The sequence below is a fragment of the Maribacter antarcticus DSM 21422 genome (assembly GCF_000621125.1).
Lineage (GTDB): Bacteria > Bacteroidota > Bacteroidia > Flavobacteriales > Flavobacteriaceae > Maribacter > Maribacter antarcticus.
This window is the reverse complement of sequence record NZ_JHZC01000011.1, coordinates 57,672-115,342: the sequence shown is the minus strand read 5'-3', so window position 1 is coordinate 115,342 and position 57,671 is coordinate 57,672. Positions and strand designations below refer to the sequence as shown.

At 38.1% G+C, this 57,671-nt stretch carries 56 protein-coding genes (2 of these 56 cut by a window edge); 28 read left to right on the top strand and 28 right to left on the bottom strand.

Annotation, left to right across the window (positions count from 1 at the left end; all coding sequences use genetic code 11):
• From Q360_RS23070 to Q360_RS0111955, 6 genes are all read left to right on the top strand, one after another.
• A protein-coding gene (locus Q360_RS23070) for a serine hydrolase domain-containing protein (protein ID WP_084273425.1) crosses the window boundary here: on the top strand, positions 1–800 show its 3' portion. The gene continues 517 nt to the left of window position 1, outside the view; the window shows 800 of its 1,317 coding nt (coding positions 518–1,317); the start codon falls outside the window, past its left edge; its stop codon occupies positions 798–800.
• Positions 801–855: 55 nt separating this feature from the next.
• Positions 856–1,986: a CNNM domain-containing protein gene (locus Q360_RS0111975; RefSeq protein ID WP_027077322.1), complete on the top strand. Its 1,131-nt coding sequence runs from the start codon at positions 856–858 to the stop codon at positions 1,984–1,986.
• 13 nt (positions 1,987–1,999) lie between these two features.
• Complete coding sequence (locus Q360_RS0111970) at positions 2,000–2,473, top strand: methylated-DNA--[protein]-cysteine S-methyltransferase (protein WP_027077321.1); 474 nt, start codon at positions 2,000–2,002, stop codon at positions 2,471–2,473.
• Between the two features lie 437 nt (positions 2,474–2,910).
• Positions 2,911–3,552 carry a 3'-5' exonuclease gene (locus Q360_RS0111965; protein ID WP_084273424.1) on the top strand — a complete coding sequence of 214 codons (642 nt, stop codon included), beginning with the start codon at positions 2,911–2,913 and terminating at the stop codon, positions 3,550–3,552.
• 133 nt (positions 3,553–3,685) lie between these two features.
• Entirely contained in the window at positions 3,686–3,937 is a 252-nt protein-coding gene (locus Q360_RS0111960) for a hypothetical protein (protein ID WP_027077319.1), read from the top strand.
• A 264-nt stretch (positions 3,938–4,201) separates the two neighbouring features.
• Positions 4,202–5,593 carry a glycosyltransferase gene (locus tag Q360_RS0111955; protein WP_084273423.1) on the top strand — a complete coding sequence of 464 codons (1,392 nt, stop codon included), beginning with the start codon at positions 4,202–4,204 and terminating at the stop codon, positions 5,591–5,593.
• A 193-nt stretch (positions 5,594–5,786) separates the two neighbouring features.
• Here Q360_RS0111955 and Q360_RS0111950 read toward each other — a convergent pair whose 3' ends face one another.
• The 3 genes from Q360_RS0111950 to Q360_RS0111940 all read right to left on the bottom strand — a co-directional run bounded on the left by Q360_RS0111950 (position 5,787) and on the right by Q360_RS0111940 (position 8,618).
• A complete protein-coding gene (locus Q360_RS0111950) occupies positions 5,787–6,692 on the bottom strand; it encodes a hypothetical protein (protein ID WP_027077317.1) in 906 nt (301 codons plus the stop codon).
• Positions 6,693–6,848: 156 nt separating this feature from the next.
• Positions 6,849–7,496, bottom strand: coding sequence for a hypothetical protein (locus Q360_RS0111945; protein ID WP_027077316.1), 648 nt, complete (start codon positions 7,494–7,496; stop codon positions 6,849–6,851).
• 132 nt (positions 7,497–7,628) lie between these two features.
• Positions 7,629–8,618: a helix-turn-helix transcriptional regulator gene (locus tag Q360_RS0111940; protein WP_169734645.1), complete on the bottom strand. Its 990-nt coding sequence runs from the start codon at positions 8,616–8,618 to the stop codon at positions 7,629–7,631.
• Positions 8,619–8,928: 310 nt separating this feature from the next.
• Here Q360_RS0111940 and Q360_RS24700 point away from each other — a divergent pair, with 310 nt between their 5' ends.
• Positions 8,929–10,116, top strand: coding sequence for a PAS domain-containing sensor histidine kinase (locus tag Q360_RS24700; protein WP_051554684.1), 1,188 nt, complete (start codon positions 8,929–8,931; stop codon positions 10,114–10,116).
• A 431-nt stretch (positions 10,117–10,547) separates the two neighbouring features.
• Here Q360_RS24700 and Q360_RS0111930 read toward each other — a convergent pair whose 3' ends face one another.
• The 3 genes from Q360_RS0111930 to Q360_RS0111920 all read right to left on the bottom strand — a co-directional run bounded on the left by Q360_RS0111930 (position 10,548) and on the right by Q360_RS0111920 (position 12,457).
• Positions 10,548–11,228 (bottom strand): HD domain-containing protein, encoded by a 681-nt coding sequence (locus Q360_RS0111930; RefSeq protein WP_027077314.1) that lies wholly within the window; start codon positions 11,226–11,228, stop codon positions 10,548–10,550.
• Positions 11,225–11,962: a lysophospholipid acyltransferase family protein gene (locus Q360_RS0111925; RefSeq protein ID WP_027077313.1), complete on the bottom strand. Its 738-nt coding sequence runs from the start codon at positions 11,960–11,962 to the stop codon at positions 11,225–11,227. The genes Q360_RS0111930 and Q360_RS0111925 overlap by 4 nt, the downstream gene beginning before the upstream one ends.
• Positions 11,963–12,046: 84 nt before the next feature.
• The gene (locus Q360_RS0111920; protein ID WP_027077312.1) at positions 12,047–12,457 is read right to left on the bottom strand and encodes a BrxA/BrxB family bacilliredoxin; all 411 of its coding nucleotides are present in this window, start codon (positions 12,455–12,457) and stop codon (positions 12,047–12,049) included.
• 134 nt (positions 12,458–12,591) lie between these two features.
• On the opposite strand from Q360_RS0111920, the gene Q360_RS0111915 reads away from it, so the two are divergent.
• From Q360_RS0111915 to Q360_RS0111900, 4 genes are all read left to right on the top strand, one after another.
• Entirely contained in the window at positions 12,592–13,332 is a 741-nt protein-coding gene (locus tag Q360_RS0111915; RefSeq protein WP_027077311.1) for a TerB family tellurite resistance protein, read from the top strand.
• Between the two features lie 55 nt (positions 13,333–13,387).
• Positions 13,388–13,972, top strand: a complete 585-nt coding sequence (locus Q360_RS0111910; RefSeq protein WP_027077310.1) for a HupE/UreJ family protein — start codon at positions 13,388–13,390, stop codon at positions 13,970–13,972.
• Positions 13,973–14,061: 89 nt separating this feature from the next.
• Positions 14,062–14,493 carry a deoxycytidylate deaminase gene (locus tag Q360_RS0111905; protein WP_027077309.1) on the top strand — a complete coding sequence of 144 codons (432 nt, stop codon included), beginning with the start codon at positions 14,062–14,064 and terminating at the stop codon, positions 14,491–14,493.
• A 17-nt stretch (positions 14,494–14,510) separates the two neighbouring features.
• Positions 14,511–16,136 carry a S41 family peptidase gene (locus tag Q360_RS0111900; protein WP_027077308.1) on the top strand — a complete coding sequence of 542 codons (1,626 nt, stop codon included), beginning with the start codon at positions 14,511–14,513 and terminating at the stop codon, positions 16,134–16,136.
• A 144-nt stretch (positions 16,137–16,280) separates the two neighbouring features.
• Here Q360_RS0111900 and Q360_RS0111895 read toward each other — a convergent pair whose 3' ends face one another.
• A complete protein-coding gene (locus Q360_RS0111895) occupies positions 16,281–16,484 on the bottom strand; it encodes a hypothetical protein (RefSeq protein WP_027077307.1) in 204 nt (67 codons plus the stop codon).
• A 34-nt stretch (positions 16,485–16,518) separates the two neighbouring features.
• Entirely contained in the window at positions 16,519–17,103 is a 585-nt protein-coding gene (locus tag Q360_RS0111890; protein WP_027077306.1) for a MarC family protein, read from the bottom strand.
• Positions 17,104–17,220: 117 nt separating this feature from the next.
• On the opposite strand from Q360_RS0111890, the gene Q360_RS0111885 reads away from it, so the two are divergent.
• Complete coding sequence (locus tag Q360_RS0111885; protein ID WP_027077305.1) at positions 17,221–17,790, top strand: DUF3109 family protein; 570 nt, start codon at positions 17,221–17,223, stop codon at positions 17,788–17,790.
• On the opposite strand, the gene Q360_RS0111880 is transcribed toward Q360_RS0111885, so the two are convergent.
• On the bottom strand, positions 17,783–19,753 hold the full coding sequence (locus Q360_RS0111880) for a tetratricopeptide repeat protein (RefSeq protein ID WP_051554683.1): 1,971 nt from the start codon (positions 19,751–19,753) through the stop codon (positions 17,783–17,785). The genes Q360_RS0111885 and Q360_RS0111880 overlap by 8 nt on opposite strands.
• Before the next feature lie 14 nt (positions 19,754–19,767).
• A complete protein-coding gene (locus tag Q360_RS0111875) occupies positions 19,768–20,502 on the bottom strand; it encodes a LytR/AlgR family response regulator transcription factor (protein WP_027077303.1) in 735 nt (244 codons plus the stop codon).
• A gap of 299 nt (positions 20,503–20,801) precedes the next feature.
• Between Q360_RS0111875 and Q360_RS25800 the strand changes: the two genes are divergently transcribed.
• Positions 20,802–20,996, top strand: coding sequence for a hypothetical protein (locus tag Q360_RS25800; RefSeq protein ID WP_156950095.1), 195 nt, complete (start codon positions 20,802–20,804; stop codon positions 20,994–20,996).
• 17 nt (positions 20,997–21,013) lie between these two features.
• Positions 21,014–21,535, top strand: a complete 522-nt coding sequence (locus Q360_RS0111865) for a hypothetical protein (RefSeq protein ID WP_156950094.1) — start codon at positions 21,014–21,016, stop codon at positions 21,533–21,535.
• Between the two features lie 1,126 nt (positions 21,536–22,661).
• Here Q360_RS0111865 and Q360_RS0111860 read toward each other — a convergent pair.
• The 3 genes from Q360_RS0111860 to Q360_RS0111850 all read right to left on the bottom strand — a co-directional run bounded on the left by Q360_RS0111860 (position 22,662) and on the right by Q360_RS0111850 (position 26,033).
• Positions 22,662–23,585, bottom strand: coding sequence for a hydroxypyruvate isomerase family protein (locus Q360_RS0111860; RefSeq protein ID WP_027077301.1), 924 nt, complete (start codon positions 23,583–23,585; stop codon positions 22,662–22,664).
• Between the two features lie 88 nt (positions 23,586–23,673).
• The gene (locus Q360_RS0111855; RefSeq protein WP_027077300.1) at positions 23,674–24,321 is read right to left on the bottom strand and encodes a gluconate 2-dehydrogenase subunit 3 family protein; all 648 of its coding nucleotides are present in this window, start codon (positions 24,319–24,321) and stop codon (positions 23,674–23,676) included.
• Positions 24,321–26,033 (bottom strand): GMC oxidoreductase, encoded by a 1,713-nt coding sequence (locus Q360_RS0111850; protein WP_027077299.1) that lies wholly within the window; start codon positions 26,031–26,033, stop codon positions 24,321–24,323. The genes Q360_RS0111855 and Q360_RS0111850 overlap by 1 nt, the downstream gene beginning before the upstream one ends.
• A 172-nt stretch (positions 26,034–26,205) precedes the next feature.
• Here Q360_RS0111850 and Q360_RS0111845 point away from each other — a divergent pair, with 172 nt between their 5' ends.
• The 4 genes from Q360_RS0111845 to Q360_RS0111830 all read left to right on the top strand — a co-directional run bounded on the left by Q360_RS0111845 (position 26,206) and on the right by Q360_RS0111830 (position 30,157).
• Positions 26,206–27,192: a sugar phosphate isomerase/epimerase family protein gene (locus Q360_RS0111845; RefSeq protein WP_027077298.1), complete on the top strand. Its 987-nt coding sequence runs from the start codon at positions 26,206–26,208 to the stop codon at positions 27,190–27,192.
• 20 nt (positions 27,193–27,212) lie between these two features.
• A complete protein-coding gene (locus Q360_RS0111840) occupies positions 27,213–27,656 on the top strand; it encodes a DinB family protein (protein WP_027077297.1) in 444 nt (147 codons plus the stop codon).
• A gap of 11 nt (positions 27,657–27,667) precedes the next feature.
• Positions 27,668–28,897, top strand: coding sequence for a nucleoside permease (locus tag Q360_RS0111835; protein WP_027077296.1), 1,230 nt, complete (start codon positions 27,668–27,670; stop codon positions 28,895–28,897).
• Between the two features lie 120 nt (positions 28,898–29,017).
• The gene (locus Q360_RS0111830; RefSeq protein WP_027077295.1) at positions 29,018–30,157 is read left to right on the top strand and encodes a Gfo/Idh/MocA family protein; all 1,140 of its coding nucleotides are present in this window, start codon (positions 29,018–29,020) and stop codon (positions 30,155–30,157) included.
• A 186-nt stretch (positions 30,158–30,343) separates the two neighbouring features.
• Here the strand turns inward: Q360_RS0111830 and Q360_RS0111825 are convergent, their stop codons facing one another.
• Positions 30,344–30,802, bottom strand: coding sequence for an ASCH domain-containing protein (locus Q360_RS0111825; RefSeq protein WP_027077294.1), 459 nt, complete (start codon positions 30,800–30,802; stop codon positions 30,344–30,346).
• Positions 30,803–30,914: 112 nt separating this feature from the next.
• Entirely contained in the window at positions 30,915–32,618 is a 1,704-nt protein-coding gene (locus Q360_RS0111820) for a GMC oxidoreductase (protein ID WP_027077293.1), read from the bottom strand.
• Between the two features lie 144 nt (positions 32,619–32,762).
• On the opposite strand from Q360_RS0111820, the gene Q360_RS0111815 reads away from it, so the two are divergent.
• From Q360_RS0111815 to nadD, 6 genes are all read left to right on the top strand, one after another.
• Positions 32,763–33,815, top strand: coding sequence for a sugar phosphate isomerase/epimerase family protein (locus Q360_RS0111815; RefSeq protein WP_027077292.1), 1,053 nt, complete (start codon positions 32,763–32,765; stop codon positions 33,813–33,815).
• Positions 33,816–33,825: 10 nt separating this feature from the next.
• A complete protein-coding gene (locus tag Q360_RS0111810) occupies positions 33,826–34,581 on the top strand; it encodes a 3-keto-disaccharide hydrolase (protein WP_027077291.1) in 756 nt (251 codons plus the stop codon).
• Between the two features lies 1 nt (position 34,582).
• Complete coding sequence (locus Q360_RS0111805) at positions 34,583–35,398, top strand: 3-keto-disaccharide hydrolase (RefSeq protein ID WP_027077290.1); 816 nt, start codon at positions 34,583–34,585, stop codon at positions 35,396–35,398.
• 347 nt (positions 35,399–35,745) lie between these two features.
• Positions 35,746–36,603 (top strand): YicC/YloC family endoribonuclease, encoded by an 858-nt coding sequence (locus Q360_RS0111800; RefSeq protein ID WP_027077289.1) that lies wholly within the window; start codon positions 35,746–35,748, stop codon positions 36,601–36,603.
• Positions 36,604–36,684: 81 nt separating this feature from the next.
• The gene (gene gmk, locus Q360_RS0111795) at positions 36,685–37,272 is read left to right on the top strand and encodes a guanylate kinase (RefSeq protein ID WP_027077288.1); all 588 of its coding nucleotides are present in this window, start codon (positions 36,685–36,687) and stop codon (positions 37,270–37,272) included.
• Entirely contained in the window at positions 37,272–37,856 is a 585-nt protein-coding gene (gene nadD / locus Q360_RS0111790; RefSeq protein WP_027077287.1) for a nicotinate (nicotinamide) nucleotide adenylyltransferase, read from the top strand. Before gmk ends, nadD begins: the two co-directional genes overlap by 1 nt.
• Positions 37,857–37,859: 3 nt before the next feature.
• Here nadD and Q360_RS0111785 read toward each other — a convergent pair whose 3' ends face one another.
• The 4 genes from Q360_RS0111785 to Q360_RS0111770 form a co-directional block, all read right to left on the bottom strand.
• Positions 37,860–38,582, bottom strand: a complete 723-nt coding sequence (locus Q360_RS0111785; protein WP_027077286.1) for a DUF6503 family protein — start codon at positions 38,580–38,582, stop codon at positions 37,860–37,862.
• Positions 38,583–38,634: 52 nt separating this feature from the next.
• Positions 38,635–40,938 carry an inorganic phosphate transporter gene (locus Q360_RS0111780; RefSeq protein ID WP_027077285.1) on the bottom strand — a complete coding sequence of 768 codons (2,304 nt, stop codon included), beginning with the start codon at positions 40,936–40,938 and terminating at the stop codon, positions 38,635–38,637.
• A 72-nt stretch (positions 40,939–41,010) separates the two neighbouring features.
• A complete protein-coding gene (locus Q360_RS0111775) occupies positions 41,011–42,216 on the bottom strand; it encodes a porin (RefSeq protein ID WP_027077284.1) in 1,206 nt (401 codons plus the stop codon).
• A gap of 475 nt (positions 42,217–42,691) precedes the next feature.
• Complete coding sequence (locus tag Q360_RS0111770) at positions 42,692–43,051, bottom strand: carboxypeptidase-like regulatory domain-containing protein (protein WP_027077283.1); 360 nt, start codon at positions 43,049–43,051, stop codon at positions 42,692–42,694.
• Positions 43,052–43,226: 175 nt separating this feature from the next.
• Here Q360_RS0111770 and dgt point away from each other — a divergent pair, with 175 nt between their 5' ends.
• Positions 43,227–44,570 (top strand): dGTP triphosphohydrolase, encoded by a 1,344-nt coding sequence (gene dgt, locus Q360_RS0111765; protein ID WP_027077282.1) that lies wholly within the window; start codon positions 43,227–43,229, stop codon positions 44,568–44,570.
• Here the strand turns inward: dgt and Q360_RS0111760 are convergent.
• Together Q360_RS0111760 and Q360_RS0111755 are read right to left on the bottom strand one after the other, a co-directional pair.
• The gene (locus Q360_RS0111760; protein ID WP_027077281.1) at positions 44,567–45,694 is read right to left on the bottom strand and encodes a DUF3078 domain-containing protein; all 1,128 of its coding nucleotides are present in this window, start codon (positions 45,692–45,694) and stop codon (positions 44,567–44,569) included. The two genes, dgt and Q360_RS0111760, sit on opposite strands and share 4 nt — an antisense overlap.
• Positions 45,691–47,466, bottom strand: coding sequence for a 1-deoxy-D-xylulose-5-phosphate synthase (locus Q360_RS0111755; protein ID WP_036195777.1), 1,776 nt, complete (start codon positions 47,464–47,466; stop codon positions 45,691–45,693). The genes Q360_RS0111760 and Q360_RS0111755 overlap by 4 nt, the downstream gene beginning before the upstream one ends.
• Positions 47,467–47,596: 130 nt before the next feature.
• Between Q360_RS0111755 and Q360_RS0111750 the strand changes: the two genes are divergently transcribed.
• Complete coding sequence (locus Q360_RS0111750) at positions 47,597–48,043, top strand: nucleoside deaminase (protein WP_027077279.1); 447 nt, start codon at positions 47,597–47,599, stop codon at positions 48,041–48,043.
• A 160-nt stretch (positions 48,044–48,203) separates the two neighbouring features.
• On the opposite strand, the gene Q360_RS0111745 is transcribed toward Q360_RS0111750, so the two are convergent.
• The 7 genes from Q360_RS0111745 to aspS form a co-directional block, all read right to left on the bottom strand.
• Positions 48,204–48,392, bottom strand: a complete 189-nt coding sequence (locus tag Q360_RS0111745; protein ID WP_027077278.1) for a cold-shock protein — start codon at positions 48,390–48,392, stop codon at positions 48,204–48,206.
• 84 nt (positions 48,393–48,476) lie between these two features.
• On the bottom strand, positions 48,477–48,734 hold the full coding sequence (locus Q360_RS0111740) for a hypothetical protein (protein ID WP_027077277.1): 258 nt from the start codon (positions 48,732–48,734) through the stop codon (positions 48,477–48,479).
• Between the two features lie 106 nt (positions 48,735–48,840).
• Entirely contained in the window at positions 48,841–50,625 is a 1,785-nt protein-coding gene (locus Q360_RS0111735; protein ID WP_027077276.1) for a chloride channel protein, read from the bottom strand.
• 59 nt (positions 50,626–50,684) lie between these two features.
• Positions 50,685–50,813, bottom strand: coding sequence for a hypothetical protein (locus tag Q360_RS26985; protein WP_262493219.1), 129 nt, complete (start codon positions 50,811–50,813; stop codon positions 50,685–50,687).
• 6 nt (positions 50,814–50,819) lie between these two features.
• On the bottom strand, positions 50,820–51,356 hold the full coding sequence (locus tag Q360_RS0111725; RefSeq protein ID WP_027077275.1) for a tetratricopeptide repeat protein: 537 nt from the start codon (positions 51,354–51,356) through the stop codon (positions 50,820–50,822).
• Positions 51,357–52,038: 682 nt separating this feature from the next.
• Entirely contained in the window at positions 52,039–52,689 is a 651-nt protein-coding gene (locus Q360_RS0111720; protein WP_027077274.1) for an NAD(P)-dependent oxidoreductase, read from the bottom strand.
• A 216-nt stretch (positions 52,690–52,905) separates the two neighbouring features.
• Positions 52,906–54,684 carry an aspartate--tRNA ligase gene (gene aspS, locus Q360_RS0111715; RefSeq protein ID WP_027077273.1) on the bottom strand — a complete coding sequence of 593 codons (1,779 nt, stop codon included), beginning with the start codon at positions 54,682–54,684 and terminating at the stop codon, positions 52,906–52,908.
• 257 nt (positions 54,685–54,941) lie between these two features.
• On the opposite strand from aspS, the gene Q360_RS0111710 reads away from it, so the two are divergent.
• Both Q360_RS0111710 and Q360_RS0111705 read left to right on the top strand, forming a co-directional pair.
• Positions 54,942–55,289: a toxin-antitoxin system YwqK family antitoxin gene (locus Q360_RS0111710; protein WP_027077272.1), complete on the top strand. Its 348-nt coding sequence runs from the start codon at positions 54,942–54,944 to the stop codon at positions 55,287–55,289.
• A gap of 680 nt (positions 55,290–55,969) precedes the next feature.
• A protein-coding gene (locus tag Q360_RS0111705) for a SusC/RagA family TonB-linked outer membrane protein (RefSeq protein ID WP_027077271.1) crosses the window boundary here: on the top strand, positions 55,970–57,671 show its 5' portion. Its footprint extends 1,244 nt past the window's final position; 1,702 of the gene's 2,946 nt are visible here — the first part of the coding sequence; it begins with the start codon at positions 55,970–55,972; its stop codon lies off the right edge, out of view.

Below are 57,671 nucleotides of genomic sequence, written 5' to 3'. Positions count from 1 at the left end.
TAAAGGCAGGTTTTGCCAAGGAGGCCTACCCAGGAATTTATGTAAAAAATAGATTCAATAAAAAGATGTATCGGATGATTAACAGGTCTAAGGTGTCTGAAGAAAAGAAGTACGTCTATTCTGGGCTTCCCTTTTTAATCTTTCCCGAGTTGATTGCACAATTGACTCGACAATCGTACGAAAGCTACCTTAAAAGTACGTTCTACAATCCAATAGGCGCGAAAACTTTAGGGTTCTTACCTATGTCTAAGAACTTTTTCAACAATATAGTACCAACGGAACTCGATACACTGTATAGGAATACGCTGACGAAAGGTTGGGTACATGATGAAAATGCCTCACTATTAGGTGGAATATCCGGTAATGCAGGACTCTTTGGTTCTGCCCAAGATTTATTCAAGATGATGCAATTGTTTATGGAGTATGGAACATTTAAAGGCAAGGAATACGTTTCTCAAGAAGTAGTGGCAGAATTCGCAAAAGTACAATATCCTGAAAACGACAATAGAAGAGGGCTTGGTTTTGATAAGCCTTTGTTGAATAACAGCGAACTTCTACTAGAAGATGCCTACCCTGCCCCGGAAGTAAGTCCTGCTAGCTTTGGCCATAGTGGATTTACAGGCACTTTTGTTTGGGCTGACCCTGAAAATCAATTGGTATATATTTTTCTATCGAACAGGGTCTATCCTACACGAGAGAATAGAAATTTATACACTCTGAATATTCGTTCTGCGGTACAGCAATTGTTTTATAAAGCATTAAAGTTGGGTCACAAATTGGACGTTAAACAGCAAAACTAAAATCCGTCTAGCATACCGTTTTTTAAGTGGTATCTTAGTTGCTCAAATTATACTAATGGGATTACTGGTTTTTTACGCTGTTATTTCAATTTTTTTCTCTTTTATATGTTCTATTCTAGAAGCCGTACTGCTTAGTATTACACCAACCTTTATCAATGTAAAGAAGCGGGAAGGAAAAGCGTATGCCGAAACCTTGGAGGTGCTTAAAAAAGATGTGGACCAGCCGCTTATTGCGATTCTCACTCTAAATACTATTGCACATACTGTGGGGGCCATATTGGTAGGAGTGCAGGCAAAAGTTGCTTATGTGGAGTATTATGGTCCTGCTAAAAGCACCTTATTTGGAATCCAGTTTTCAGAGGATCTTATGGTTGGAATCGTTTCTACGGTTATGACCATTTTAATTTTAGTGGCATCCGAAATTATTCCAAAAACAATAGGTGCTACGTACTGGCGACAACTGTCTAATTTTACTGCTAAGACCTTAAAATTTATGGTCCTCGCCCTAAAATACACGGGGTTTCTTTGGGTTTTGCAGCTTTTTACAAAATTGGTGGGAGGCAAAGGCCACCACGGAAGTGTGCTGAGTAGAGAGGATTTCACTATTATGACGGATATGGCCCATGAAGACGGGGTATTTGAAAAATCCGAATCTACCATTATTAAAAATTTGTTACGTTTTGATGAAGTACTGGTCAAGGATGTGATGACGCCAAGGGCCGTTGTTAAAATTGCTTCGGATGCAATTTCGATCCAAACATTTTTTGAAGAAAACCCAAAGCTTCGCTTTTCTAGAATTCCTATTTTCGATGAAAAGGAAGATAATATCACTGGCTACGTTCTCAAGGACAATGTTTATGAGGAAATCATTAATAAAAATGGGGAGTTGCCTTTATCTCAAATACGGCGAGATATCTTGATTACCCGCAGAAATACTCCAATTCCAAAGCTTTTCGATACGTTAATAGCCAAACGAGAACATATTGCTTTGGTTGTAGATGAGTATGGGTCGGTTGCCGGATTGGTTACTATGGAAGATGTTATTGAAACCTTATTAGGACTTGAAATTATGGATGAAAGTGACAACGTTGCAGATCTTCAGGTTTTAGCACGGAAGAATTGGGAAAACCGTGCTCAGCAAGCGGGGGTTATAGACAAGACCTTAGATACACCGAAAAAAGAATAAATTTTACAAAATTATGGAAGAAGCATTCGTGAATACTCCTTTAGGTATCGCTAAGCTAGAGGGCGATTCTCTGGGTTTATCTTCTATATCCGTATTAAATACCAAGGAGCGTATTACTCAAATTATACCGGAGCTACTGGAAGATGCTGTTTACCAGCTTAACGAATATTTTGAAGGTAAACGAACTGATTTTGACCTAACACTAAATCCATCTGGAACCGATTTTCAGCAAAAGGTTTGGAAGGGGTTATTGGAAATTCCCTTTGGAAAAACCGTTTCTTACCTACAATTATCAAAATCACTTGGTGATGTAAAGGCTGTTAGAGCTGTAGCAGCTGCCAATGGTAAAAATCCGCTTTGGATTATAGTTCCTTGTCATAGAGTTATTGGAAGCGATGGTTTGCTTACCGGTTATGCAGGAGGGTTATTGCGTAAAAAATGGCTTTTGGAGCACGAAAGTCCAGTAAAACAGCAATCACTATTTTAGATTTTACCGAACGGATAGTCTGTACTTGGATAGTACTAAGAAATTAAGAGACTATAAATGGTAGTTCATCGATAGTTTTAATCCAACCAACATTGCTTTCTAATTATACATCTTTTAGACCATACATCAAAACAGACCAAGAAGTCGGTACCTTAGTTTTAGGCGCAAGCTTAAAATAGATTCACTATTAGATTAAATACAAGGGGTATTATTTCCTTTATAAGCCGTTAAAAGACTTGTAATAGCAGGGAACATACTGCAGAATAAAAGCATAGTGCATGGTTATAACACTATGTTTTGGCCCTGGCTTCTTGCTACATCAAAGTATTGTTATAATTTAAAATCCATAAGGATACTCTCAGCTTTACAAAATCAACCTAGAATATATTCTTTTCTTAGATATAGAAACGGTTCTGCAGCATCCTAATTTTTGCACGATGGATGAAACTACGCAGGAGTTATGGGCACAAAAAACCAGGTTCCACCGTAAAGACCTACACACGCCTGAAGCGTTTTATGAACGTGCAGGTATTTGGGCGGAATTTGGAAGAGTTGTTTGTATATCCGTTGGTTATTTCAAACTAGATGGAGACTCGAAGACATTCAGGGTAACTACGTTTAAGGGTGAAGAACCGCAACTACTAGAGCAGTTTAAGGACTTGTTGGAAAAACATTTTGGCCTAGTGAAACATATGCTATGTGCTCACAATGGCAAAGAATTTGATTTTCCCTATATCGCTAGGCGGATGATCATTAATGGGATTTCCCTTCCCTATCATTTAAATCTATTTGGCAAGAAACCTTGGGAAGTTAACCATTTGGACACCAAGGATCTATGGAAATTTGGAGACTATAAAAATTATACCTCCTTGAAACTTTTGGCCAATGTTTTAGGTATCGCTTCCCCAAAAGAAGACATAGATGGCAGCATGGTACGTGACGTATTTTATAAGGATAAAGACCTTGATAGAATCGCGTGCTATTGCGAGCTTGATGTGATTACTACAGCACAAGTTTTCTTGCGCTTGCGTAATGAATCGCTTTTAGAAGAAACGGAGATTAAAAGAATAGATAACTAGCGCCTTATTATATGTATTTCATATGCTAAGACGTTATTTATTCATGGCGTTTTAAAATCTTTAAATCTCCCTAGCGAAACCTTTTTTATACCCAGCTAGAAATGAATACATATCCATTTTTAAGGATAGGGTAGTGCAGCTAGTTGCTACTTTCGAGGGCAACGGTAAATGGATACATTACGATTTATGGGTGGAGACGGAATTTGAAAGTGATACCTACGAAAAACTAAATCGTATGCATGTAACGGTTACCCGAACGGAGCAAACAGAGATAGAAAACTACCCATTATTTATGGGACTAGTCCATATTTTAGTGGGGGTAGTACTTTTTGTAGACGAACACTTTTGGAACGTAATACCAGAACATAGCTATATAAGTTATTAAGTAGCAAAGGAACAAGGTATTCCCAGTCAGATTTACTACCACAGAAATGGACATGGAGGGGCACCCTCGATGAAATTCAGGAAAATAACAGGTACTGTTATACCCCGTTTTACGTAATAGAAATATACTCAAAATCAAGCAAATGTTAAATGCGATGCTTTCAAGATTAACTAATTGAAAACAGACATCTAAAAAGTGATACACAACGTATAGTAGTGGAACACTTTTATTAGAGCACCTAATTAATTGAAAATTAAAAAGAGCATGATTGAAAAGGTACGTACGTCTGCGCAAAAAAAGAATAAGGGAATCATCGCTAGTATTACCGTTTTCTTTGAAACGGCAAATGCTTGGGGGGTTTTTGTTTTGGGTAGTACCCTGGTGCTTATGCTAGGTTCTGCATATCTAGTATTTATTTTACAAAACGATTTCACACAGTTTCGGTTAGATCGCAAAAGTTCTACTTTTGGATTTATTTTTATAGCTATTGCTTCAGGGTTATTTCTGTACAAGGCTTTATTTTTCCTTTACACTTTAGTTAGGTATTTTATGTATAAGGCCATTAGCTCCGTTTCTGATGAAGAACTGCCAACAGTTACCGTAATCGTTCCCGCGTATAACGAAGGAAAACAAGTTTGGGCTACGTTAATCAGTTTGGCCGAGAGCGATTTTCCACAAGAAAAACTACAGTTACTTTCTATCGATGATGGGAGTAAAGATGATACTTGGAAATGGATGCAAGAGGCTAAAAAGCAATTGGGAGACCGAGTATCTATTTGCCAACAGCCTAAGAATATGGGAAAACGTCATGCACTGTACCGTGGTTTTAATGAAGGTACGGGCGCTGTGTTTGTAACCGTAGACAGTGATTCTATTGTGAAGAAAGATACGCTCCGTAACTTAGTAAGTCCGTTTGTGACGAACACAAAATGTGGTGCAGTTGCGGGTAATATTCGCGTATTGAACAACGAAAGGGCTTTACTACCCAAAATGTTAGATGTAAGTTTCGTACTTAGCTTTGAGTTTGTTCGCTCTGCAGAGAGTAGTTTAAATTCAGTATTATGTACACCGGGTGCTTTGGCCGCTTATCGCAGCGAAGCCGTTTTTGCTTGTCTACCACAATGGATTAATCAGACTTTTATGGGTCAAGCATCTGATATTGGAGAGGATCGCGCCATGACCAATATGATATTGAAACAAGGGTATCATGTCCTATTCCAAAGAAACGCTTATGCCTACACCAATGTACCTGAGGAGTACACAGGGCTTTATAAAATGTTCATTAGATGGGGCAGGAGTAATGTTCGAGAGAATATTGAAATGTCCAAATATGTGTTCATGAATTTCAGGAAAGGTTCTAAGATAGGTACGCGACTATTGTTTTTTAGTCAAGCTACAAAGATTATCATGAGCTATCCGTTTATGTTGTTCATGTTCTTTTTTGTATTGTCGCATCCGTTACTTTTCCTAAGCTCTACGTTTGTAAGTATCTTGGTATTATCGACTTTTCCTGTTATTTTTTATGCAAAGCGTTATAGTTTTTCTGAAGCGTTTTGGGCATACTCGTACAGTATTCTATTTACATTCGGACTCTTTTGGATTACGCCTTACGCCATAGCTACCGCTAATAGGAGAGGTTGGTTAACGAGAGGATAAAAAAGAAAAACAATTATGCTCAAGACACTATTTTTAAGAAAAACCAGTGGTATCCTTTAATAAGAGGCTATTGGTTTTTTTAGTTCAAAGCTTTTAGCGATAGGGTTGCTCCCACCGAGATTGTTTTGGGATGCTTGTTTGATAATTTATATTTTAGGGAGCTTATCAATACAGATTGATTTGCTGTTTATGGCTAAGGTTCAACCTCTAGGTGCCTTTCAAACTGATTATGTATCGCTAATATGGTCAATCCAAAAATAACGGCAAAAACAATCAACACTGTATTAACAAGGCCATCAACTGAAAAGGATAATCTAATAAGAATGGTAGAAATAACAAAGCCGGAGTTTCTAATCACCTTATGGTATTTATCCGTATAAAAAAAAGAGACCAAGAGTAACAACACATCTACGACAATCAGTACAGTGAAAAACTCATCAAAAAAGATATTGTTGATATTTTTTAATTCCTTTAAGCTACCATTGTTATCTGAAAACTCAAGATATCCCCATTTGCCAAACGTATATACCGCTAAACAAAGTAGGAGTGGCACTAGAATTACGGCGATAACCTTTTTGAAAGTAACAAATTTATCCATGGAAACGCCAAGGGACAAGGTCTCGGTATTTAGTATTTTTCGGTTTTTGTTTAGACGGTAGAACCAGAACAAAAGGTAAAAGAGCATTACCGAGGCTAAAATATCATAGGTAAATTGTAAATCGTCTTTGATGGTAAACCAGTCGGTACTGAGTTTAAGATTTGCCAAATCTTTGAACAATCGCCTAATGATGATTAAACTGATGATTTCGTACTGTTTGCTAATATAATTAGTTATAGATTTTGGTAGATAGTATACCAAAAGATAGACCTCGTAAACCAGAATAAAGGAAAATGGGGTGTAGACAGCAGCAATAGGGTTTCCTAATAAAGGGCTTCCTGAATCTAAAAAAGGAAGGAATTCTGCAAAATAGATACACAGCAAATGCACAATGAAACTGGCAATGGCAAGCATCAAAATGACCCGTTCTATAGTCTTTTTTGAATTTTCAGATAAAAAGAGTCTAGCTAGTTGAGTTAGTCTTGTTTGTAATCCTATCATTGTTAAAGTTAACGAATAATTATAAAACTATTTTTTTTGTTCAATTTTCAAAAAATAATGTGAGGGTTTTAATGGGGAGTAGCGATGTATTCTTTTTATAGAGGTCAACAAAAGTATACTCAGTTATCTATTTTTGTGGCTAAAATATTGCCTATCTCACTTTTTGGCTGGCACGCTATAACCTTCCCAGCCCCAAGAGGCTTTAGGTTGTTCTATTTCGTAAGTCAGGTCAAATGACACCGAAAAGAAACGTTCCGTGCCTATGCGTCTTAGATTGTAGGTGAATGCTTTTGTATCGAGGGTAATCCACCATACATTGTTGGCAGCTGCTGGAATAATAGTTGCAGTCTCCTCATCCGCAGGAAAAATAGCCAATTGGGGAAGTCCAGTATTGGGAGTGGTACCGCCATACATGGTTACCTTATCCGATGTTCCATCCTCATGTCTGTGATCGTGTTTGAGCTCTATTTTACCGTTTTTGTATTTTAAAACCCAGGTTCTACTTCGATTATCACCCACATTAAAAGGAATCAAGATTTCATCGTCACTACAGGAGAGCACATGCATTACAAGGCGTTTGCCGTGAAAATCATCTCCGGCCGGTGCGTTTACTATTTTTCCTTCAAAGCTTTTTCCACAATGGTTTTTTAACCTATCCCAAAATCGTTTTGCTCCTGAGGTATCTATGGCAGTGGGGTTATTGAAAAGGGAAGTTTCAGGCAAAACCCCCGCCTTGGTAGCTTTAGATGTGTTAAAAGCCATTAAAATTAGACAGAGCATAAAGACAGCAAAGAGTTTTTTCATAATTCAAATATTTGGTTTTAAATGTAAGCAAATGAACTTTAAGTCTAGGGCAACTATACCTTAATAAAAGAAGTTATTAAGAAAGGCACAAAACACGTGTATATGGTTTTTTAAGCGTTTGACTTTTGGCCCTTATTTTTTCAAAAAATCGGTTGGAGTTTGATTGTATCTCTTTTTAAAGGCTCTGTAAAAAGTAGGCGTAGAATTAAACCCACAATCAGTTGCAATGGCTTCTATTGAATAACTTTTTAGTACATCTGCGGTAAGCCTTTCTTTCACAAGAGACACCCTTAAATCATTAACATAGTGTTTAAAGTTTTCAAAACCTTGGTCACTTATTGCGATACTAATATTCCTTGGACTCATATTAGTGTGGGATGCCACCTGAGTAATATTTAATGTTGAGTCTTTGTAAAAATCATCATGAAATATATATTGATGTATTTTTTTAAAATCAGTACTACGCATCAACGGTTCAACTTCTTCAGTAATATTTGGCGCCAATTTATAATTAAGGCCTAAAAGTAAATTTGGGTTCATTAATAGGTAGGTAGCGATTCTTAGAAAAAATAGGGAAACAATTGTACCTGACATAAAATCAAAAAGAACATCTCCTTCGGTAATTTTAAGTAGTTTCAATCCAAATATAAAGTATATAATATTTAGTCCTACCCAGTACATAATCTGAAGTCTAAAAAGGGTGTAGACCCAATTTTTAATTTTTAAAAAATGAGGTCTTGACGAGCTATTGTGTTTGTAATATTTTTTTAAAAAGAACCCAATGAGAATCAAATAAAAAATCATAGAAGCAACTCTAACCACAACACTTAGCCATTCTGGAAGCATTCCATCTTGGTGCGATACTGTTAAAGAAATATCTTCAATTACCTTATTCACGAGTACCGTCTTTTCTCCAAGTGGCATGAAGTAAAACGGTAGATAGTTTATGGTGAACACAGCAAAAGGCAAGAGATGAATAAAATCTGTTCTCTTAAATCTATTTTCATTATTTAATGTGCTTCTGATGTACAAATAAGATAGTGGCATAACCAGTAGCGTAAGAGGAACAGGGATTTTATATAGATAGGGTACATAAGCCAAATATCCAGAATCTAAAAGCACAACAAATAAATTGGCAATCCCGTTAAAGATTAAATACCATACTAATAAATAAACCCCAAAAATCTTATTGGTATTTATTTTGAAATATATAACGGCTGCTGTAAAAAAACAAAAGCAGACGCTGATTAGATAGATAAGGGGCATTCAATGGTTTGATTGATTTTCAAAGGTACACCCAAAAGTAAAATATATCAAAATAGTTTTTTGAAGGGTTTTAAATTGATTAGATGAGGGTTTTTCGTGCTTATTTAATGACATTTATTTATGAGGTTGATGTAAGATTTTTTTAATAAAAAGCACTTAAGAAGCCATGGAATTAAAACAGCGGAAAAATCAGCTTAAAAAGCAAAATAATATTTTGAATTCTGTCCATCAACATTTATTGAAAGAAGAGTCTTCAGATACATTCGTAAAAGAAAACGAAGACAGTTTTAAAAATATGTTTGAGCGACATAATGCGATAATGCTATTAATAGAATCAAAAACAGGCTTGATTATCAATGCAAACAATTCAGCGATTAAATTCTATGGATATGAAAAGTCAAAACTGTGTTCTATGAATATTGATGAAATTAATACATTGTCGCAAGAACAAGTTTTGATTGAGCGAACAAATGCAATAATTGAAAAGCGAAATTATTTTGTATTTCCTCATAAATTAGCAAATGGCGAAATACGAATTGTTGAAGCTCATTCTTCACCAATTGAATGTAAGGGACAACGCGTGTTATTTTCGATAATACATGACATTACCAAAAGAAGAAATGTTGAACAATCGCTACATGAAAGTGAAATTCAATTAAGGGAACTGAATGTCACAAAGGACAAATTTTTTTCAATAATTGCTCATGATTTAAGAAGTCCATTTAATAGTCTATTGAGTTTTTCTGAATTACTAACTGAAAATGTACAAAAATATGATGTCGAAAAAATTAAAAAGTACTCAGACATCATACATTCAACAACCCAAAGCACACTAGTTTTACTTGATAATTTATTGAATTGGGCAAAATCACAAAGCGGACAAATTAGTTTTAAACCAGAACAGGTAAGATTTTCGGCTACTATTCAAGCAATTTTTAAGCTTTCAAATGCAAGTGCACAAAATAAAAATATAGTACTAAATTATAATCAATCAGAAGAAATTGAAGTTCTTGCTGATCATAATATGATTAAAACGGTTTTAAGAAATCTTATTTCGAATGCTATAAAATACACAAAGTCAAAAGGTCAAGTAAATGTCTGCGCAGCGCAGTACGATAACTGTATTGAAATTACCGTTTCTGATAATGGGGTTGGAATGGATCAAGAAACCCAAAATAAATTATTCAATCTAGAAATAAATCAAACAGCCCTTGGAACAGCAAATGAAAAGGGTTCAGGTTTAGGCTTGCTACTTTGCAAAGAATTTGTAGAAAAACATGGCGGAAAAATTTGGGTTGAGAGCAAATTAGGTAAGGGTAGTAATTTTAAATTTTCATTACCGTTGAATAAATAAGGTGTAAAAAACATATATCAAAATAGTTTTCATTCAATTTAATACAATGAAAATATATTCCGGGGGATACAGCGAATGCTGATACTATGGTTGTGCCGTTCGTGTTTTGGGTCAAATCAAATAAAAACTTAAGTGCTTGGTGCATGACACAAATAAGTTGAAGACCAACCTTGTTTTGAGTTATGTATTCTAGTCAATAGCCCGTTTGGGGAACATGTTATAGCAGACTTTAAAGTACGAGCACCTAAACAAGGCATAAAAAGGCACAGTTATCATTGATAATTGCACCCTTTTCTTTTGTTTTTATATTTAGCGTTCCTTTATGCCTTGTGTTCGTATGTATTTACACAAACAATAAGCTACTTTTAATAGTAAAGCGCCTAAAAATAAAAGTTTTACCCTAACTATTATTGAACTAGATAACAAATGAACTACGCCCTAAGCTTATTAACCACTAAAGGATTCCATTCGGTATAGAACTGCTCCAAAAAGCCCAACATGTATTGATGCCGTTGCTCGGCCAGTTGCTTGCCTGTTTTGGTATTCATTTTATCCTTCAGTAGCAACAGTTTTTCGTAAAAGTGATTGATGGTGGGTGCCTTGGACTTCTTGTATTGGGCCTTATTCATTTTTAGGTTGGGTGGTATATCCGGATCATGCATGACGCGGTTTTTAAACCCACCGTAATTAAAGGCTCTGGCAATACCAATGGCGCCAAGGGCATCCAAGCGGTCGGCATCTTGGACCACTCGAAGTTCCAAGGAGTTGAACTTTTCTCCTGACTCTGTTTCTAAGGAATTTTTATAAGAAATATGGTTAATAATATTGACCACATGCGTCACGATATTTTCTTTTACGTCCAAGGACGTTAAAAAGGCTTTTGCCATTGTAGGGCCAACGGATTCGTCTCCATTGTGGAACTTGGCATCTGCAATATCGTGTAAGAGCGCACCTAGACTTACAACCAGCACATCTACCTTTTCACTGCGGGCAATCAGCATACTATTGTCAAAAACACGCTCTATGTGAAACCAATCGTGCCCTCCTTCTGCGTGTTGCAAGGTTTTTTTTACAAAAGTAATAGTCTCTTCTGCCAGTTTAGCATCGTTCATTTTAAAGAGGTTATGCCAGAATTAACGGCGGTTTCTATTTGGATAATGAGTTCATCCAGATCTCCATGGTTTTCTAGGGGTTGGTGCACATCAAAAGACACCTTTGCACCCAATCCCATGGGGTATTTCCCATACTGCACCAGCTTCCAGGAGTTGTTAATGCTAATAGGAACGATAAGGGCCGATGGCGCTTTTTTTAATAGCATTTTAAGCCCCATAGGTTTAAAGGGTTTGGGGTGCCCGTCTCTGCTTCGGGTACCTTCCGGAAAAATTACGGCTGCTCTATTGTGCTTTTCCACATAGCTACCCAGTCTTCCAATTGCCATGAGGGCAGATTTACCATCGTTACGGTCTATCAATGCAGCGCCGCCATGTTTTAAATTATAGGAAACACTTGGAATACCACTTCCTAGTTCCTTTTTGCTCACAAATTTTGGGTGGTATTTGCGCATGTACCAGATAATGGGGGGTATATCGTACATACTTTGGTGGTTGGTGACAATAATCAATGGCCTATCCAAAGGAATATCGTGATTGTTTGTAAAGCGATAGGTAGTTCCCAAAAGATTAGTCGTGCGGATGAGTGTGAGGTTAAGCACACTTATAGCGCGTTTTATACCATTATAGCCAAAAACACGATGACAGATCCAAATAATGGGATGAAAAAATAGCAACGCCGCTCCAAAAGCGATGAAAAAGATAAGGGTAAATGGATAGGCTAGTATCTTTTGCATGGTGCAAAAATAAAAAACCACTTCAATTGAAGTGGTTTTTTATTTTAATTTTTCCTTTATAAAGGAAATTTAGGCACCGTTATTCTAACAGAACTCGTCGTAAGCTTGTATCAAATTCTCGGAAATCATTTCGGCTGGTCTTCCCTCGATGTGATGACGCTCAATCATGTGCACCAATTCTCCGTCCTTGAACAAGGCCATTGAAGGTGATGAGGGAGGAAAAGGAACCATAAGGTTTCTGGCTGCTGTCACCGCATCGGTATCAACACCAGCGAATACTGTTACGGCATGGTCTGGTTTTTTGGCGTGTTGCAAGCTCATTTTTGCAGCTGGTCTTGCATTTGCAGCAGCACAACCACAAACAGAATTTACTACTACTAGTGTAGTTCCTTCTTTTTTAATAGCATTTTCTACCGCTTCTACTGTATGTAATTCTTCAAACCCGGCAGATGCCAAGTCGTCTCTCATAGGTTTTACTAATTCTGCAGGATACATAGTCTATTTTTTTAAATTAAAACTTTATTTTCAAATGTAATCATTTTGTATTTCCCCTTAAGAACACTTAACGTTTCATTAGTCATTTGTTCTCTGCTTAATAATTTATCTTTGCGAATTAGCTAAGATGTATTATGATTAAATGGGTAGGTGCCTTTGTAGGGTTTTTTATTAGAGGAATAGGCGGAGCGTTTTTAGGCTTTTTTGTAGGAAGTGTATTGGATAGTCTTTTTCGCTCCAAATCTGGAGGGGCCAAAAGTGTATTTGGCGACATGACAAGACAGTCCGTGTCGCCCGCAGATTTTGAATTGAACCTTTTGTCGCTTTGCTCTATCGTGATTAAAGCAGACGGACAGGTAAGCCAAAGTGAAATGGATTATGTGCGTCAATATTTTGTAGGCACGTACGGTAAAGAAAAGGCGAATGCTATTTTTAGAACCTTTAATGAGGTGAATAAAAAAAGAGAGATTTCTGCGCAGCGGATATGTACTTTCTTAACACAGCGCACTCGGTACGAGGTGCGTTTACAGTTGCTCCATTTCCTATTTGGCATCGCACAGGCCGATGGTAGCATCAGCAACCCCGAAATAAGTAAGTTAAGAGAGATTGCAGGATATTTAAGGGTAGGTTTACGTGATTTCGAGAGTATTATGGCGATGTTCATTAAATCGGCGGACAATTCGTACAAGATTTTAGATATCCAAAAATCATCTACGGATCAAGAAGTGAAAAAGGCCTACCGAGAAATGGCGAAGAAGTATCATCCCGATCGCGTAAATACCCAAGACGAAGCCATTAAAAAAGGAGCAGAAGAGAAATTTAAGGAAGTGCAAAGTGCTTACGAGACCATTCAAAAAGAGCGTGATATTGGATAGTAAGCAAGGACACATAATATAGAGTATATAGAAGAAGCTATTTAAATATAGTATTATGCAAGAGTTTTGGTTTTACATACAACTAGGTCTGGACCACGTGTTGGATCGTAATGCGTACGATCATATTTTATTTCTTTCGGCCTTAGCCATCCCTTTTACTTTTAAAAATTGGGCAAACGTCTTATGGCTTGCAACTATTTTTACCATATCGCATTGTTTATCCTTGGCGCTATCGGCATTTGAAATAGTAACAGTAGACGTTTCCTTGATTGAGTTTTTGATTCCTGTGACTATAGTATTGACTGCGCTATACAACATCCTGAAACTAAGAAACCAAACAGCCTATAAAAGTTTGCTATGGCACATGGTCGCTACGGTATTTTTTGGGTTGATACACGGCTTCGGTTTCTCTAATTATTTTAAGATGTTGGTGACTGATTCAGAGGAAAAGGTGGCGCCGCTTTTGGGTTTTGCCCTAGGAATAGAGCTTTCGCAGGTTATTATTGTGCTGTTAGTGCTCTTGTTCGCTTATCTCTGTAGGTCCGTCTTAAAAATTAAGCAAGCAGCTTTTGTCTCTGTGACCAGTGTAATTATCATGTTGATTACAATACCCTTATTGTATAATACCTTTCCTTGGTAAGGCGCTATTGTTAAATTTAACTTATAAGGTTGTGGGAGGGAATTAAGCCCCGTACCTTAGAGGTATATGCTGCTATTGAAGCAATGGGAATGAAGAAAAGCAAACAGGAGAAATACGATAAGGCCTATTTAAGAATGGCACAAGAATGGGGCAAATTATCCTTCTGCGAACGTAAACAGGTAGGTGCTATTATTGTTAAGGGTCGAATGATTATTTCAGATGGATACAATGGCACGCCCACGGGATTCGAGAATTTTTGCGAAGATGAGGAAGGCTATACTAAATGGTATGTATTACATGCAGAGGCCAATGCCATATTAAAAGTGGCAGGTTCCACACAGTCTTGCCAAGATGCAACATTATATATAACCCTATCGCCTTGCAGAGAATGTAGTAAGCTGATACACCAGTCGGGCATAAATCGTGTAGTGTATCAAAAAGGATACAAAGATAATTCCGGTCTAGATTTTTTGGAAAAAGCCGGGGTGGAGTTGGTCCATATACCCACAATAGAAGCTTAGAACCCAAAGTGAAATAAATGAAAAAGAAACACACCTACTTAATACCTACCCTAATCGCTGCGGCTTTGGCCTTGGGCGTTTTTGTGGGTGGTAAATTGCATTATAACGATACTCCAGAGCGACTTTTCACTACAAACTCCAAAAAGGACAAGCTGAACCGTCTCATAGATTATATCGATTATGAGTACGTGGACGATATTGATACCGATAGTATCGTAGATGTTACGGTAAATAGTATTTTAGAAAAACTCGATCCACATTCGGTTTATATTCCAGAAGAGGATATGGCACGGGTATCAGAGAATATGAAAGGTGACTTTGTGGGTATTGGAGTAAATTTTTATCCCTATAAGGATTCCATAGCTGTAATTAGAGCTGTAAAAGGTGGCCCAAGTGATGTAAAAGGTATAAGAGCGGGTGACCGAATATTAATGGCGGATACTGATACACTTTATGGTAAAGGTATGCCTAGTGATGTTATTGTTGATAAACTAAAAGGAAAAGAAGGCACTAAGGTTAAATTGACGGTATATCGTAAATCTGAGGATAAAATCGTAACGATAGATGTCAAAAGAGGAATAGTGCCTATTAAAAGTGTGGAGTCCTACTACATGCTAACAGCTGACATGGGGTATATTAAAGTCAATCGTTTTGCAGAATCTACCTATAGGGAATTCAAATCGGCCTTGACCAAACTACAGCGAAAAGGGGCACAGAAACTGGTTTTGGATTTACGTGATAATCCAGGTGGTTATTTAGGTGTTGCAGAGCAAATGGCAGACGAATTCTTAAAGGATGATAAACTCATCCTATTCACAAAAAATAAAAGAGGAAAGATAGACAAGTCGTACGCCACGGACAAAGGCAGTTTTGAGGACAAACCTATTTATGTGCTCATAAACGAGCGTTCCGCTTCTGCCAGTGAAATAATTGCCGGTGCCTTGCAGGATAACGATGTGGGTACTATTGTGGGACGTCGTTCTTTTGGAAAAGGATTGGTACAGCGTGAAATGGCATTGGGAGATGGTTCTGCCATACGGTTAACCGTATCTAGGTATTATACCCCAACGGGGCGCAGTATTCAAAAGGATTACCAAAAGGGAAATAAAGATTATTACAAACGTTTTAAGGAGCGCTTCCATAATGGAGAACTTTTTTCGGTAGATAGTATAAAGGTCGCCGATTCCCTAAAATTTAAGACGCCAAAAGGTAAAGTGGTCTATGGTGGTGGTGGTATTATCCCAGATGTATTCGTGCCAATTGGCTCCAATGAAGAAGAAGCAGTGCAAAGTATGGATAGTTATGGTTTTCTATCATTCTTTATTTTTGAGCATTTGGATGAGGATAGAAGCCGGTACAATCAGCTTTCGGCAACGGAGTTTGTCAAGGAATTTAAAGTAGACGATATTCTGTTCCAGAATTTTGTGGACTATTCTTTAAAAAGAGAATTATCCATGGATTTTTATGGCAATCAAGAAGGTATTAAACTGTATCTAAAAGCCGCTTTGGGAGAACAATTATTCGATGCTAATGCACATGCTAATATTAAAGGCAAGAGAGACGCGATGCTTCAAAAAGTATTGGAGTTGGATAATCCTGCCGTTCAGCAAGAAGAGGCTAACGCCATTGAGGCGATCAATTAAATTTTCATCACTCGACTAGAATAGCTATGGTTCTGTTTTGTAGGATTTTTTTAGAGCCATATACCTAAAAGGTATTTTAGCTAAGTTTCAGATGCTACAAAGCATATAACGAACCTTATAAGTCATTAAAGCAAAAAGGCGGAATTAGTCCTCATTAACTTTTTGTTGTACCTTTTTACTTGTTATATAGAGTAACAGCAGAACAATGGCGCATAACGAAGCCATAATTCCAATAAGTGCCACAGTGCTATCGCCTTGAAATGGGGCGGTAAAATTTACTAAGGTTACGTTATAAGCAATTAATGCTAGGGCAAGTACAATTAGTATAATCGAAAAAGTTTTGTTCATAATCATTATTATTACTGCAAAAATACACCCTTTTTTACTTGTTAAAAAGTTCGTTGATGTTTGTAGCGAACAATTTAACAGCTATTGCCAAAAGAATTACTCCAAACACTTTTCGGATAACATTAACCCCGTTCTTTCCAAGAAATTTTTCCAGTTTTACGGAAGATTTTAACACCGCATATACAAATATGATATTTACGATAATCGCTACGATAATATTTTCTACGTAATATTCCGCCCGTAATGAAAGTAGGGAGGTCAAGGTTCCCGCGCCCGCAATCAAAGGGAAGGCGATAGGCACAACGGAGGCACTATCTGGTTCATCATCCTTGTAAAGGGTAATGCCTAAGATCATTTCGATAGCCAAAAAGAAAATAATAAAAGCTCCTGCAACTGCAAAGGAGTTTACGTCTATACCGATAAGCTTTAGTATTTCTTCTCCTAAAAAGAGAAAGGCCACCATGATGCAGGCTGCAACAATCGATGCTTTTTCGGATTGTATATGCCCCACTTTTTTACGTAGGCTTATAATAATCGGAATACTTCCCAAAATATCTATAACAGCAAAAAGAACCATACTCGCTGTTGCAATTTGTCTAAGTTCAAAATTGAATGTCATTCCTTGAAAATTTTCCCAAATTTACGTTTAATAATCGCATTTGAATTTTAATTTCTAAAAATATCAATCCTACCGATAGCTTTTAATTGATGTATCTTGCAAGTCTAAAAAAGTATAATGTTTCAACTAGGAAAAACTATTGTATCTGAAGAAATTATAGAGAATGATTTTGTGTGCAACCTATCTGCATGTAAAGGTGCTTGCTGTGTAGATGGTGATGCAGGTGCACCATTAGAAGATAAGGAAACAGAGATTTTAGTAGATATTTATGCCAAAGTAAAACCTTTTTTAAGAGCAGAGGGTATACAGGTAATAGAAGAAGAAGGAGCGTTCGTAAAAGGGGATGATGGGGAGTGGGAAACTCCTTTGATTAATGGTAGTGCATGCGCTTATGCTTTTTTTGATGATAAAAATACGGCTAAATGCGGTATAGAGGAGGCTTATAACCAAGGGAAGATAAAATGGAGAAAACCTGTTTCTTGCCATTTGTATCCCGTAAGAATTCATGAATACAACGAATTGACGGCGGTGAACTACCATAAATGGGAAATATGTGATCCCGCCTGTTCTTTGGGAGAGGAATTACAAGTGCCCGTATATAAATTCGTAAAGGAAGCCTTGATACGTAAGTTTGGTAAGGACTGGTATTCCCAACTGGAAACCGTAGCTCAGGAGCATCTTAAATAGTAGGAATATGAAGCAATATTTTTGTACCTGCAGGAAGGTTTGAATCGTTATAAATATCAATAATTTCCACATGAAAGGAGTTTTGATAGTCTTTGGAGAAGTTTGCAAGTCGTTCTTTCGTGATATCGATACCTATGGATTTTCGTTTTAAAACTTTGCTTTCTTTAATTTGTTCCGCCTTATCGCGTCCCACTCCATCATCGGTAATAGCAATATTTATAAAACCGTCTTCACCGGATGTGACATCTAACGTAATGTTTTTTTCACCCTCTTTTGAGGATAGTCCGTGCCACAGTGCATTTTCCAAAAAGGGTTGTAAGATGAGTGAGGGAAGCTTTATGGTATGTACATCAATATCTTCGCTTATATTTATCTTAAAGTTGATTTCATTCGAAAATCGAATATTCTCTATGTTCATATAAAGTTCTACTGTTTCTAGTTCCTCCGCCAAAGGGATTTCTCTTTGCGAGGAGGCTTCTAAAATTTTCCGAACCAACTTGGAGAATTTGTTTAGGTAATGTACCGCATTCTTTTTCTCGTTGTTGATAATGTAAAGTTTGATAGAATTCAGTGAATTAAATAGAAAATGCGGATTCATTTGGCTGCGTAACATGGTCTGCTCCAAGGTCAATATTTTTTTTTCATTGCTCAATTGATATTGTCGGTACAGGATATACAGAATGCCAGCTAAAAGAATAAGTGACAAAGCTCCAATGAGCAGCAGCGTCCTGTTCTTCCTTAGTTTGAGGTTTACGATCTCGTTCTGTTTTGCCAAAACAGCTATCTCGTTTCCTTTTTTTTCATAGTCGTAGCGGAAGAGGATTTCGTTTACATAGCGTATAGTGCCTTCATTCAATATTTCTTGGTCCAGGCTAATCGCTTTGGTCTTGAAATTCAAGGCTTTTTGGTAGTCTTTTTTTACTTCGTACAGTTCTGACAGTAAGTGGCTGGTTTGGGCTAGTTCATCCCTTAGGTTATGTTTTTCACCTACCGAGTATCCCTCTAATAAGCTTTGTTCTGCATCCTCATTTTGGTGCATCTTCATCTGTGCCCAACCCAAATTATTGTAAAGTCTTGCAATTAAAAACGAATTTCCTAGTTGCATTGCCATGGGCATAGTCCCTTTAATAAGTCTCAATGCTTCTTGGTATTTTTCTTTTTTAATGTAGACTTTTGCAATACTGTTCTTACAGATTACGCGTCCCATCGTATTGTTTATGTCTTGGTTATAGGAAAGAGATATGCTATAATTTTCTAGGGCTTGGTCTAGCGCTCCCAGCTCTTCTTGGCATTTACCTATATTTTGGTGATTGATTGCCAAGCCCAAAATGTTATTCAGTTCTGCTTCTAGTTTTATAGAGCGTTCAAAATAAGAGATGGCGAGGTCATACTGCTTTAGGGTGAGGTAGAGATTGCCTACGCTGTTTAACGAAACGTTGATGCTTCGTTTTATTCCCTCCGAAGGATTTTTAACGGCTTCGGCCAGTTCTAATGCTTGCTGATTAAAGTCCATAGCTGTCCTTACGGAAGAGGTGCGCCTGTAGACCACACCTAAATAATTAAGGCTAGAAATCTTAAACTCTAGGTTATCGGCCTTTTTGGCAATTGCTAAGGCCTCTTGGTGAAGCGCTATCGCTTTACTATAGTTCGAAATATTACGATAGGTTCGTCCCAATTCACTTAGGGCATAGGATTCGCCGGCCATGTATCCTATTTCTTTTGATCTTTGGCGAAAGAAGCGCATATAAAGGCTGTCGGTTCTGTGAGCCCGCATTACTTTATGGATTGCAGTAAAGGAGCTTGGAGCAGTTGTAATAAGACTATCGGTAAGCTGCTTAAAATTTTCTGGCACGGTTTGGGCTGCCAGCGTGGCAGAAAATAGCATATAAACAAGTGCTAAAATGCTACGTTGCGTTCTTGTTACTTTGAAGTTGAAATGGTTGCGGAAAATTCCTATAGCCATATACATAATGCCATTTATAACAAATCTAGGAAGTCAGATTTTTTTTGTCTGGATACGGGAATTTTATGGTTTGACTTTAATACAACGTATCCGTCGGTCTTTAAAAACTCCTTTATTTTGTTAAGATTGATGATATAGGAGTTATGTATTCTGAAAAAAGAATCATCTGGCAGTAAAGCATTAACTTCTTTTAATTTTTTTGTAAGTACTATTTTGTGGCCGTCTGTTAGGAAAATAGTGCTGTAGTTTCCATCGGATTCTGCATACAGAATTTCGTCACTTTCTAAAAAAATTAATTTTCCATCAGTGTTTAGTGTAATTTTCTTGTTGATAGAACTAGAATTAAAATTGAGAAGTATTTTTTCAAGCTTTTCAGCGGTAAAGTTTCTGCTATTAAATTTTTTGATTTTTACGATGGTGTCTTTTAGGTCGTCTGTATCAATAGGTTTTAGTAGATAGTCGATCGCTTCGTTTTTAAGTGCTTTTATGGCATATTGGTTGTACGCTGTGGTAATGACTACCGGAAAGTTTTTGTTAGAAAGCTTTTGTATAAACTGAAAACCATCCATAGTTGGCATTTCTATATCCAAAAACAAGCAGTCTGGTGTGTTTTTTTCTAAGTACTGTAAAGCTTCAAAAGGATTTGTGAAAGATGCCGACACATGTATTTCATCACTAAAATTAGTGAGCTCCCAAGAAAGGCTTTGCAAGGCCTTTATCTCATCATCTACGAGTACCGCTTCTAACATAATCTGTAAAATCAAAAATGAAAGTTAGTTAAAAATAATTCTTACGGTACGGCTACAATCAAATTTATGTGTCAATGGGAGTTTATTTAGTATAATTGGCATATATACGAAACAATTCAATTTTTATCATTTGGAAAATTTAATTTAACAAGAAATAGATTACAAATAAAGCAATCTACAGCGGCATATTTTGGTCATTTTCCCGTTTACACAAAAAAATAAGCAGATTATACATCAGCAAAAATTACAGTCACTTCTTGACTTAATTTAGTGTCAAGTTTAAAGCGACTATAGTTTTAGTGTATTGTATCAACGGTAATTGTACACGTAAGTTTGTTGCCATGAAAAAATGTTTGGTCATGTTTGTTTTCTTTTTACTCTCTCTCTTCACAGCATTAGTTTTGGGAGGAATGGACGAAGAAAGTGGGGATGGTGATAAGCAGAATGTGGTGGTTACCAACTTTCAGCAAACTACTCAAACGAGCCAAGAATAGATATGAATCCCATCGCAATGAAAATAATAAGAATTATTTTTTTAGGATTTTTGCCCTTGCTTTTAATTTCAAGCGCGAGTAAGGCTGCAGAGTTAAGTACGCTAGTGCTTAATGGGACTTACATTCTAGATGTGGAAGAGAATGAACATCACCAGTTGTTGGGGGATATTGGCTTTAGCTTAAGCACTGAAATTTCTTCAAAAGGAACTTATTTTAATGTCCTAAAGCTTGATTTTAATGGTAACGGTGCTGTTTTACCACACCATATGGAGGTCGTTGTTTGTAAAGAGAATAAAACTGATGCTTTACTTTCGGGTATGTATAAGGTAAAAGCTATAGAGAGTTTTTTGAATCCGGCTGACGGTGTTTTCGGAGCGTATAGTAGCGATGTTTTTGGAGAAAAACTATATTTTACAAAAGAGGGAAGTATTCGTATTACCCATTATAGCAACACAAGTGTTAAGGGTACACTGAGCTTACTGCTTGTGAACCAAAAAGGAGAAATAATTCGTGTCAAAGGTAGTTTTGACGCAATATAATGTATTACCATATTAAAAAGTACGGCTCTATAACTATGTTTTGAGCGTCAAACAAAGAAGGTGACTGATTAGCTTGTCTTATCGGTTACTGGTCTAATGATAGGTTTCGGGGGAACTACCTTACGTTAGCGCTTGGCGGGCATGTTCATTCAGTGAGGCATAGAGAGCCGTATAGTATGGTATTTTGAATTAGGTAGTAATCCCATAGTTTTAGAAACCAAAAGGTATCGTTTTCGAACTTTTTGGTTTTTTTATTGAAATTTGTTTCTGCGGTATGATAGTAGTTGATAGTTTAAAAAAGAAAATATAATCCTTTGGAAGTTTAGATAACAAAAAGCGATTGCTTGTCGCGATTACTATTTTGTTTATTAAAAAAGCCCACTTTTAAAGTGGGCTTTCTTATAACTAAAAAATTAAAGGAGTACTGGTTTAGTACTGGTATACTACCCATAACTACATTATAATAATTGAATTATAATGTATTTGTCCATAACGCAGTACTTAATGATTTAAGCACGTGATAAGAACACCGTTTGGGCTATGGGAATTTTATCAAATCTTTAGGAAAAATATTAAAAACCCATAAAAAATGATTTTTTATTCCTGAATTTGGATTTTGCTCTAAATTTGGAATATTATTTGTTATCCGTATTTTCCTTTTAACGTATAATCGAAATGTTATTTTGGACAAACAAAATAATATAATGTAAGCGATAAGTAGGTATAGATATGGGGACATACACAAATAAACGAAAAAGTAGTATATTCCTTACTTTACCAATAGGTAGTTCATCGAAAGGCTGTATTTTTTCGACAAACTACCTTTTGTTATATTAAATATAAGCGAAATCAATAATACAAGAATTTTGTGTTGCATCAATAAGCACATATAAATAGCTAACTAAAATTCAGTTGAAAAGATTGATATATTTTAATCTCTAGGATGCAACATGCTAGTCGGCAAACCGATTTGGGATTTTTTTGAATTTGATACCGGACCCAGTTTTGGGAAGAGCGTTGATTTTTAAAATGACGATTGTCAGTTATTCCGGTAAGTGACAGAAATACCCAACTCGGAATAGGTCCAATTGGGTAGTTTAGAATTAAGGAAATTCTTTAAGGCTGCTTATAGAAAATCGTCAACTTTTTTATAGGCATCAATAACAGCTTGTTCCCCTTCTTTATCAGGTCTGGAATTTCCGTGTTCCATACCTAGGATGCCACTAAAATCTTTACTGTGTATGAACTTAAAGACATTATTATAGTTGATTTCGCCGGTAGTTGGCTCTTTACGCCCTGGGTTGTCCCCAATTTGGATATAGGCTATTTCGTCCCAACAGGCTTCCATGTTTGGAATAAGGTTTCCTTCCTGTATTTGTTGGTGATAGATGTCGAATAGTATTTTACAGGCGGGCGAATCCACTGCCTTGCAAATTTCGTAAGCTTGCGGAGATTCTGTAAGGAATAGTCCGGGATGATTTCTGAAGTTTAGCGGTTCCAAGACCATAGTAATATCATGGGTTTCCAATAGTGCGGATGCTTGTTTAAGAGATTCTACGACGTTGGCTGTTTGATATCCCATATTTAGTTTTAAGTCTACATGGCCTGGGACAACTGTGATCCATTTGGCATTCACCCGTTGGGCCACGGCTATAGATGCTTTTATGTCTTCTAAAAATTCCATTCTTTTTGTGTTATCACCAGACGCTAGATTAGCTTCTTTCCAATAGATTTGATGCGCTACGAATACACCCATTTCCATACCCCTTTTTTGCATGGTTTGCGACATCTTTTCTTGAAGCGAGGACTCCCTGTCTTTCATTCCATTATCTTCAAAAGCGGTAAAGCCTTGGTCCGCCATAAAGTTTAACTGGTCTATCGGGTCTTCACCAGCAAGATTTTTGAACATGCCCAAATGAGGGGCGTACTTTAAGTTGAAGCTATGTGCTATTTCTTTTTTCGCTAAAGGTTGTGCATAAGAATAAGCCCCACTTAGCGAAATTGCTCCGCTGGTTAGGGCTGTTTTCTGTATAAAACTTCTTCTTTTCATTGGTCTACAATTAGGTATTAAAAACAAGTACTTTAGTCAAAGCTTTCTATATTAGTTAACCAAAATAGCTACTATTTAAAGATCTTTCTTATAATGACCAAGCTTTGCCTCCTGTAAGTTCTTCTAGATCAGCACAGCCAACATATTCACCTGGTACAGGAAGGTATGCCAATACTTCTTCGCCAACATACTCAGATGTCTTATAGCCCCAGATGGTCATACCCCTTAGGTTGTTCGCAAAAGCGAATCTAGAAACACCATCCTCAAGACTAGCTTCTTTCCCATCAGCTAATGCTACGTTGTAATTATTGATTTTACCTATATACATGACTTGCTCTTCTTTGGTAACCTTTAAGGTTGCAGCTAAAACAAGCTCTAAGTTTTCTGGAGTTAGGTCTTCTACCTTTTCCTTACCGCTATCGACCAAGGCTTTATCTATAAATTTAGACATGGACATTTTAAATAAATCTTGCTGTGCGTTTTCCATTACTTGGTCCGCAAAGCGGTCAATAAAAATATCTACTTGAACTTCGGAAGCAGAAGGTGTATCGGTCTTTGGTAAGATGATATCTACTAATTTGGTAAGTACGCTACCTTGCTCCATTGTGAAAAATTCTGGAGCCCAAGTAATGGTAGGTTCTGTTTTACAGCTTTGCACTAGGCTTATTAAGGTAGGTGTAGCTATGGTATACCCCATAGCTAATCCCATATTTTTGAGTACTTTTCTTCTATCCATTATATGCTCCCTTTTTTAAGTTCTTCGACGGCGTGGTTCGCAGCTCTGGCCGTAAAAGCCATATAGGTTAAAGATGGGTTAACGCAGCTTGAGGATGTCATAAAAGAACCATCTGTCACATAAACATTAGGAACGTCATGTAGTGCATTGTTACCGTTCAATACAGATGTTTTTCTGTCTCTACCCATACGGGCAGTTCCCATTTCGTGAATACCAAGGCCAAGTGCCGTTTCTTTGTCAAAAGTTTCAATGTCTCGGGCGCCAGCTTTTTCTAGCATGTCCGCCGCAGACTGCATCATATCTTTGCGCATATTAAGTTCGTTTTCTTTGAATCCAGCATCAAAAGTAACTGTAGGTAAACCCCATTGGTCTAAGTTGCCATAATCCATAGTAAACCTATTGTCCTCATAAGGCAATACTTCTCCAAACCCACCAAGGCCCAAAGTCCAGCCTCCTGGCTTCAATATAGCGTCTTTTAAGTCCTTACCATGTGATAATTCAGCTACTGCTTCCTCCCAATCTCCACGACTGGCACTACCTTGGTAACCAAAGCCACGTTTGTAGTCACTTCTATTACTATCACCACCTAAATTCCTGAATCTTGGCACATAAACTCCGTTTGGCCTTCTTCCCTTGTAGTATTTATCATCAAAACCATCGAATTTTCCTGATGCTCCAACGCCTAAATGGTGATCCATAATATTACGTCCTAATTGGTCGGAATCGTTACCCATTCCGTTAGGGAATCTGTCGGATTTTGACTGCATCAATATGGAAGTAGATGCTATAGAAGAAGCGCAAAGGAAAATTACTTTCGCCTTAAATTCGAAAGTTTCTTTGGTTACACGGTCAATTACTTTAACACCGACAGCCTTTTTAGTATCTGCGTCGTACATAACCTCATGCACAATGGAATCTGGTCTCAGAGTCATATTCCCGGTTGCTTCGGCTGCAGGTAGGGTAGAGGATAAACTACTAAAATACGCCCCGAAAGGACATCCTCTAATACACCTATTTCTAAATTGACATTTACTACGGCCATCAAAGTCCTTTGTTCCAGTAATATGGGCTACCCTCCCTACGGTTACTGTCCTACCTCCAAAGTTCTCTGCAACTTTGCCCTTAAGGACTTTTTCAACACAATTAAGCTCCATAGGAGGTAGGAACTCACTATCCGGAAGTTGTGGTAAACCAAGAGCCTCGCCGCTAACGCCAATATAGTTTTCCACCTTGGCGTACCAAGGTGCAATATCTTTGTAGCGCACGGGCCAATCTACAGCTGTACCATCTTTCTTATTAGCTTCAAAGTCAAGGTCCCCCCAACGGTAACTTTGGCGTCCCCAAGTTAAAGATCTACCACCAACATGGTAACCTCGCATCCAATCAAATCGTTGTGTTTCATTGTATGGGTGTTCCAAGTCATCTACAAACCACTTGTGGCTTGCTTGCTTGGTAGTGTATCCGGTTCTGCTCTGCTTTTCTTGTTTTTCTACAATCTCTTTAGTAGCTTCGCCACCATTCGGGAAATCCCATGGGTCCAGATTTGCGGTCTTATAATCTTCGATATGCTTTACCATTCTACCGCGCTCCAAGACCAAGGTCTTTAAACCCTTCTCACATAATTCTTTTGCGGCCCAGCCTCCACTAATCCCAGTACCTACTACAATGGCGTCGTAGGATTCCTGTTCTTCGTTGTAATAAAATTTACTCATAGGGATTGTTTATTTCCTAAATTTATTAAATATAAAATTAATTCAATACATTTAAAGCTTATACTTATTACGAATTCCATATTATGATATAATTAGCCGAACGGATTTTTTTGTGGTCTAGAGGTTGAAAAGAATAGATTTTAAACCGATTAATAAAAGAAATATTTTACTTATGAGAAAAATTACATGTATCAAAAAGTCATTTACCGTTTGCGTTGCGTTGGCTCTTTTAGGTGCGTATTCCTGCAAGGAAACAAAAGAATCTAAAGAGGAAAAAACGGACGAAATTGTCCAAGAAGTTAATGCTGAGCCCTTTTTTGATCTTTCACTGGCACAATGGTCTATGCACAAAATGATACGTAATGATAGTGTTAATCCGTATTCCTTTGCAGAAAAGTCGAAGGAATGGGGCTTTACCGGCTTGGAATATGTGAGCCAACTGTATAACCCTGAGTTGTCGGATGCCAACTACTCACCTGAGGCAATGGCCGCTTTTGTTGCCAAGAGCAATGCTGAAGCGGAAAAGTATGGGATGAAAAACATCCTTATTATGATAGATGGGCAGGGTAACCTTGCTGCGGATGATGAAGCAGAGCGTAACGAAACCGTAGAGAAACATAAGCGATGGGTAGATGCCGCCGCTGCAATGGGCTGCCATGCTATTAGAGTAAATCTTACGGGAAGCTCTGATCCAGCAGTATGGAAAAAAAACTCTGTAGACGGGCTTACCAAGTTGGGAACATATGCCAAGACTAAAAATATTAATGTTTTGGTTGAGAATCATGGTGGATTATCTTCCAATGGCGCCATGCATGCCGAGGTTATGAAAATGACAGATATGGATAATGTGGGCACGCTACCGGATTTTGGAAATTTTTGTATCGAGAGATCTGATGATGGCTGTGCGAACATGTACGATAAATACAAGGGCATGAAAGAATTGATGCCCTACGCTATGGCCGTAAGTGCAAAGAGTAATGAATTTGATGCGCAGGGTAATGATAGGGTGATAGATTATGTAAAGATGCTGCAATTAGTAAAGGATGCTGGATATACAGGATACATTGGCGTGGAATATGAGGGCAGCGAACTAGGCGAGGAAGCTGGCATAAAGGCTACCCGCGACTTATTGCTAAAGGCAAACAAAAAAACTAAATAACGACCAAGCCCAACTGTGTTATGAAGCCTTTTTTTAACGAGCTATTTGATTATAACTTTTATTGCAATAAGAAGATTATTGAGCATTTTCTTGGAATGGATAATCCTCTGGAAAAATCAGAGGAATTATTTAGTCACCTATTAAACGCCCACCATATATGGAATGCAAGGATTGTAGGTAAGCTTCCCGAGTACGAGGAGTGGCAAAAACATGATTTGAAAGATTGGAGCGATATTCATTATGAGAACCAACGCACCTCTTTTGAAATCACCACAAATGCGGAGGATTTTGAAAAACGCATAGATTACGACAATTCTGAAGGGCGTTTGTTTACCAATACACTTCAGGATATGCTTTTTCATATTATCAATTATTCTACCAACCATAGAGGACAGATAGCAACGGATTTCAGGAATAACAAAATAGAACTTATTGTTCTTGATTATGTCTATTATAAAAGATGAAAATTTAGAAAATGAACATTAAGACAAGGGTACAACTCTGTATAATGATGTTTTTGGAGTTTTTTATTTGGGGCGGATGGTTCGTTACCCTTGGCACTTTTTTAGGGAATAACATCAATGCTTCCGATGGTGAAATCGCCCTTGCTTTTTCTACCCAATCTTGGGGAGCCATAGTGGCTCCTTTTATTATCGGTATTATTGCAGATCGCTATTTTAACGCGGAAAAGATATTAGGAATCTTACATCTGGGTGGTGCATTTCTACTCTATCTGATGTATGGGACCGATAATTTTGACCTATTTTATCCCTACGTACTTGGGTATATGATTTTATATATGCCAACCTTGGCATTGGTTAATTCTGTTTCCTTTAACCAAATGAAAAATCCGGCAAAAGAATTTTCGCTGGTGCGCGTTTTTGGCACATTGGGTTGGGTAGTTGCTGGATTGCTGATTAGTTATTTCTTTAACTGGGATTCAGAAGCGGGAATCCAGGAAGGATTGTTAAAGAACACCTTTTTAATGACGGCAATAGCGTCTGCCATTCTCGGGGTATTTAGTTTTACTCTGCCTAAGACACCACCAAAGGCGGCTAGTGGCAAAAAACCAAGCCTAAAGGAACTTATAGGCTTGGATGCATTGGAGCTTTTTAAGGATAGAAACTTTTTGGTGTTCTTTATCTCGTCCATATTAATATGTATCCCCTTGGCTTTTTATTACCAGAATGCGAATCCGTTTTTGGTAGAAATTGGAATGGAAAACCCCACAGGAAAAATGACCTTGGGCCAAATCTCTGAGATACTTTTTATGCTCCTACTGCCCTATTTTTTTACAAAATTTGGGTTTAAGAAAACTATTTTGGTCGCCATGTTGGCTTGGGTAGTACGTTACGTATTATTTGCCTATGGCAATACAGGGGAACTTGGTTTTATGTTACTTGTTGGAATCGCTTTGCATGGAATTTGTTATGACTTTTTCTTCGTTTCTGGGCAGATTTATACCGACAGTAAAGCAGGGAACAAATATAAAAGCTCCGCTCAAGGGCTAATCACTTTAGCAACCTATGGCATAGGAATGCTGATAGGTTTTTGGATAGCGGGTAAAATTTCCGATTCTTACCTTTTGGAAGATGACTCACACCAATGGGAACAAATATGGTTATACCCTTCTGGCTTTGCTTTGCTGGTGCTTGTTCTTTTTGCTGTAATGTTCAAGTCCGAAAAAATCGACTACAAATCCTAATTTTTTAAATAGGTAGAAAGTCTTTAATTTTAACGTTTACATACAACTTGAAAACCTATATTCTATTTTGTAAGACTATATTTGAAATTCAATTTTTAATAATATTAATACGATTACAACATGCCAAAGAAGATTAGACTAGGTATTTTAGGAGGTGGAGGGGATTCCCTTATAGGAGTTTTACATAGGGTAGCATCCTTTATAAATGATAACTATCAGATAACAGGAGCGGTGTTTAATCCAGATTTTGAGGTGAATAAAGCGTTCGCTGAGGAGGTAGATGTGCCGTTAAATCGTATATACAAAGATTTTGATACATTGATAACCGAGGAAATGAAACTTCCTAAGGAAGAGCGTATTCAGGTCTGCTCCGTATTGACCCCTAATTTCCTGCATTTCCCTATGGCGAAAAAGCTATTGGACAACGGTTTTCACGTGATATGCGAAAAGCCAATGACGACCACTTTGGAAGAAGCTAAAGTTTTACAGCAAGCCCATGAAAAAGCAGGAACTGTTTTCGCGTTAACGCATACCTACACAGGCTATCCTATGGTACGCCAAATGCGGGAAATGATTAAGGCAGGGGTGCTTGGCAAAATACATAAGGTAGATGCTAGGTATTATCAAGGATGGATAAATACCATTATTCACGATAAGGAAAAGCGCAATTCTGTTTGGCGCTTGGATCCCAAAAAAGCAGGAATTAGTTCTTGTATGGGCGATATTGGGGTGCATGCATTTAATATGGTCGAGTACACCACAGGTTTGCAAGTGAAGTCGGTACTGTGTGATTTCAACTACCTTTATGAAGACAACCAGATGGATGTAGATGGAACGGTGCTTATTCGAATGGGAGCACATGTAAAAGGAGTGATACGCGGTAGCCAAGTAGCCACTGGCGAGGAAAATGGTCTTGCCATTGCTATTTATGGCGAAAAAGGAGCGTTTAGGTGGGAACAAGAGAAACCCAACTTTTTATATAAAATGAGCGATACGGAACCGACACAGGTATATAAGCCAGGACATCCCTATAACTCAAAACTATCTTTGGACGGCACCAAATTACCGGCCGGACACCCAGAAGGTATTTTTGATTCTATGGCTAATATTTACCTGGGAGTGGCAAAGGCCATTCGTGGAGAAAAGTATAATAATGGTGAATTTCCAACTATGACCGATGGTGTTCGTGGTATGGATTTTATTGAGGCTACGGTGAAGTCTCATAAGGACGGGAATACATGGGTTACGCTGGAGGACTAATTAAATAGTATGATTAAAAAGAGCCGCAAAAATTTACTTTTTTCGGCTCTTTTTGTAGCTATCTGTATGTGCTTCATAACAGTATAGGTACTGATAAACTCAAAATGAAATTGATGTTAATTTTAACAGAACCATTTAAAATATCTCATATTTCAAGTCTAATAGGGTAACGGTCTCCTACCTCTTTTAAAACACCCGTTCAAATTCCTCAAATACGACAATCATGCTATCCCTAGGAACTCGTTCAAAAGCCTCTAATTCTTTAGTGTAATAGTCCCAATGTGTTTTTTTCCAGTAGGCCAAGGATTTGTCTCCTTCACCTTCTAAAATTGCATTTGATTTATTTATATTGAAATAGGGAATGAGCTGCACAGCAGTAGTTCGCACAATGCATTGTGCCTCTTTAGCCCAATTGGTAACTACTAAAAAGTCTCCAATTTTTGGTAGCGGTTCATTTCTGTACTGCAGACCTAAAAGGGAATATGAGGTAGCTTTTTTCACCCCTTTCACCACTAAGGCGGCTAATTTGTTAACGTCTTTTTCGTTGTCTCCAAAAACAGCTGTTTTTGGTGCTTCATGAAAAGCATGTTCCAAATGTTTATCTAAATAATCTCCCCACATATTTCTGGCAGAAGCGTTCTCCATATAATATTTTATTACAATTTTAATATCAAAATATAGTATAATTAATTCTGGTAGCGCACGTTACTGCGAAAACTTCAGTATAACATCTGCTATTTATGATTAAATAGGTGCATTATGCAAAGTGTCCTTTTTTTAATTGTTCTGCGGCATTATTTGCTGCTCTTGCCGTAAACGCCATATAGGTCAATGAAGGGTTTACACAACTAGTGGATGACATAAAGGCGCCGTCTGTAACATAAACGTTGGGCACGGCATGCAGTTGATTTTTTTTGTTCACCATAGATGTTTTTGCGTTATGGCCCATTCTGGCACCGCCCATTTCATAAATACCTAGACTTGGTCCTGAGGATTCTTCATACGGCTGAACGCCCATGAACCGGACAGTCTTGAACATGGAAACGATTTCCGTTTTAATGTCTTTCCGTATGTTATACGCATTCTCTTTGAATTCCATATCAAATTCTAGCCGGGGCAATCCCCATTTATCCTTTTTGGTCTCGCTTAGCGTCACCCTATTGTCATCATATGGTAAAAATTCTCCAAAACCAGTTACGCCTATTTGCCAAGAGCCCGGTTTAAGAAGTTCATCTTTTAATGCTTTCCCATATCTTATTTCTGCAACGGACTCAGACCAATCTCCGCGGTTTGCGGTGCCTTGGTATCCAAAATCACGCAAATAGCCTTCGCGTTTTGTCTTTTTGTCCAACTTTACAAATCTTGGGATATAGCATCCGTTGGCCCTACGCCCTTTGTAATATTTGTTTAAGAAACCATCTGCTTTGGCTGTTGCGTCTAATTTATAATGATGATCCATGATTCCTCTTCCAAGGGCATCGGAATTATTTCTTAAACCATTGGGGAAATGTTCAGATTTGGATTGCAATAAAATCATTACCGATGCCATTGCCGAAGCACACAAGAAAATTACCTTGGCCTTGAATTCTGTTTTTTCGTTCGTTTCCGCATCAATTACCCGCACACCAGTTGCTTTTTTTGTTGTCGCATCATACAAGATTTCATGTACAATGGAGTTAGGTCTAAGTGTCATATTAGCGGTACGTTCTGCAGCTGGTAGAGCGACCGAGTTGCTGCTAAAATGACCACCAAAAGGGCAGCCCATAGAGCATCTATTTTTATTCTGGCAAACACCGCGGCCTTCAAACTCGAAAGTTGGGGCGGTAATATTTGCGGTGCGACCTATGGTTATCAATCTGCCATCCTCAAATTTTTCAAAAGTTTTTCTTTGAAAATCTTCCTCTACACAATTGAGCGCCATAGGTGGCTGAAATTTAACGTCTGGCAACTGTTTCAATTCCAGGTTCTGTCCACTTACGCCAAAATATTCTTCAATTTTATCGTACCAAGGAGAAATATCGGCATAACGAACAGGCCACCCCACGTCAATATTTTCTCTTTTGTTTGCTTCAAAATCGATATCGCTCAAGCGATAACTTTGTCGGCCCCAAGTAAGGGAGCGACCACGAACGTGATACCCGCGAATCCAATCGAATCGTTTTTTTTCTGCATACGGGTGGTCTAGGTCGTTTACGAAAAAATACTTATTGTCCGCTTGAGGTGCCCAGCCAACCCTCGTTTGTATGTGTTGTTGTTTCTTTTCTTCAACGGATAACTGTCCTTTATAGGGTTGATTCCAAGGGTCATTGTGCATTGTGGGGTAGTCCTCAATATGCTCTACCATCCTACCTCTTTCTAGAACCAATGTTTCAAGGCCTTTATCACATAGCTCTTTAGCCGCCCAGCCACCGCTGACAGGCATACCAACAACAATAGCATCGAATTGTTTGTTTTGATTCATTGTATATTTCTTGTGAATTTCTTACGGTATTCCCTATATTGAGGACCCAACTAAATAAGGGAGCAAAAAGACCACTTTTATTCCTAAATATAAGGTAAATTCTTAAATGAATAACAGGTACATTAACGTCAATTAATATACAAGATGAAGACAATTAAAGGGCCAGCTGTGTTTTTGGCACAGTTTGTAGATAGTAAGGCGCCATTCAATTCCTTGGACGGAATGTGTAAGTGGGCATCGGACTTAGGGTATAAAGGCATACAAATACCTACATGGGAACATTTTTTAATCGATTTAGACAAGGCTGCCGAGAGCCAGACCTATTGTGACGAACTTAAAGGAAAGGTGAATTCTTACGGTCTTGAGATTACTGAACTGTCCACACATCTTCAAGGGCAATTGGTAGCTGTAAACCCGGCTTACGACCTCATGTTTGATAATTTCGCACCAGACGCAGTAAAGAACAATCCAAAAGCAAGAACGGAATGGGCAATAGAAACCGTAAAGAAAGCCGCCACAGCGAGCAGAAGACTAGGAATTTCTGTTCACGCAACTTTTTCTGGAGCTTTACTATGGCACACGATGCACCCTTGGCCACAAAGGCCGGCGGGATTGGTAGAAATGGGATTTGAGGAGCTAGCCAAAAGATGGCTTCCTATTTTAAACCATTTTGACAAGGAGGGTGTAGATGTCTGTTATGAGATACACCCTGGGGAAGACTTGCACGACGGAGATACTTTTGAGCGCTTTCTGGCAGCTACGGGTAATCATAAAAGAGTGAATATTTTATATGACCCAAGCCACTTTGTACTGCAACAGTTGGATTACATAGCATACATAGACCATTACCATGAATTTATAAAATCGTTTCATGTCAAGGACTCCGAGTTTAACCCAACGGGTAAGAAAGGTAGTTTTGGAGGTTATAACGATTGGGGCGATAGGGCAGGTAGGTACCGTTCTTTAGGAGACGGTCAAATAGACTTTAAGACCATTTTCTCCAAGTTAACACAATATGGATGTGATGTTTGGGCCGTAATGGAATGGGAATGTTGTATTAAGAGTCCAGAACAAGGTGCGCGCGAGGGTGCTATTTTTATTCAGGATCATATTATCGAAGCCACAGAGAAAACCTTTGATGACTTTGCAGGTGCTGAGATTGACAAGGACGTATTAAAAAAAATATTAGGTATTTAAAAATAGAAAAATGAGAAAAATAAGCATTTTAGTAGTACTAGCGGTACTTGCATTTAGTTGTAAAGAAAAAGAGGCGTTATCAGCGGAAGCAACCGATGTATCCAAAACCATTGCAAAAACTGTAGCTGAAAACGAATGGACGTCACTTTCCTTAGACCATTGGCAGGCTTTTAAAGGAGGGGAATTGCCCAGCTTTTGGAAAGCAGAGAACGATGCTATCGTTTTTCATCCGCCAACGGCAGAGGAGAGAAAGAAACCTGATGGCGGTCGTAAATCTTTTAATATTGTAACCAAGAAGGCGTACACTAATTTTGTGCTTTCTTTGGAATGGAAAATGTCAGATACCGGGAATAGTGGTATCATGTGGGGTGTAAGCGAGGATGCTAAATTCGGGGAGCCTTATCAAACAGGATTGGAGATTCAATTATTGGATAATGATAAGCATCCAGATGCAAAAAACGGACCTAACCGTCAAGCCGGTGCACTTTATGATTTGGTACCTCCGCCAACAGATGAAACAAAACCCGTTGGGGAGTGGAATACGACGATAATTACCATCAATCATAAAACCAACGAAGGAACATCTGTGCTAAACGGTGTAGAAGTAGCTCAATTTCCGGTTAATGGGGAAGCGCTTCAAACCTTACTGAAAGGTTCTAAGTTCGACGGTTGGGAAGGCTTTGGAGCATACAAAACAGGTAAAATCGCATTACAGGACCATGGTGATGTAGTGTCTTTTCGTAATATTAAAATAAAAGAATTGTAGTATGAAAAGAGTCTTGATGGCCGCTTTGGTCTTAAGTATTTGCTCCTGTAACGAAGTGGTTAAACCCGAAGTAGCTAACGATAATGAAGTTACGGAGTCCAATATCATTGTGCACGAAGAATATAGTGGCGTAGAACCTAGCAAACCAGAGGAAACCGAGCTTTATGAACCTAAAGTGGCTGTTGTAACGCCAGGGAAGAATGGTTCAGCTCCAAGTGATGCCATTGTTTTGTTCGAAGGGACTTCTTTGGATGCTTGGATACATGTTCAGGATAGTACTGCTGCAAACTGGAATCTAAACGATGACGGGAGCATGATGGTAAAGGATAAATCGGGTAATATCCAGACGAAACAAAACTTTGGGGATGTACAATTGCACTTGGAATGGAGTTCTCCAGCGGAGGTGCAGCGAGACGGTCAGAATAGAGCTAATAGCGGTGTTTTTTTAAATGGAATGTACGAAGTGCAAATACTAGATAATAATGACAACCCTACCTATGTAAATGGACAAGTAGGATCTATCTATAAACAACATATACCGCTGGCAATGGCCTCTGTAGCCGCAGGAGAATGGAACACCTATGATATCATTTACCGTTCGCCCGAGTTTAACGAAGCTGGTGACAAAATAAAGTCGGGTACTATGACCGTAATGCATAATGGAATTTTAGTGCAAGATGATGTAGCGCTGAAAGGAACTACCCCTTATATTGGGTGGCCAAAAAATCCGACGCATGGAAAAGGTCCTTTAATGCTTCAAGACCACCAAGATAATAGCAGGGTAAGCTATAGAAATATTTGGGTTAGGGAATTGTAAGCTGTTTGTTGGACTGTTTTTATTTGTTAATTTCAACGGAATCGTTATCACTGTTGTTGGGTGATTTTATACGAAATACCCAATTAGAAAGTCATCTTGACAGATGTAGTATGGTCAATCAAGAAATTTGTGACGATATTATAGGATGGGTTGAAAGTTCAAGTATTAGCTTATAACTCTAAAATCAAAACTATTGAAACACCATTTTAAAGGTAGGGTCAAATAGATTTTAAAGTCCTGTGGTATTAATTTTAAAATATAGATACGCAAACGTTTTGATAAAAATTACAAGCCTAAAATACACCCCTCTTAATTTGGTTATCTTTGCCAAGATTTAAAAAATACCTATGATTCAATCCATGACAGGATTCGGGAAGTATGTAGTGCAGCTTCCTACCAAAAAAATAACAATAGAGATTAAATCGCTTAATAGCAAGAGCATTGATCTTAATGCACGTATGCCTTCCAGCTACCGGGAAAAAGAGCTGGAGTTGCGAAAACTTATTGCCAATTCGCTCCAAAGAGGAAAGGTAGATTTTAGCCTGTATTTAGAGTTTACGGGTGACGCAACGTCTGCCCAAGTAAACGAAACCGTTGTGCGGCAGTACATGAAGCAGTTAAAGGCGATTGCAGATGGCGATGAACTAAAGCTGTTGGAGATGGCTCTGCGTTTTCCCGATGCCATGAAAACCGATAAGGAAGATATAGATGAAGATGAGTATGCTGAAATACTAAAGGTTTTAAAGGGCGCTTTAGACGAAATAAACACCTTTAGGTCAGAGGAAGGAAGTGTGTTGGAGAAAGACTTTTTGGAACGTATAGCTTCCTTACAGCAGCTATTGGCTAGTGTTTTAGAAATGGATCCAGATAGGCAGGCAACTATTCGCGAACGCTTGGAAAAAGCCGTACAGGATGTAAAGGTGGAAGTAGATGCAAATCGGTTTGAACAAGAGTTAATCTATTACTTGGAGAAATACGATATAACCGAAGAAAAGGTACGATTGGCAAACCATTTGGATTATTTTACTAAAACGTTACAATCGGACGATAGTAACGGTAAGAAGCTAGGTTTTATCTCTCAAGAGATTGGAAGAGAGATAAATACTATTGGTTCCAAAGCTAATTTTGCGCCCATGCAGCAATTGGTAGTGCAGATGAAGGATGAATTAGAGAAAATAAAAGAACAGATGTTAAATGTGCTTTAACATCCCAACTAGTCAGAAATACGGGCATTTGCCGATTATTTTAGAATTTAGAATATTATTTAAGAGAATACATTAGTACGCATGAAAGGTGGTAAACTCATAATTTTTTCAGCTCCGTCGGGCAGTGGTAAAACAACTATTGTTAGGTATCTTTTGCAATGCCAAAAGCTAAATCTGGCTTTTTCCGTCTCTGCGACTTCTAGACCTAGAAGGGGAAAGGAAAAGAACAAGGAGCATTATTACTTTATGTCAGTCTCGGAGTTTAAGCAACATATAAAGAAGGAAGATTTTTTAGAGTGGGAAGAAGTGTACCGTGATAATTTTTACGGGACACTGAAGACAGAAGTAGAACGGTTATGGGCCGAAGGGAAGAACGTTATTTTTGACATTGATGTCGCTGGAGGATTGCGAATTAAAAAGAAATTTCCCGAACAAACCTTGGCCGTATTCGTAAAACCACCAAGTATAGACGAGCTTAAAATTCGCCTAAAAAAGCGTAGTACAGAAAGTGATGATAAAATCAATATGCGGATAGCTAAAGCTTCGGTAGAGTTAGCTACTGCTCCACAATTCGATAAGATTATAAAGAATTATGATTTGGATGTCGCTTTAAAGGAAGCGGAACAATTGGTTTCTGATTTCATAGCGAGTTCCAAAAAACAGGAGTAATGAAAAAGGTAGGGCTTTATTTTGGAACGTTCAACCCTATTCACATTGGTCATATAATCATTGCGAATCATATGGTGGAGTTCTCTGACCTGGATGAGGTTTGGTTCGTAGTCACGCCCCAAAGTCCATTTAAGGTAAAGAAGACACTTTTAGACAATAACCATAGGTATCAAATGGTGCTGGAGGCTACCGCGGATTTTCAAAAATTAAAATCTAGCACTATTGAGTTTAATCTACCAGAACCCAATTACACCATAGATACACTCGCACATCTATCAGAAAAATACCCGGATGGATATCAATTTTGCCTTATCATGGGGGAGGATAATTTGAAGGGATTCCATAAATGGAAAAATTACGATGTGATTTTGGAGCACTACGAGCTTTTTGTATATCCAAGAATTTCTGAAGGAAAAACGGAACATCGGTTTATAGACCATCCCCGCGTTCATAAAGTAAATGCTCCAATCATAGAAATATCTTCTACGTTTATTAGAACGGAATATAAGAAGGGTAAAAATATACGGCCTCTCTTACCAGATGCTGTTTGGAAGTATATGGATGAAATGAATTTTTATCGCTAAAAATTATTCTAGCTCTTGAACCTCGGTAAGCACATCTGTTGCCAAGAAACCATCATTTTTATTATAATACCACCCCCTTGTTTTTGGAATCTTGATATCTTGGACTTCCATTGTATCCGTAAGTAGGATGTATTCCCCGTCATTCTTAGATTCGTCATGGTAAAACTGGTACACTTCCAAAGCGAAGGATTTCGGGTTAAAATAAAAATACCAAGTGTCTTTCCCAACAGTTTCATCATAATCGACTTTTAATACCAAATACTCCTTATTCTTAAAGGTTTTCTTTTCAACCGTTTGGTAGATATTGGTCCCAGGGTCTTTTAATTTCATGGGTAGGCCATACAAATACGTATAGTAGTCCCGCATCATTTTTGCCCTATCACAATTTATACGAAGACTGTCTCGCAATGCCTCTGAAATATCAGCACTACCGTTAAGTTTAAGCGTACAGTTTTCTTTTTTTAGGGTAGAGGTTATGGTATTTCCATCTTGCTTTACTGTGGAGCTATAAAACTGCTCAGCGAAGTCTATTTGTACTTTTGTAGTGCGTTCATCAGCATCGGGTCTGCTCATGGTAATGGTTAGCGCTGCTTTAAAGGCACGCCAGTTGCCATTGGGGTCGTGATAGTTTATTGTTTTTGCCAGAAGTTGTTCTCCAGTAATTTCCTGACTTAATGCACCTAAGGGTAGGTGTAATACGATTAAAATATAAACATATCTTGTCATCCTTTATCTTTATTATTTCAAGATACATTTATATTTCTTAACAAAGGAGGCCCTACTCGTCCTTTGGTTGCTCAATTGTTGCAGGCGCAACGGAGCTATCATGCTCATCATGGTATTGTTGTAATAAGTTCATGGTAGCGGTCATCATGTCCTTTGTTTCAAGCAGTAGCGAGAAATACAAGGTAGTATTCTTTGGACTCGATTCTTCATTACGGGTTCTTGCAATCTGCGTCTGAATTTTATCAGAAACCATATCGAACAACTCTTGTTTTTGATTTAGTACAATTCCTATCTCCTCAAAAGATTGATTGGTAAAGGCGGATTGCGTTTGATTTAATACTTCTTCTAGTTTTACATCAATTTGCTTAAGCTCCTTTATTTGGTTGTACTTTAATTTTTTATGATTGTTGTTTACATGCTTGAGACTAACTTTGCTAATGTAATCCAAGGATTGACTGATATCCGTTAAATAGCCCAAAGTGTTAATATAGAAGTTACTTGCGCCTACGCTATTTTCATCCAAATTTTTAATGAAGTAGAAAATATGATCTCGTAAGTCATCGATTTCGTTTGAAAGTTTCTCTCCTTGTTTTTTGTTCTTTTTCAATAAATCAAGATCTTGTTTTGCAAGTCCGTTTATACTGTTGGTATAAATTTTATTGGTTCTTTTTAATACGTTTGAAATATTTTTAGCACTTTCAATAATTACTCCTTGAATAGAACTGCTTTCCGCTTTGTTTAGCGAGTCTTCGGCGCGCATTTCTTTGTTCTTTTTATTGTGGGAAATATAGCTTCTTGATAGCAGAAGAATAGCAGCAAACAATAAGACGCCTATAGCTGCACCTTTTCCAAAACTGATAATGGCCAAGATGGTACCGGATGCAATAAACGCAATAATAGCGGTTCCAAACCATCCACCAACAACGTTGAGTACACCCGCTACTCGATACACAGCACTTTCTGCACCCCAGGCCCTATCTGCAAGCGAGGTTCCCATAGCCACCATAAAAGTTACGTACGTGGTGGAAAGGGGTAATTTATAAGAAGTGGCAATAGATATTAATATACCGGCCACCATTAAGTTTACGGCCGCTCGAACCATATCAAAGGCTGGTAATTCGTGAACCCTGTTTTTAGATAAAGTGATAACAGGTTTTTCAAATTGTTTGTCAATTCTTGCTTGCCAAGATTCCGGTAAAATATAGGTAGATATTTCAGCTATGGAAATTGCTAAACGGACAAAACCACGAGATAGAAAATTAGGTTGAAAGCGCTCTTTTGTAGCTTCTTGACTTGAAAGGTCAATAGAGGTTTTAACTACATTTTTAGCTTTGCTTGAAAACCAAAGCGTTAGCACCATTACCATACCCGCAATAAATAGAAGTAAGGTTGGTGTAGGGACTTTTGCTGCTAAAATCTCCATGCTAAATTCTGTGGCTGCCGTTCCTGATGCCATCCACGCCTCATAAGATTGCCAAGCTGCAATAGGCACTCCAATAAAATTAACAAGGTCATTACCAGCAAATGCCAATGCCAATGCAAAGGTACCTGCACCAATAATCAATTTGTATATATTTACCTTAAAAAAGTTCATTAAGATATAGGATAAAAGCGACCAGATTAAAAAGTTGGCGCCTGCGATACCGAGCCAATGTACCTCCAAGAAATCTGTTATGGTAAGCCCTTCAATTAAACCATAGCTATTGCCGGAGAATGCAGTTCCCTTGATGCCTTTCATCAAAATAAAATAGGTGATTGCAGAAAGTGCAAACCCTCCAAAAAGAGCCCCAACCCATTTCGCCTTTTTTTCATATTGATTGGATAATAGCAATCTTGAGATCCATTGTACTAAAGCACCTATGGAGAATGCTACTACGACTGACAACAGGATACCAAATATTATTTGAGTGGCTTTATCTGTATTTATATAATTGACGATATCTGTAAAACTACCATTATCAGCTACTATTTTTATCAGGGCCATGGCAACGGCAGCACCTAAAAGTTCAAATACTATAGAAACCGTAGTGGATGTTGGCATTCCCAACGTATTGAAGAAATCTAACAATAAGATATCCGTAATCATTACGGCCATAAAAATGAACATGATTTCATCAAAATAGAATTCTCCTGGGTTAAAAATTCCTTTTCGAGCAACTTCCATCATCCCACTCGAAAATATTGCTCCTGCTGCGATTCCTAAACTCGCAACAATCATAATGGTTCTAAACGAAATGGCTTTTGACCCTATAGCGGAATTTAAGAAATTTACCGCATCGTTACTAACACCCACAACTAAGTCAGCTACTGCTAAAATAGCTAGGGCTACAATCATTAATAAATAAATATTATCCATAAGTTACGCTATCAATTTACAAATATCATTATCGCAGTCGGCTGTAATGTTAGCTAAAGGTTATCTTTTTTACTAGAAATGAATATCCAGTTGTAGCCTATACATTAAACCATTTGAGCCATTGTGTTCAGAAAGATAACTCAAATCTGTTTGTACTTTTAATTTATGACCCACAATGAATTTTGAAAGGCCTAAGGTATATTGTTTTTGAGGGTTTCTGCCTGTAATATCCTTGTCGAGCAGAATGGAAGTATACCTACTGGAAACTTCCCAATTGTTTTTAAATAAATACCCACTTTGAAGGTTAAGACCACTCCCTACCTGAACCACATCTCCGGTTAGTGTGCCATCAGTATTTTTTGCCAAGGCTTCCTTTGCAGACCTACAGGCATACTCTCCCATAAAAGAAAAACCGTTATACTTGAACATGGCGTCAATAAAAACGGTAGTAATCGTAGTCTCATAAAACCCGACATCATTAACCATGTAGCTCCCTTGGTTACTTTTTGTCTTTACGGCATTCTGATTAATGTCATAGGAAGCTGCAAGCATCAGTTTAGGTTTTTTTTCTCGCTTTAAATCACTGCCTTTATAGTCGCCTTTACTTAAGAATTTGCCAAAAGGTAGCACTTCTAGACGCGAGGTATATTGATGTCCGCCAAGGTTTCCAGTCGTGATATTACGTCCTTCACCTTGTGAAATAGCAAGAATTTCACGAATCAAGAATTTTTCTGAGATATTAATATGATGTCGCAATTGAAAACCCATGTCGCGGTCAATGGTGAATCTACTGTTCAGTAAAGAGCGATCTACTTGTTGTAAATCACCTGAAGAGATGACTCGCTCTATATTCCCGGGTAGTTTGGTTTGACCAAACCATAATACAAAATTTTCATAAAAGTTCCATTTTATAACGGCATCAAGAATGTACCTTGGTGTATTGCTAGTAAATTCTGAACCTCCGGAAAGATCTCGATTGGAAAGACCAAGCTCTAATTTGTATTTTAATTTTGGGGAATATGCGAACCCATCGAATTTTAGCCTTGCCCTACGAACAAGAGAGTTTTGTTCTGGATTTGCAAAGCTTCCATCATTGTTTTCATCCCAATTGGCAATTGTCAGAATTTGCATTCTTGTGGCAACCTTCATTGTCCAAGAACTATCTTTCCCTACTAGATTAAATAAGCCCTTACCAAATGCCGGAGCGTTAGTTTCTTGACTTAAAGAAAAAAATGGAATAGGAATCAAAAGCCATAAGGCTAAATGACTGATTTTCATTGTAAATTAGTTTTTGTCGGCTGCAAAGTACTAAAACCAATGTTAAGTTAATGTTGGCTAAATATAAAGTCTAAGCGCTTAGCTACGTATTTATCAATATTTTTGATTTGATTATGCTTATTTCTGAAAGCAGTTTACACTAGGGTAAGGAAAATATTAGGGTAAAAAAAAGCTACCTTGGCCAAAGGTAGCTGTCGGATTTCAAAGAGAACCAGTCGACAAAAACTAATAGTAAAATGAAATCGTCCGTGTCTTAAGACGAGCACGAAGTTCGTTTATATACATGACTCTTATGTAACACCAATATTAAGTAATGTTTAAGTTTTAACACACAAAGTTAGACAACACAACCCATTCTAAATGTTTTTTCTATTTCAAAATTGAAACACGAAAAGAAATGTATAGCTGCAGTATAGTAGGAATTAAGGATGTAGCGATTAGTCTTTACTTATTGGCGTTAGTGCATAGGCTGTTCTTAATCCCTTGAAGCACTACTGATATCTGCTACATCTTTAAGAATCATCGTTTTCGCACGAAGGCTATGTTGAACAAAAAGCGTACTATTTTTGTCAATAATAAGCTCCACTTCCACGTCTTCGTAACCGAGAAAACTAATCTTCATGGTGTATGAACCAGCGTCTATGTCTGTTATCTGAAAATTTCCGTTAAAATTGGTTTGGGTATACCACGCTGTACCGTTTAATGCTATACTAGCCATTAATAAGGGCTCGTTATAAAGCTCTGCATCTAAAATTTTACCACTAATAGTACTTTTATCTTGTGCCTGGAGGGATAAAAAGAAAGACACAAAAAAGATAAAAATCAGATATTTCATTTTCGACAATGTATTAGGATACAAATAAACCCCGACAAGGTTAAGTTAAAGTTAACCAGGGGTTATTTGTATATTTTGTAATGGTTAAGAATAGGGTTCCTGCCTTAATAGGAAACTACCGTTAACCAAATCGTATAGGTCAAAAAATGTATCTTGCGGTTCTTAAACGAACGCCATGAACTGGGAGCAATTACTTTCTTTACGCAGAAAAGGAGATACCAATAAAAGATTACGAAACGAACAGGACGAGACACGGTTGGGGTTTGACGTGGATTATGACCGTATCATCTTTTCATCTGCTTTTAGGAGCCTTCAGGACAAAACACAGGTAATCCCTCTTTCCAAAACTGATTTTGTGCATACACGGCTAACGCATAGTTTGGAAGTTTCTGTAGTGGGCCGGAGTTTGGGAAGATTGGCAGGTAAAAAAATCTTGGAAAAGCATCCGTACCTCAAAGAAGTGCATGGATATCAGTTCAATGATTTTGGTGCTATCGTTGCTGCCGCTGCACTTTCCCATGATATTGGAAATCCGCCTTTTGGCCATAGTGGAGAGAAGGCCATTGGAGAATATTTTAAATCAGGAAACGGTAGGGAATTCAAAAATGAACTTACAGAAAAGGAATACCAGGATATTATTGATTTTGAAGGGAATGCCAACGGATTTAAGCTGATGACCCAAGATAGGGAAGGGGTTTCGGGAGGGCTCCGTTTGAGCTATGCAACCCTTGGAGCGTTTATGAAGTATCCCAAAGAGTCCTTGCCCAAAAAACCGACTAAGCATATAGCTGATAAAAAGTTTGGGTACTTCCAGACCGAAAAAAGTAGTTTTAAAGAAGTAGCTTCAGATTTAGGCTTAAGGCAAACTGCGGACGGGAATTCAATTTCCTTTGCTCGGCATCCGCTTACTTTTTTGGTAGAGGCAGCCGATGATATTTGTTACACGATAATTGATTTTGAGGATGGTATCAACCTTGGTCTTATTTCTGAGGATTATGCTTTGGAATATCTTATAAAGTTGGTAAAAGACACCATAAATACAAAAAAATATCACTCCTTGGCCTATAAGGAAGATAGGTTGAGCTATTTGCGTGCATTGGCAATAAACACCCTAATACAAGATGCGGTTTCTATCTTTATGGAGAGCGAAACGGCTATTCTTGCCGGTGACTTTCATGTTTCACTTTTGGGAAAAAGCACCTATGATGCCCAGATTAGTGATATTATCGATTTAAGTGTGCGAAATATATATCAGGCACAAGAGGTAGTCGAAAAAGAAATTGCCGGGTACACCATTATAGCTGATATTTTAGATGTTTATGTCCATGCATTGGTAAAAAAGAAAAAAGATAACGCCTCTAATTACCACAATTTGATACTACAAACACTTCCTGAGTTTTATAGGCGGACTAGTATAACGCTATACGAAATTTTATTAAATACGTGTTGTTATGTTGCCAGCTTATCTGATAGTTCAGCCGTACATATTCACAATAAGATTAAAGGAAGGCAGCTTTAAAAATCATAGGCTACGCCAATACCCAACACCTGTTTAAACTGAATTTTAGGAACCCCTGGTTCAGTAACAATGCCATTGGCATCCTTTACCTCGTCAAACAGGATATCATCATCAAATATAACATGAGTGCCAATATTGGTGAGGATGTGTTTATTTACACGCAGTCGTACGTTGAGTTCCCAGTCTACATCAATATTTCCAAAGCTCACCAAATAATCTGTATAGAGGTTTAGCCTACTTTTTATATTGACGTTTTTAGCCGCTTCCCATTCAAAATTGTTGGTAATAAGAAAACCCAGTTCCACAAAATGATTTTTTCCTTCTTGGATAATAGTACCATTGGTATCCCGTTGCGCTGCTTTTACACCAAAGGCACCTCTGTCTGCCAAACGTTGATCTAGAACAAAAGTAGATTTTTGAGTAAGAGGTGATAAATACAGGTTAAATTTTTGATTTTGGCTAATGTATGATGTTCCTGCACCAAGGAAGAAATATCCAGGAGCCATAAAACGAGATATAGGTGTTTCTCGGTCTGGATATTTGTACCCGTTAGAAAATTGGGTATTAAAATTGAGTTGCACTGAATAGTACCAGTTGCTTATCGTATCCCTCCGGTAACCTAAGTTGGAATTTAATCTAATAACATCTTCGGTTTTACGTAATTGTCGTCCTTCTTGAGCATTTAAACCATATCTAAGATCCAGATTGTTATCCCAATTAAAATACCTGAATTTATAGTTACGCACAAAATTCAGGAAACCTAGTCCACTAATGGCATTGTTACCACCAGCATTCCAATTTACGAATGCAGCTTCGCTTACGTTTATGCCTAATGTGTTTTCCTTGGCCCAAAAAGAAGGAACTCTAAATCTATTATATTTATCCTTTAAGGGTTTTGTTTTTTTAAAGGATATAACAGGGTTGGTAAGATTTACTCCCCTAGGTATATGTTTTATTCTGTTCAGTGTCTTCCTAATTACAATGGTATCTATCACCGTAGTATCTAGAACTATAGTGTCTCTAACAATGGGCCTTGGGATAGAATCTTGTCCCAAAACTAGAGACGACACCAACAGTAAGGTAAGGCTTAAAACAAGCGTTTGATAGGTAAGCGTTATCCTCATAAAACTTTTTCTATATATGATTTCACGGTACTCTTGTCCAGACCTGCTATTTTGTGCAGATCTTCCACAGAACCGTGTGGGATAAACGCGTCTGGAATACCAAATATCTTACAATTGGTATTTATGCCTTCTGAGTTTGCAAATTCAAGAACGGCACTTCCAAACCCCCCCGTTATACAACTATCCTCTATGGTAATTATATGCTCGTAGCTTTTAAAAATACGCTTCAGCTCGCGTTTGTCTAACGGTTTTATAAACGGAAAATCATAGTGCCCAATGCAGGTACTCTCCTCAACTTCGTCAATAATTTCTGAAATCATATTTCCTATAGGTCCCGAACTCAGCACGGCTATTTTTGTACCTTTCTTGAGCTCAAAAGACATGCCAAGTTCCAAGTTGGTGTATGGTTTTTCCCAATCTAACAAAACACCTCTTCCTCTAGGGTATCGTATTGCAATGGGTTGGTCTAGTCCAAGCTGCGCGGTGTACATGATATTACGTAGTTGAATTTCGTTTAACGGAGCGAAAATAATAAGGTTGGGAATACAGCGTAAATAGGCGATGTCAAAAACACCATGATGGGTTGGTCCGTCTTCTCCTACAAGCCCCGCGCGATCTAAACAAAAAATCACTGGCAAGTTTTGAAGCGCCACATCATGAATGACTTGATCATAGGCACGTTGCAAAAACGTGGAGTAGATGTTGCAAAAAGGAATCATTCCCTCTGTTGCCATACCAGCAGCTAATGTTACGGCGTGCTGCTCGGCTATACCCACATCAAATGCACGATCTGGAAAAATCTCCATCATATAACCTAAAGAACTTCCGGTGGGCATGGCCGGAGTAATGCCAATAATTTTTTCATTTCTAGTTGCAAGGTCAACAATCGTCTTACCAAAAACATCTTGAAATTTAGGGGGTTGAGCTTTCGTTAATTTTTTATGAAGTTCTCCTGTTATTTTATCGAATTTACCAGGCGCATGATACACCACTTGATTTTCCTCTGCTTTTTTAAGACCCTTGCCTTTGGTCGTGATGATATGAAGTAATTTAGGGCCAGGAACCGATTTCAATCGCTGCAACTCGGCAACTAAACCTTCTAGATTATGACCGTCTATTGGTCCAGAATAGGCTAGGTTCAGACATTCAAAAATATTTTCATCCTTGGCTGTTCCCTTTTTAACGTTGGTTAGGTATCTTTTTAGCGCACCTACGCTAGGGTCAATACCAATGGCATTGTCATTAAGAATTATAAGGAGATTAGCATCGGTTACTCCAGCATGGTTGAGTCCTTCAAAAGCCATTCCACTGGCGATGGAAGCATCTCCTATTACTGCTACGTGTTGCCTTTTTGTATCTCCTTTTAATTTAGAAGCAATCGCCATACCTAGGATAGCGGAGATAGAGGTAGAACTATGCCCTGTTCCGAAGGTATCATATTCACTTTCTTCCCGCTTTGGAAAACCACTTAAGCCATCGAGTTGTCTGTTGGTTTCAAAAATGTCCTTTCGGCCTGTCAATATCTTATGTCCATATGCCTGGTGGCCCACATCCCATATAAGTCGGTCTTCAGGTGTATTTAACACATAATGTAATGCAATAGTGAGTTCTACCACGCCTAAACTAGCTCCCAAGTGCCCTTCTTTGGAAGAAACAACATCAATGATAAACTCCCTAAGCTCTGATGCAAGCAGATGTAAATCGGCCAACTGCAGTTTACGCAATTGCTGAGGGGAGGTTATGGTATCTAGAATAGTTTTCAAGTTGGCCATTTTGGAATTGTAAAGCTACGGTTTTTAGTGTTTTGGCGCGTAGAATTATTGTTAGGAAACTTAGTTTTCGTTTTAATTGCTATTGTGTCCAGTATCAAAATTCAGTACTATTGCAGCCAAATAGATTATTATGGTACTCACCTACGATGACACGTATTTCATGAAAAAGGCCCTTCAGGAGGCAGAGTATGCTTTTGAGCGAGGTGAGATTCCAGTAGGTGCCGTAATAGTAGTTCAAGACAGGATAATTGCTAGAGCACATAACCTCACGGAACAATTAAATGATGTTACGGCACATGCAGAGATGCAGGCCATTACGGCAGCAGCTAATTTTTTGGGAGGAAAATACCTAAAGGGTTGTACCCTGTACGTTACCTTGGAACCTTGCCAAATGTGTGCAGGTGCCTTGTATTGGAGTCAGATAGATAAAATAGTATTTGCGGCCAGTGACTCAAAACGGGGGTATAGGGTTTTGGGTACCAAGCTACATCCCAAAACTAAAGTAAGTGGCGGTATTTTGGAGAATGAAGCGGCTAATCTATTGAAACGATTTTTTCAGAAAAAGAGGAAGGGATAGATTTTTTTGAATTAGTTATTTAAAAAAATAGTGAAGTTAGTAGTAAACACCACTCAATTTTAATGCAGCGGAAAATTAATTTATTGCTTCAAAATAACACATCGCTATGTTCCAAGCAACGACTATCTTACGTGCTTTTTAAAAAAGGTAATACTTGAAATTATACCGCTTGAATCTGGCCTGCCACAATCTCTTTCTTGCCTTCTTCTTCAGCGTACTCTGCTTTGTCTCCTTCTCTAATTTCTTTTCCATGTAGGGTGGCATGGACAAAAATATCTTTGTCCGTCTCATCATTGGTAATGAAGCCATACCCTTTGGACTCAATATAAAATTTAACCGTTCCAGCCATGTTATTAGGATGTAATGATTACAATCCTAAAGCATATTTTTTTTAATACGATTAATTGAAAAATTAGATTTTTAAATTCATGACTCACACATTATCACTGTCTTTTGGTGGTCTTCCCTGCATTTTTCTCACATTTTCATCGTTCAGCATGTAGTCGTTCCATTTCCTGGTTTTACTTTCTTTATACAGAAAAAGAGGCATAGCCACTAAAAATATACCTAAGGTTCCTGAGCCTATGAATTTTTCTGCAGTTCCGTTTTCTTCATTGTTTAAGGTATAGCCGTAGATGATGGCTCCTAAGCAGGTAATGACAATTAAAGTGGTGATATGTTTCAATTTCATAGTACAAAGTTAGTTAAACTAGGATGATCTCAAAATAGCGCTGTAAATTTCTACAAGCTTATTTTTGAACTTAAAGTGAAATGTATTATCGGAAAGTACAAAGCAATCAGTTTCCTGTAAAATTAATGAGTTCCCTGCGGTAGGCTGTTAGTAGTTTTGACTTAGAAACAAAGCCTAAATAGCATCCCTTTTTAATCACGGGTAAATTCCAAGCACCACTTTTTTGAAATTTTGCCATTACGTGCTCCATAGTGTCTTCTCCATAAAAAATAACGTCTGGCGGCTGGTGCATAAAGGTAGCTACGGTAGTGGTTTCGTATAAGGCAGTATCGAACATAAACTCTCTAATATCGTCCAAGAGTACAATGCCTACAAGTATCTCTTCGTTCACCACGGGGTATAGGTTGCGCGTAGACTTAGAAACCGACTGGTGCAACATTTCCCCAAGGGTCATATTTGGGGTTATGCTCTTAAAATCCCGCTCAATAACGTCGTCCAATTGCATAATGGTCAGTACATTTTTGTCTTTATCGTGTGTTAACAAGGCACCTTGTTCTGCCAGTTCACGCGTGTAGATAGTATGGTCTAGGGTGTTCTTTGTGATCAGGTAGGAGATAGCAGCAGTAATCATCAGCGGCACAAAAAGTTCATAGCCGCCCGTAATTTCTGCAATAAGGAATATGGAGGTAAGCGGCGCGTGGAGCACTCCTGCTATGAGTCCTGCCATACCTATCAATGTAAAATTACTTTCGGAAACTGCAAAACCCAATCCTAGATTATTGATTACCTTCGCTACCACATTTCCTAATGCGCTTCCCATAACCATAGTTGGGATAAAAATTCCGCCTGCACCCCCGGCGGCAAAGGTAGTGGTCATCGCTACGGCCTTGAATATCGTTAGTCCAAAAAGTAGCGCAATGACCACCCAGATATTATTCATATAGGCATCAAAAGGGTTACTTCCCAAGGCCGTAATATGGTCTCCTTTTAATAAGTTATTAATGAACCCAAAACCTTCCCCGTAGAGTGGCGGAATAAAATAGAGCATAATGCCGATAGCGATTCCCCCGACCAACAAACGGTACTTTGGACTTTTTAAAGGCTCAAATAATTTAAGGATACCAAAATACATTTTGGTAAAGTAGACCGATGCTACGGCAGTACCAACACCGAGGATTACGTAGAAAAGTGTATCCTTTATTTCAAAGTTGTCGGCCAGCGAAAAATTAAAAAGTACTTCGTTGCCCAAAAAGAAATACGAGGTAAGCACACCGGATATGGATGCCAATAATAACGGGAGCATAGAAAGCATAGTAAAATCCATACTAAATACTTCCACAGCAAATATAATTGCAGCAATAGGAGCTTGAAAGATAGAGGAAATAGCCCCCGCCGAAGCGCAGGCAATCAAAAGGTTACGTGTCTTTGTATTGATATGGAGCAACTGTCCTAAATTAGAACTTATAGCAGATCCAGAAGCCACGGCAGGACCTAACAGACCAACAGAACCTCCAAAACCTACCGTTAAGGGTGCGGTAATGAGTGGTGTGTATATTTTTTTCATTTTGATAATGCCTTTCTTTTTGGATAGGGCAAACAAAATAGAAGAAATTGCATGCTCAAGTTTCTCCTTATGAATGAATTTCACGTAGAGGTAGACTAAAGTTAGTCCGATAATGGGAAGTATAAAGTAAAGTTCGTTGCCTGAAATGTTAATACCACCCTCCAAGGACGATTCTATAAAATAGGTAAGGTTCTTTAATGTTACGGCTGCTAGACCCGCAAGTAAACCCACGACCACGGCCATAATATGCGTAAAGGTCTTATTGGAGATATTTTTATACCGCCATTTTATGAATTTGGTAAAGCGTTTCTGTTGTTGGGTGGGCATGAACCGTTTTTGCTAGATTAAAAGTATTAAAATTAGGGGTCATTACTCGATTTCTTAGACTATTTCGTTAAAGAATCTTTCAGTTCTTCTAAATCTTCCCAATAAGTCTGGCGCAGTGTTTCCACATAAGCACTATGGTTATAAAATCCAGCATTGAAATCTAGGATAGCCGCTTCTACTAGAGTCACTGCCTCCTAATTTTTCCCTTGATTTTTTAAAATCAAAGCCTTGTAATATTTTCTGTCCGCGTTTTGTTTAAAGTAATGGATGGCTTTGTCGAAATTTTCTATCGCCTTTTCTGCGTTGCCCCATTCGAAGTGGGCAATTCCCCTATGTAAAAACGCTTCCAGTTCTACCCAATCTTCTCCAGTATCTTTGGTTTCCTTAGTAATGGGTTTGTCCCAGTAAACGATAGAATTTTCATAGTCCTTCAAACCTAAGTAGGCGATGCCCCGCCAAAAATCGACGCTATGGCCTTGGGGATACTCCAAATATGGCGTTAAGGTGTCGGAAGCATTAAAATCAGCAATAGCCCTTTGGTAATCTCGGTAGAACCAGAGGTAATTATAACCGCGATAAGGCTGCCATTTAATAGCGTCATACTGAAGAGCTCCCTTCATCCATTTTTCCCATTCATGTGGAATACCTCTTTTTAAATAGGGAATGGATACTTCTCTGTAGGCATCAGCATTAGTGGAATCTATCTCAAGTATGTGGGCGAATGCTTTCATGCATAGGGGTGCCTTGGTAATTTGCGCGTTTGCCAAATTCCATCGCTGTCCCTATTTTTTCGTCTTTTGTTTTACAGGAAAATAATAGTGAAAATAGGACTAGGCTAAGGAATAGTTTCTGTGATCTCTCTATTTTCAATGCTGTATAATAGGTACATATAGCAATTAACCTTGTTGCCACGTATAACATTAGGATTCTATTTTTCTAATGACGAGGTGAGCTTATAAAGTTGTTCCTTTAATTTGTGGTCGAATTTTTTTGGTATTAGGTTTAAATCATTTCCATGAATAATATATCTGCCTGTTTCTTCTTTACAATTAATTACAAAACGGATATTTAAATATCCAGAATCGATATACCCATTGTTTTTATAATGATAAAGGATATACTTTCGGAGTCTATTTTAGCCAGTATTCTATGTAGGTCGCTCAGGGTTGTAATAATCAAAGATATAGTCGCCACATGTTTGAAACCCTTCGGATAGTAGTGAGGTGTCTGCATTTATATAAGCGATACATTCCCTGTATCTATCTTGTGAGGGAACATATCTTTTGTTATACATATACCAAGAATAAAAATAGAGGCCACCTAGTAATAGCCCGATATTTAACAGCGTAAAAGTAAAATTTTAACCCATTTTTTCATCTCTTTAAGAATAAGTGAATTTTAATTTTTTCTTAATTATGAATTCGAAATAGTAACTATTTTTCTTTTGGTTTCGCTGTCCAAACAACCCACCAGAAACGTCGCAACTGCTTTTCTAGAAATAAATAATTGGGGTTTGGGTTCATTGTTCTTACTCTCCAAGATATCTATTTTTTTATTGAAGTTGGTTAAGCCAACAGGCCGCACAATAGTGTGATTTATATTCGATTTCCTTAGCAGTTCCTCTTGCTTTTCATGGTCTAAATAGGCATATTTTATGTTGCTGTATTTAATCGTCCATCGGAACCAAAAGGGAATATCGTTTCTTGTTTCTCGCACCCCCCAAGCGGAGCAAAGCACGAATTTGTTAATAGTGTTTTTCTCTGCAAGAGCTATAAGGTTAGCCATGGAGTCCGAAAGAAAAGTTTTTGGTGTTCTAAGGTTGGCCCAAGGAAAATCTGAAATTCTAGAAATATTCAATACGCTGACAACTGCTTTGCACCCTTCCATTGCTTTTTGTAAATCGACAGAATTGGTTGGGTTTCCTTCAAAAACTGATAGGTTATGGTGAGTTGGCAACCGTTCCGGTTTTCGCGCAAGACAAGATACGTGATAGCCTTTTTCTAAAGCATAGTTTAAAACGTGTTTGCCAGTTCTACCTGTTGCGCCCAGTAGTAGTAATTTCATGTTTTAAAAATAGTTAATTTGTTGTTTTGTGGTGAACATCTCACAGATTTCTAACAGTTTTTAAAACCAAAAAGGACCCCTCATTTGCCATTCCATTGGCTCGCCTACTGCTAACGCAGCATCGCCTTACTAGGAGGGAAACCTTGCGCTTAAAGCTTGAATTTGAAACTTTCCATCCACCCTAGTGCATTCAATAAAATATCTTTATGATTGATTCTATTGGTCTAGAGTCCTTGGCTCATGTTTTTTTATATCTAATTTCAAACTCAATTCTTTTAATTGCGCATCATCAATTGCAGCAGGAGCATCAATCATGACATCACGTCCGCTGTTATTTTTAGGGAAGGCAATAAAGTCACGTATGGTTTCCTGTCCGCCCAAAATAGCAACTAATCTATCTAAACCAAAAGCAATTCCACCGTGCGGTGGCGCGCCGTATTGGAAGGCATCCATCAGAAAGCCGAATTGTGCTTTTGCTTCTTCGGGCGTAAAGCCTAAATGTTTGAACATGGTAGCCTGAGTTTCTTTATCGTGAATACGAATAGAACCTCCGCCTATTTCATTACCGTTCAGTACCAAATCATAGGCATTGGCGCGCACTGCTCCTGGATCTGTTTCCAGTAGTTCCAATTGTCCTGGTTTTGGAGAGGTAAAAGGATGGTGCATGGCGTGGTAGTGCCCTGTTTCTTCATCCAGCTCCAATAAAGGAAAATCTATGACCCATAAAGGTGCGAATTCTGTGTTTTTTCGTAAACCTAAACGAGTTGCTAGCTCCATTCGTAAAGCACTCAATTGCCCCCTGACTTTATTCGTAACCCCCGAAAGTATGCAGATTAAGTCGCCCGGTTTAGCGCCTGTTGCATCAGCCCATTTAGCCAAATCTTCTTGATTGTAGAATTTATCTACGGAAGATTTAAAACTCCCGTCGTCATTATACCTGCAATAGATCATTCCTAAAGCCCCTACTTGTGGTCGCTTTACCCAATCTATAAGTTTATCAATTTCCTTTCTTGTATACGTATTTGCTCCAGGAACGGCAATACCTACGACCAATTCCGCGTCATTGAAGACCTTAAATTCTTTGTGTTGTGTAACTTCGTTCATTTCCCCAAACTCCATTCCAAAACGAATATCTGGTTTGTCGTTCCCGTATGTTGCCATAGCTTCATCATACGTCATTCTAGGAAAGTTGGCTACGTCTATATCTTTAATGGTTTTTAAGAGGTGTTTTGTAAGGCCTTCGAACGTATTCAGAATATCCTCCTGTTCCACAAAGGCCATTTCGCAGTCTATCTGAGTAAATTCTGGCTGCCTGTCCGCCCGTAAATCTTCGTCCCTAAAACATTTTACGATTTGGAAGTATTTGTCCAGTCCCCCTACCATCAATAACTGCTTAAAGGTTTGCGGTGATTGCGGAAGTGCGTAGAATTGCCCTTCGTTCATGCGGCTAGGAACCACAAAATCGCGTGCGCCCTCTGGGGTAGATTTTATTAAATACGGTGTTTCAACCTCTATGAATTCTTGCTCGGAAAGGTATTTCCGTACCTCCATTGCCACTTTACTTCTAAATATCAGGTTATTCTTTACCGGATTTCTGCGAATATCCAAGTAGCGGTACTTCATTCGCAGGTCTTCCCCACCATCCGTTTCATTTTCTATAGTAAATGGAGGAGTTTTGGATTCGTTGAGTACGAGAAGTTTTTCTACTAATATCTCTATCTGTCCAGTTGGAATATTGTCGTTTTTAGAGGCGCGCTCTATAACTGTTCCTTTAATCTGAATAACAAATTCACGGCCAAGGTTTCTTGCCTGTTCCAATAATTTGGGCGCTGTTCTATCCGCATCGAAAACCAATTGTGTTATACCGTCGCGATCACGAAGGTCAATCCAAACTACAAAACCTTTATCCCTTGTTTTAGCTACCCAACCAGATAGGGTAACGCCTTGGTTGATATGTGATTCTCTTAACTCTCCGCAGGAATGGCTTCTGTACATGTTCTTTTCTTTGAATAAAGGGCAAATTTAAGAAGTCTCATCCATTAAAGGTGTATAACTCTGGTTGGTTTTAATGGTTGAACAATTACTACAATATATAATTGGGTAATAATTTAAACAGCTATAATAGAACATGTTATAGTTACAATGTAAATTTAATGTAAATTAAAAGTTAGGTAATTATTGATTTAGCTTCAAATAACTCTATATTTGTAACGTTATTGTTAAGTAAAAGAACAGAATTAAAGAAGATAGTTATGAAGAAGTTGATATTTATTTTGATGATTACGTTCACTTTCGGTGCCGTGGCCCAGGACGTAGAACCTACGTTTGAAAAAGAAGGAAGTAAAGTTAAAGCTACGTACTTTCACACCAATGGAGAAGTTTCACAACAGGGTTACTTTATGAACGAGAAGTTAGATGGTGAGTGGAAGATGTTCAATGAAAAAGGCGATAAAATAGCAATGGGTAACTATACAAGGGGCGCAAAAACTGGAACATGGATGTTTTGGGAAGGTGATTCCGTAAAAGAAGTAAACTTCAGCAATAATAAAATTGCTGCTGTAACCAACAGTAAAAGTTCTAGTGCTGTAGTTAAGAATTAAGTAGAATATTTTTCCAATAATGAAAGCCCGTGCATAATTGTATGGGTTTTTTTATGAACGCAATCTACACACTTATATCCGCTAATACGAAAACACATGCTTAGCTGTTTTGTTTGTGCATACATGATTATGCTTATTTCCTTATTACATTCCGTTGTAAATATGCCTTTTTTTAAATAGAATAAATCGTTTATCGGCTTCTAGTTTAATTGCAGTAAGTATAGTTTCTGGTGTTTAGTCGTTTTTAGAATGGATGCTCTGGAACACTTTACTGGGATATTTGTTTAATTTTCTTGCTGCACTACTGTAGTTGTTCGCCTACCACCATTTAGTAATAGGTTTCTTATGTGTAGTTAGCCTAAGTGCCTTCAGCAAGGTTTAGTTTTAGAACTTTTTTATTCTGGATGATTCATCTTAAGGTGCATTGCCCCCTTGAATTACTTTCTATCCCCTTAGAATAGGCTATTTATTTATTTTAAGATGAGTTTACTGCTTGCGATGATTTCATTGTAAACTGGTTTTATGATTTTTTTTATGGAAAATAATAAGGATAATGCTTTATAATAGGTGAAATTTAAGAATATGATATAAATCTTAAAAAAATTGGCAAAAAGTATTAAGGATATTTTAAATCTTTTTTTACCTTGGATTTATATTTACTAAATCAAACCTATATGAACATGAGAAAAGCTTTACGCAAAAACGCGATGGCACTTGTGTTGTTCTTGTTGCCATTAACTATGATGGCACAAGGAACAATACAAGGTGTTGTCTCCGATGAAACGGACGTGCCTGTACCTGGGGCGAGTGTAGTGGTTAAAGGAACCACTAACGGAACAATTTCCGATTTTGATGGTAATTATACCATAACAGTGGATAGCTTTCCGCTCACCTTAGTATTTTCTTCTATAGGATATGCTACTAAACTAATTACGGTTTCCGATGCAGCTACTTTGAATATGACCTTGGCCGAGTCTGTAACCGGTCTTGATGAAGTGGTCGTTACCGGCTTGGCATCTTCCGTAAAAAGAGAAAATTTAGCCAATGCGGTAGCTACTGTATCTGCTGACGAGTTAGTAGGAACAACAGGGCAAACTACAGTAGATGGTGCGCTTTATGGAAAAGTGCCAGGACTTAATATCACTTCTTCTTCTGGTGCCCCAGGTGGGGGTTTCGCCTTACGGCTTAGAGGTATTTCTTCTATTAACGGTAACAACCAGCCCTTGATTATTGTTGATGGGGTGTATTACAATAATGTTGAGATTCCGTCAGGTTTACGTTTCGCATCCGGTGCAAACCGAGGTAACGAAGAAAATTCTGGAAACAGATTGGCAGATTTAGATCCCAACGATATCCAGAATATTGAAATACTAAAAGGATCTTCCGCAGCGGCTATTTATGGTCAGCGTGGTGGTGCTGGTGTTATATTGATTACGACCAAACGTGGTCAGGCAGGTAAGACCAAAATCAGCTTTAGTCAGGATGTGGGTAGTAACACTATCGCTAACCCATTAGGGATGCGACCGTGGACTGCGGACTCTGTCGAGAGCACGTTCAACGCAGCCGAACGAGCCAAGTATGAGGCAACGATAGCAGCAAATGGAAGATTATACGATTACGAGGATATTATTTACGGCGAAACCGGTTTTATAACCGATACTAGGTTGAACGCTACTGGAGGTAATGAAAAAACTAAATTCTACATTGGTGGTGGTTTTAGGGACGAAGAAGGTATAATTAAAAATACTGGTTTTGATCGACTGACTTTACGAGCCAATATTGAGCATAAAATATCGGATGTATTTGATTTTACTTCTAGTACCAATTTTACAAGAAGTAATTCTAGCCGGAGTTTTACAGGTAATGAAAATGAGGGTGGCCTTAGTTATGGGTACACCTTGGCGTTTACTAGACCCTGGAACAATCAATTCCCAGATGATAATGGGAATTATCCTAATAATCCAAACTATTCTGGTAATGCAATTTTTGTCAGGGACAATGCCTTAAATGAGGATAGTAACAATCGTGTTGTTCAAGGGATGACCTTAAATACTAAAATATTGACCACGGAAAGAAACCGTGTGAAATTTGTTCTAAGCGGTGGTTTAGATTATTTAGCCAACGAAACCTATGTATATGTTCCAGAAACGCACCAGGCGCAGATAGGAAACCAAGGCGGTTTTATAGCTCAAGGAAAAAATAATTTTACCCAGTTTAATGGGCAGGCGATAATGCTTTGGAACCATGATGCTATGGATGGCGATTTAGGTCTTACTACCCAAGCAGGTATTACCTACCTTTCTCAAGAGGCTAATTTGGTCAATAGCCGAGGAGCCTTATTAGCTGCTGGACAAACGAATGTGGATAATTCTGTGAACCAGG

Bases quoted from the DNA above. Each gene is read 5' to 3' on its own strand.
- Q360_RS0111975 (WP_027077322.1), top strand. From the start codon at position 856: ATGGGATTACTGGTTTTTTACGCTGTTATTTCAATTTTTTTCTCTTTT.
- Q360_RS0111970 (WP_027077321.1), top strand. From the start codon at position 2,000: ATGGAAGAAGCATTCGTGAATACTCCTTTAGGTATCGCTAAGCTAGAG.
- Q360_RS0111965 (WP_084273424.1), top strand. From the start codon at position 2,911: ATGGATGAAACTACGCAGGAGTTATGGGCACAAAAAACCAGGTTCCAC.
- Q360_RS0111955 (WP_084273423.1), top strand. From the start codon at position 4,202: ATGATTGAAAAGGTACGTACGTCTGCGCAAAAAAAGAATAAGGGAATC.
- Q360_RS0111950 (WP_027077317.1), bottom strand. From the start codon at position 6,692: ATGATAGGATTACAAACAAGACTAACTCAACTAGCTAGACTCTTTTTA.
- Q360_RS0111945 (WP_027077316.1), bottom strand. From the start codon at position 7,496: ATGAAAAAACTCTTTGCTGTCTTTATGCTCTGTCTAATTTTAATGGCT.
- Q360_RS24700 (WP_051554684.1), top strand. From the start codon at position 8,929: ATGGAATTAAAACAGCGGAAAAATCAGCTTAAAAAGCAAAATAATATT.
- Q360_RS0111930 (WP_027077314.1), bottom strand. From the start codon at position 11,228: ATGAACGATGCTAAACTGGCAGAAGAGACTATTACTTTTGTAAAAAAA.
- Q360_RS0111925 (WP_027077313.1), bottom strand. From the start codon at position 11,962: ATGCAAAAGATACTAGCCTATCCATTTACCCTTATCTTTTTCATCGCT.
- Q360_RS0111920 (WP_027077312.1), bottom strand. From the start codon at position 12,457: ATGTATCCTGCAGAATTAGTAAAACCTATGAGAGACGACTTGGCATCT.
- Q360_RS0111915 (WP_027077311.1), top strand. From the start codon at position 12,592: ATGATTAAATGGGTAGGTGCCTTTGTAGGGTTTTTTATTAGAGGAATA.
- Q360_RS0111910 (WP_027077310.1), top strand. From the start codon at position 13,388: ATGCAAGAGTTTTGGTTTTACATACAACTAGGTCTGGACCACGTGTTG.
- Q360_RS0111905 (WP_027077309.1), top strand. From the start codon at position 14,062: ATGAAGAAAAGCAAACAGGAGAAATACGATAAGGCCTATTTAAGAATG.
- Q360_RS0111900 (WP_027077308.1), top strand. From the start codon at position 14,511: ATGAAAAAGAAACACACCTACTTAATACCTACCCTAATCGCTGCGGCT.
- Q360_RS0111895 (WP_027077307.1), bottom strand. From the start codon at position 16,484: ATGAACAAAACTTTTTCGATTATACTAATTGTACTTGCCCTAGCATTA.
- Q360_RS0111890 (WP_027077306.1), bottom strand. From the start codon at position 17,103: ATGACATTCAATTTTGAACTTAGACAAATTGCAACAGCGAGTATGGTT.
- Q360_RS0111885 (WP_027077305.1), top strand. From the start codon at position 17,221: ATGTTTCAACTAGGAAAAACTATTGTATCTGAAGAAATTATAGAGAAT.
- Q360_RS0111880 (WP_051554683.1), bottom strand. From the start codon at position 19,753: ATGGCTATAGGAATTTTCCGCAACCATTTCAACTTCAAAGTAACAAGA.
- Q360_RS0111875 (WP_027077303.1), bottom strand. From the start codon at position 20,502: ATGTTAGAAGCGGTACTCGTAGATGATGAGATAAAGGCCTTGCAAAGC.
- Q360_RS0111865 (WP_156950094.1), top strand. From the start codon at position 21,014: ATGAAAATAATAAGAATTATTTTTTTAGGATTTTTGCCCTTGCTTTTA.
- Q360_RS0111860 (WP_027077301.1), bottom strand. From the start codon at position 23,585: ATGAAAAGAAGAAGTTTTATACAGAAAACAGCCCTAACCAGCGGAGCA.
- Q360_RS0111855 (WP_027077300.1), bottom strand. From the start codon at position 24,321: ATGGATAGAAGAAAAGTACTCAAAAATATGGGATTAGCTATGGGGTAT.
- Q360_RS0111850 (WP_027077299.1), bottom strand. From the start codon at position 26,033: ATGAGTAAATTTTATTACAACGAAGAACAGGAATCCTACGACGCCATT.
- Q360_RS0111845 (WP_027077298.1), top strand. From the start codon at position 26,206: ATGAGAAAAATTACATGTATCAAAAAGTCATTTACCGTTTGCGTTGCG.
- Q360_RS0111840 (WP_027077297.1), top strand. From the start codon at position 27,213: ATGAAGCCTTTTTTTAACGAGCTATTTGATTATAACTTTTATTGCAAT.
- Q360_RS0111835 (WP_027077296.1), top strand. From the start codon at position 27,668: ATGAACATTAAGACAAGGGTACAACTCTGTATAATGATGTTTTTGGAG.
- Q360_RS0111830 (WP_027077295.1), top strand. From the start codon at position 29,018: ATGCCAAAGAAGATTAGACTAGGTATTTTAGGAGGTGGAGGGGATTCC.
- Q360_RS0111825 (WP_027077294.1), bottom strand. From the start codon at position 30,802: ATGGAGAACGCTTCTGCCAGAAATATGTGGGGAGATTATTTAGATAAA.
- Q360_RS0111820 (WP_027077293.1), bottom strand. From the start codon at position 32,618: ATGAATCAAAACAAACAATTCGATGCTATTGTTGTTGGTATGCCTGTC.
- Q360_RS0111815 (WP_027077292.1), top strand. From the start codon at position 32,763: ATGAAGACAATTAAAGGGCCAGCTGTGTTTTTGGCACAGTTTGTAGAT.
- Q360_RS0111810 (WP_027077291.1), top strand. From the start codon at position 33,826: ATGAGAAAAATAAGCATTTTAGTAGTACTAGCGGTACTTGCATTTAGT.
- Q360_RS0111805 (WP_027077290.1), top strand. From the start codon at position 34,583: ATGAAAAGAGTCTTGATGGCCGCTTTGGTCTTAAGTATTTGCTCCTGT.
- Q360_RS0111800 (WP_027077289.1), top strand. From the start codon at position 35,746: ATGATTCAATCCATGACAGGATTCGGGAAGTATGTAGTGCAGCTTCCT.
- gmk (WP_027077288.1), top strand. From the start codon at position 36,685: ATGAAAGGTGGTAAACTCATAATTTTTTCAGCTCCGTCGGGCAGTGGT.
- nadD (WP_027077287.1), top strand. From the start codon at position 37,272: ATGAAAAAGGTAGGGCTTTATTTTGGAACGTTCAACCCTATTCACATT.
- Q360_RS0111785 (WP_027077286.1), bottom strand. From the start codon at position 38,582: ATGACAAGATATGTTTATATTTTAATCGTATTACACCTACCCTTAGGT.
- Q360_RS0111780 (WP_027077285.1), bottom strand. From the start codon at position 40,938: ATGGATAATATTTATTTATTAATGATTGTAGCCCTAGCTATTTTAGCA.
- Q360_RS0111775 (WP_027077284.1), bottom strand. From the start codon at position 42,216: ATGAAAATCAGTCATTTAGCCTTATGGCTTTTGATTCCTATTCCATTT.
- Q360_RS0111770 (WP_027077283.1), bottom strand. From the start codon at position 43,051: ATGAAATATCTGATTTTTATCTTTTTTGTGTCTTTCTTTTTATCCCTC.
- dgt (WP_027077282.1), top strand. From the start codon at position 43,227: ATGAACTGGGAGCAATTACTTTCTTTACGCAGAAAAGGAGATACCAAT.
- Q360_RS0111760 (WP_027077281.1), bottom strand. From the start codon at position 45,694: ATGAGGATAACGCTTACCTATCAAACGCTTGTTTTAAGCCTTACCTTA.
- Q360_RS0111755 (WP_036195777.1), bottom strand. From the start codon at position 47,466: ATGGCCAACTTGAAAACTATTCTAGATACCATAACCTCCCCTCAGCAA.
- Q360_RS0111750 (WP_027077279.1), top strand. From the start codon at position 47,597: ATGGTACTCACCTACGATGACACGTATTTCATGAAAAAGGCCCTTCAG.
- Q360_RS0111745 (WP_027077278.1), bottom strand. From the start codon at position 48,392: ATGGCTGGAACGGTTAAATTTTATATTGAGTCCAAAGGGTATGGCTTC.
- Q360_RS0111740 (WP_027077277.1), bottom strand. From the start codon at position 48,734: ATGAAATTGAAACATATCACCACTTTAATTGTCATTACCTGCTTAGGA.
- Q360_RS0111735 (WP_027077276.1), bottom strand. From the start codon at position 50,625: ATGCCCACCCAACAACAGAAACGCTTTACCAAATTCATAAAATGGCGG.
- Q360_RS0111725 (WP_027077275.1), bottom strand. From the start codon at position 51,356: ATGAAAGCATTCGCCCACATACTTGAGATAGATTCCACTAATGCTGAT.
- Q360_RS0111720 (WP_027077274.1), bottom strand. From the start codon at position 52,689: ATGAAATTACTACTACTGGGCGCAACAGGTAGAACTGGCAAACACGTT.
- aspS (WP_027077273.1), bottom strand. From the start codon at position 54,684: ATGTACAGAAGCCATTCCTGCGGAGAGTTAAGAGAATCACATATCAAC.
- Q360_RS0111710 (WP_027077272.1), top strand. From the start codon at position 54,942: ATGAAGAAGTTGATATTTATTTTGATGATTACGTTCACTTTCGGTGCC.